This is a genomic window from Arthrobacter sp. 2762, assembly GCF_040548745.1.
GTDB lineage: Bacteria > Actinomycetota > Actinomycetes > Actinomycetales > Micrococcaceae > Arthrobacter.
Map to the genome: position 1 here is coordinate 170445 of NZ_JBEPSI010000003.1, position 57671 is coordinate 228115.

The window sequence follows — 57671 nt, forward strand, 5'->3', positions numbered from 1 at the left end:
TGGGCTGCTGGCTGCTGATCCTGAATCCCGGGTGGCTGTCGAGACCATGGCCACCACCGGCCTGGTCCATGTGGCCGGTGAAGTAACCACTGACGCTTATGTGGAGATACCGCAGATTGTCCGCGAGACCATTCTCGGCATCGGCTACGACTCGTCGGCCAACGGTTTCGATGGTGCCCGCTGTGGCGTCTCGGTGTCGATCGGGCAGCAGTCCAACGACATCGCCGGTGGCGTCTTCAACTCGCTTGAGGCGCGTGAAGGCCGCCAGGAGGACGACTACGATCTCCAAGGTGCGGGCGATCAGGGCATCATGTTCGGTTATGCCAGCGATGAGACTGCGTCCTACATGCCGACGCCCATATGGCTTGCCCACCGTTTGTCGGAGCGCCTCACCGAGGTCCGCAAAAGCGGCGAACTTGCGTACCTCCGTCCGGATGGCAAAACGCAGGTCACGGTAGGGTACGACGGCGATCGCCCGGTTTCCGTTGAAACGGTAGTGATTTCCAGCCAGCACGCGGAAGACGCGAGCCTGGAGCAACTGCGCGCCGACCTCGCGAGCCACGTCATCGATCCCGTTCTGGCGGCATCGAACCTTGACATCTCCCATGTAGCCAACATCCTGAACCCTGCGGGTGCCTTTGTGATCGGCGGCCCGGTTGGCGATGCCGGTCTCACTGGTCGCAAGATTATTGTCGATACCTACGGCGGGTTCTCCCGGCACGGTGGAGGCGCCTTCTCCGGCAAGGACCCGTCCAAGGTAGATCGTTCGGCTGCCTACGCCATGCGCTGGGTTGCCAAGAACGTGGTGGCTGCGGGTCTGGCCAAGCGCGCGGAGATCCAGATTGCCTACGCCATTGGCCAGGCACGTCCGGTCGGAACGTACGTAGAGACGTTCGGCACGGAAACTGTTGACCCGGCCCGCATCAGCGAGGCCATCAACGAGCTCTTCGATCTCCGTCCCCGGGCCATCATCGACGCCTTGGACCTCAAGCGTCCCATTTACACCAAGACGGCGGCTCACGGCCACTTCGGCCGCGACGAGCCCGACTTCACGTGGGAGCGCCTGGACCGCGTAGCGGACCTGAAGGAATTCTTCAACGCCTGATCTCCCGCTCATCCGCGTGTGCCAGCCGGTGTTTGTAACTTTGTCGGTGGCCCATGATTGGCTGGAGCCAGAGAGATGCCCGCAGTGGGTTGATCCCACTGCGGGCATCCTTCGTTCCTGCGTGGAGGACCCAGGCTTCCTGCGTGGAAAATGTGTTCCTGCGTGGAAAGTCCGCGCAATTGAGTTGGAGGTGACGAGCATGGCCGGACACGAAGCCCAGCCGCTGCTTCAACCTTCTTTGCTTCAAGGTTTCCCTGACAAGTCTCCCGTCAGCGGACCCCCGTTGGCGGCAGTGAATCCCGTCGCCCGCGTGGTGCTGGAATCCGCCCTGCCACACCTGGACCGGCCCTTCGATTACAGCGTGCCCGCTGAACTCGCTGATTCTGCTGTTCCCGGAGTCCGAGTGAAAGTGAAGTTCAACGGCCAGGAGCTTAACGGCTTCGTGCTGGAACGCGTAGACACTTCGGATGCCGGCCACCCGCTGACCCCACTTCACAAAGTAATCTCCACGTTGTCGGTCCTGACGCCCCAAATCGTGGAGTTGGCTGGAACGGTAGCTGCGCGCTATGCCGGAACCTTGAGCGATGTCCTGCGTACTGCTGTTCCCCCGCGCGTTGCCAAAGTGGAGAAGGAGCTACTCTCCGGGCACGCAGCAGGGGGATCGGAGCTTCCGTCAAATGCGCCGGACGCCCATGCCTGGGGTTCCTACTCCAATGGAGCCCCGTTCCTCCATCACCTGGCCGGCGGCGGATCACCCAAGGCTGTCCTCACTGCGCTTCAGGGATTCGGCCCTGGGGGTTGGCCTTCGTTGGTTGCCTCGGCGGTTGCGGCAGTCCGGGCATCCGGCCGTGGTGCAGTGGTGGTTGTTCCCGATTACAGGGATCTCGAACAGCTGGAGGTGGCCCTCGCCAAAGTCCTGCCAGCGGGTGACGTCGCGCGGCTGACGGCTGACGATGGTCAAACTCCCCGCTACCGGAGCTTTCTGCGAATCCTCAGCGGCGAAGCGCGTGTGGCCATCGGCACCAGATCCGCCGCCTATGCGCCGGTCCGGGACTTGGGACTCGTGGTCTGTTGGGACGATGGTGATGACCTCCACATCGACCAGCGGGCTCCCTACGCGCACACGCGCGAAGTTCTGCTCCTGCGGGCCGAGCAGGAGAACGCAGCCTGCCTGATGGCATCCCACAGCCGCAGCACTGAACTCCAGCGTCTGGTTGAAATGCAATGGGCTGTGCCGATCGAGGCACCGCGAACGGTGATTCGTTCCACTGTTCCGCGTGTCCTGAACACAGCTGACAGCTTTGAACAGGAACGTGATCCCCTGGCCCGGATTGCACGTTTGCCCGGAGCAGCATGGCGTGCGGCCAAGGAAGGCCTCGAACATGGCCCTGTGCTGGTGCAGGTTGCACGTGCTGGCTACGCGCCCTCTTTGGCTTGCGAGACGTGCCGGGAGCTGGCCCGCTGCAACAACTGTCAAGGACCGCTGGCTATCTCCAGCAGTTCCGCCATGCCGCTTTGCCGCTGGTGTTCCACGCCGGCACCGCAGTGGCGCTGCAACCATTGCAACGGCACACACCTGCGCCGGGTTGCAGCAGGAGCCGTGCGAACGGCGGAGGAACTAGGGCGGGCTTTTCCTGGAAAGACGGTTATCACCTCGTCGGGGGAGAACATCAAGGCAACGGTGCCTGATGCTCCGGCATTGATCGTCGCTACAGTTGGCGCCGAACCCGTGGCTCCCCAAGGGTACGCGGCCGCGCTGCTTCTGGACGGCAATTCATTGCTCCGCCGGGAAAACCTGCGGGCCGGTGAGGACACTGTTCGGCGGTGGTTCAACGCTGCGTCCCTGGTGAGACCCTCCAACCAGGGTGGGCTGGTCATCATCACGGCAGACGACACAACCGCTACCGGAGCCCTGCTGCGCTGGGACGCACCGGGCTACGCGTCGCGTGAACTGGCACTCCGGAAGGAACTGCAGCTTCCCCCGGCAGTGCGGGTAGCTTCAGTGACCGGGCCAAGGGCCGACGTCGCGCATTTTTCCGATACCTTCGAGGCGAGCGTCAAGCTAAAGTCCGGTACGAAGCTCCGCAGCGCCGGTCCGGCGCCACTTCAGCTATTCTCCAGTGGTGCCCAAGGCTCCGGAAGTGAGGCCGAGGCAGACGTCCGCACTCTGTACTTCATTCCCTACGCAGACGCCGTAGACGCTACCCGTGCCCTGCGTGCTGTCAAGGCAGCGAACGCGGCGAAACGCACAGCCGGACCAATTCAGCTGCGGCTCGACGGCGTGGACGTCTTGTAGCGCTTACGAAGCGCCACGACCTCTTCAGCCGCAGCCAGCAACTGCCGGGCGGATTCTTCCCAGTTGAAGTCTCCAGCACGTTCCACGGACCTGCGGGAACGTTGTTGCCACAATCTGTCATCGCCCAACGCCGTGACAGCCGCAGCGAACTCCGAGGGCGACTCGGGGTCAACATAGCTGACCGCATCGGCGCCCACTTCCCGGAAAATCGGAATGTCGCTGGCGATAACAGGAGTTCCCAGTGACATCGCCTCCACCAGGGGCAATCCATATCCCTCGGCCCGGGACAAGCTGATGAGGGCAGTCGCCCTGGTCAAAAGCTCTTCATACTCGGCGTCTGTTACACCGTTGTGGAACTGGACCTTAGCCCCGTGAGGGATCATGGCCTCCAGTTCCGCCCGACGCTGGGGAGTAATCCGGCTGAGCAAGTGCAGTGTGTATTCCGGCAGGCCTGCCATTCCCCGAATCATGGTTTCCACGTTCTTGTAAGGCATGAACGAACCCATGTACAGCAGGGTTTTATCCGCCCCGGCCGAAGGATCGCGGGGGGTCTGGCCGGGCTGTGGGGCATTGCCAACGATCCGCACGGGGCGGCGGGTCAAGGTGTACTTGGCCATCAAAGCCTCTGTGGTCCTGCTGATGGTAGCCACCACGTCAGCCCGGTTCAGCAGCAGGCGCTGCGGCCAGAACGCCTTGTGGTACAGCCTCCAGAGCAGGCGCACCGGAGCCGGAAGGAAACCCGGGGGAGCAGGGTGTTCGTAATAGATGAGGTCGTGCAGCGTAAGGATCAGGCCATACTTCCGCCCCAGGGTTCCCATGGTCTGCATCGGGCACACTACGACGTCCGCACCCAAGGAGTTGACCTTGCCGGCAACGAACAGCTCACGTGGGGACAGCGGGCTGTTGACCATCACATAGGGCACGTCGGGAAGCAACGCGAGTTGGCGTTTGTCGTTAATGAGCATGGTGACATCCGCAATTTTGGATGTTGCCGCAATGAGGCTTGAACCGTACCGGCTGATGCCATCGTGGTGGTCCGTCCTGGTGAAGCGGGCGTCGATGACAATTTTCACGCGGGGTGTTCCTCCAGGAAAGTGCGGATAGCTGCGGCCGCCGGGGCCGGCGTCTCGTAATGGATCAAATGCCCGACGTCGGGAATCACTTCCAATGTGCCCTCGGGAAGGCGCTCCATCAGTTTGTGCTGGTTGGGCAAAGTGGCGATCTCATCTTTTTCGCCGGCAATCAGCAGTACGGGGAGGCGTAACTCCCCGGCGACGTCTGCCACAGTGCCCGACACGGATGCCTTGAAGGATTCGAGCAGGCTCCTTCGGTCCGCGAACGCGCTGAAGTAGGCATCATGCTGGCCATGGATGAAGCGGCGCAGGTCTTTGTCTTTGGTCTTGGCCATGGTGACGCTCATGATCCGGACAATGGCCCGGTTGCGCAGGAGGGCAAGTCCAAGGCGCCTTGGAAGCTTGGCGGACACCTGGTAGTAAAACACCGCGAGCTTGGTCATGATCCCCTTGGGACCCTCCAAAGCGGGTGCAGCGATGGGGTTGATCAGGATCAATGGATAAATGGCGCCCGGATTCCGGGCTGCAAAATGGCTCGCGACGATGGAGCCAAAGGAGTGGCCCAGCAGCACGGTCTTGGGGCCAAGGCCCAGTGCGGCCATGAAGCCGGAGATGAAATGGCCGTAACGCTCAACCGTGTGTTCGTCCTCACGGAAAGGATCTGAACTGCCAAACGCCGGGAGGTCCGGCATGATGATCCGCATGTCCGGAAGCAGGTCCGCTACACGGAGCAATCCATGGTGGTCGCCCCGAAAACCGTGAATGACCAAAATCGTGCGGGTATCCTGTGTGGGTTTGACGGGTTCGTACGTCCAATACGCTACATTGCTGCCATCGACGTCCACATCAGAGGCGATAGTGCGTCCCTGCAGGGACTTGCTGATGAATTCAATCGGGGCATCTGCGCCTTCCGGGGTGTGCGCGGTGTCCACTTTTTCCATTCGGCCGTTCCTAATTCACGTTGTCCGGGTGCGAGCCCGTGCGGTGGTGGCGTTCAAGCGCCCCCATGCCGTCCATGTCTGCTGCCTCGAGTTCGAAGTCGAAAACGGCAAAGTTCTCCTTGATCCGCCCCGCGGAACTGGCTTTGGGAATGACGAGGTTCCCAAGCTGGAGATGCCACCGGAGGATTATTTGGGCCGGTGTCCTGCCGTATTTGTGAGCCAAATCCACGATCGCGGGGTCGGCAAGGACTTGCCCGCGGCCAAGGGGGCTCCATGCTTCGGTTCGGATCCCGAGTTGTTCATGCAGTGTCCGCAGCCTGCCCTGCTGAAGCCAGGGGTGCAGCTCTATCTGATTAACGGCCGGGACCACTTCGGCTTTCTGCATGAGTTCTTCCAAATGCCCGGGCTGGAAATTCGAAACCCCAATGGCCCGGACTTTGCCTTCCCTGTACAGGGTTTCCATGGCTTTATAGGTCTCCACGAACAGGCCTCGTCCGGCACACGGCCAGTGGATGAGGTAAAGGTCCACGAAGTCCAGTCCGAGGTTGGCCATGGATGAATCGAAAGCGCGGAGCGTGGAGTCGTAACCGTGGTCGTCATTCCAGACCTTGGTGGTGATAAAGACGTCTTCCCGGGTCAGGGCATGCACGGATTCTCCGGAACCACCCGTGCCGAGGTTTGCCTCGTTGGCATCGCCGATTGCACCCCCGATCGCGCGGCCTACGCCCACTTCATTGTGATACATGGCGGCGGTATCGAACCGCCGATAGCCTTCGCCGAGGGCAGTGCTCACCAAAGCCTCAGCTTCTTTTGGCGGCACCTTATAGAGTCCGAATCCCAAGCGGTCCATCATCACGCCGTTGTTCAAGGTCAGCCGGGCCGGGAATCTCATATCAACGACTCTACCCATTCCGCGGCGGAAAGCCTCAGGACTGGCCACTGAAACTCACCAAGCGGCGCGCCGAGGCTTCATCGAGGATGAGGTCAGTGGCAAGTCCGGCTGCCAAGGCGCCCTGCAGGCCGTTGATTTTGGAGGCGCCGGACACGACGCAAATCCGGCGTCGTACCTGCCGTAGCTGTTCATGGCTTGGGCCAGTTGACCGTTCGTTCAGGGTAATGCCGTCAGATGATCCATCACTGCGGAAGAAGACAGTGGCTACGTCGCCCACCACGTCGTCGGCAGCCAACATGCTGAGGTCTTGTTCGTCGAGGTAGCCGCCAGCGTACACATGGCTTGGATAGTCCGAATCAACGGATCCAACACCGAAAATGGCGATGCTCATGCGCGCCTGCAGATCCAGGATGCGTTGAACGCTGCGCTCATTCCACATGGCCGTCTTGGTGGCCGCGTGATCGAAAAACGCAGGCACGGGGAATTGTTCCACCCGCGCTCCGTAGGCGCTGCCAAAGCGCCGCATGATGTCGCTGGCGTAGGTGATTCCGGTTGTTTGCATGTTCCCGGCGCCGTTGAGTTGGACAACGATGGTGTCGTGTGTGACCTTCCTGGTCAGGTGCCGGCTCACGGCACTGAGCGTGGCACCCCAGGCAATGCCGATGATGGCATTGGAATCCACCAGGGGTCCTATGGTCCGCGCTGCCTGCATGGCCACGCGGTCCAGCGTCTCCGCCTCGTTCAAGGTGTCAAGCACCGGCACTACGTGGACGTCCACCTTGAATTTGTCGCGAATCTGGCTTTCGAGCTCGGGGGCAGTATCGAACGGGCTGCGGATCTGGACCTGGACCAGGCCTGTTTCCCGGGCGGAAGACAACAGCCGGGAGACCGTGGAGCGTGAGGTCCTGAGTTCCCGCGCAATCGCGTCCATGGTCAGGTCCTGCAGGTAGTACATTTGTGCGGCCCGGAGGGCATCCGAGTGACGTGAGCGTCCCATCTCATTTCCTTCCTGCACGTTTGTGCAAATAGCTTGACTCCATTTTCCACCTTCGCCAGATTAGTGGTGAAAGGTGCAGCGAACGTAACGCCGCGCACAAACCAAGCCCAAGGGAGCAGTTTTGGGACACAACAGGATTTCCGGTACCTCCTCTGATGCGCACAGGCGTGAATCTGTAACCGCCTTGCGGGAGCGGCCTTCGGCGAAAGTACTCATCATCGGTGGCGGTATCAACGGCGTAGGAACCTTCCGGGACCTCGCCCTGCAGGGCATTGACGTCGCGCTCGTGGAGCGTGGGGACTACTGCCAAGGAGCCAGTGGTGCATCGTCGCACATGATCCATGGCGGCATTCGATACCTGGAGAACGGTGAGTTCCGCCTTGTTCAGGAATCAGTCGTGGAGCGCAACCGTCTCCTTCGGATCGCCCCGCACTACGTCAAGCCGCTCCAGACCACCATTCCCATCTTCAGCACCTTCTCGGGAATCCTGTCCGCGCCCATGCGCTTCCTCACCCACAAGCAGGGCAAACCGAACGAACGCGGCGCCTTCCTCATCAAGCTCGGCTTGAGCATGTACGACTTCTTCTCCCGTGACGGCGGCAGCGTCCCGCGGCACCAGTTCCGCGGCAAGGACAAGGCTTTGGCGGAGCTACCCAAGCTGCACCCGGGAATCAAATACGCGGCAACCTACTTTGACGCGTCCGTCCACAACCCTGAGCGGCTCACCCTGGACGTGCTTCAGGATGGCGAGAAGGCCGGCCGCGGCGGTGGCCTGCCTGGCGGGACGGCCCGCGCCAGCAACTACGTCTCACTGGTTTCCATGGGCACCGATGGAGTGCGGCTCCGCGATGAATTGAGCGGCAAGGAGTTCGACTTCCAGGCCGACGTCATCGTCAACACCACGGGCGCATGGGTGGACCTCACCAACCAGGCCATGGGAGCCGCCAGCCAGTTCATGGGCGGCACCAAGGGCTCGCACATTGTGCTGGACCACCCTGAACTGCTGGCCGCCTGCAATGGCCGGGAGATCTTCTTCGAACACACAGACGGTCGCATCGTCCTTATTTACCCCATGGGGGACCGCGTGCTGGTCGGCACCACGGACGTTGACGCCGACATGACAGAAGACGCTGTCTGCACCGAATCCGAAATCGACTACTTCTTCGAGCTGATCGGCCATGTCTTCCCCACCATCAAGGTGAACCGAGGCCAGATCGTGTACAGCTTCGCCGGAGTCCGTCCCCTCCCGCGCCACGACGCCACCCAACCGGGATTTGTCTCAAGGGACTACAGGATCGAACGCAGCGTCCGCACCGGCGAAGGTGCCATGGCGACGCCAGGCGGTAAGGCCGCCGTCGTACTCAGTTTGGTAGGTGGCAAATGGACCACCTTCCGGGCACTTGCCGAACACATGACCAACGACGTTCTTCGCGAACTGGGTCTGGAACGGAAAGTTTCGACGGCGAAGCTCGCCATCGGCGGCGGCGCTGGCTTCCCTGCCACGGAACAAGGCGAACAGGAGTGGATCAAGAAGCATATGGGGCCGGGGCTGGACGCCGATCGCGTGGCTGGTCTCCTGACACGGTATGGAACACGGGCAGAGGCTGTCATCGATTACCTGAACGCCGGACACGACGCGCCGCTTCGTTCCACCCGGGAACTCAGTGTTCGCGAGTTGGCATTCATGGCCGAACACGAGCAGGTCGGGCATCTGGTGGATGTCCTCATCCGACGGACGTCCCTCGCGTTCCGCGGCCTGGTGACCGGCGAGTTGCTGAACGAGATTGCTGCAGCATTGGCTGAACCGCTTGGGTGGGATGCCGCTGTCCGTGAGGCAGAAGTGCGCCACGCCCAGGACGTGCTGCGACGGTTCCACAAGGTTGACGTGCACAGTCTCGTAGCCTGAGGGCGGCTGCACACAATGCTTGACCGTCCCACTGTGCGACAGGGACGGGAAACGGGGTAGGTGAGCCCCTTGGGGCTCACCACGCCGGGATAGTTGCGGAAAACGGAACTCTCCCAACGGCCTCTTCAACCCGCGAGGAGGCTGTCAACAGAAAAATGAGGAGTCAAAGATGTCTCTTGGAATAGTTTTCCTTTCCGAAGTATTCGGAACCATGATGCTGACCCTGCTGGGTTGTGGCGTCGTGGCCAACGTTGCGCTCAAAGGCACCAAGGGCAACAACGGTGGATTCTTGATGGTGACGTGGGGCTGGGGTATTGCGGTCTTCGCGGGCGTTTTCGTGGCCGCAAAGTCCGGTGCGCACCTGAACCCGGCGGTCACCTTGGGCCTGCTTGTTAAGGGAAGCAAGGAATACGCGCCCGATGTCAGCGTGGACTTCGCTTCCACCTTGACGTACTTCGGTGGCGAACTGCTCGGGGCATTCCTGGGCGCCGTTGTTTGCTGGCTCGCCTACAAACAGCACTTTGATGAGGAGCCGCTGGCAGCCAACAAGCTGGGAACGTTCTCCACCGGTCCTGCCATCCGTTCAACCCCGTGGAACCTCATCACCGAAATCATTGGCACATTCGTCCTGGTTTTCGTCATCCTGACTTTCGGCGGCACGCCCTCGGGCCTGGGTCCGTTGGCTGTGGCGCTGCTCGTGGTCGGTATCGGCGTCTCCATTGGTGGCCCCACCGGTTACGCCATCAACCCGGCACGTGACCTCGGACCCCGCATCGCACACGCCGTCCTCCCCATCAAGGGGAAGGGCTCCAGCGACTGGGCCTACTCCTGGATCCCTGTCGTCGGGCCCCTTGTTGGCGGTACGCTGGCAGGCCTCATGGCCAACATCGTTCCAGGGATCATGCCGTCCGTCGCCGGCTAGACACCCTACGCGGCAATACGCCCTACCCGATCAATAACCGCACATACCACTTAGACAAGGACGTCACCATGAATCAATACGTCATCGCCATCGACCAAGGCACCACCAGCTCCCGCGCCATCGTCTTTGACCACTCCGGCAACATTGTGTCAACGGGACAGATGGAACACGAGCAGATCTTCCCGCAGGCCGGCTGGGTTGAGCACAACCCCGCCGAGATCTGGAACAACACCCGCGAGGTCATAGGTTCCGCGCTGTCCAAGGCGAACCTGACGCGGCACGATATTGCCGCCGTCGGAATCACCAACCAGCGTGAAACCGCCGTGGTCTGGGACAAGAACACGGGCGAAGCGGTTTACAACGCCATCGTCTGGCAGGACACGCGCACCCAGTCGATTGTGGACGAGCTTGCCAAGGATGGTGGACCTGAACGCTTCAAACAGAAGGTTGGCCTGCCGCTGGCTACCTACTTCTCAGGGACCAAGATCAAATGGATCCTGGACAACGTCGACGGCGCCCGCGAACGCGCTGAAGCCGGTGACCTGTTGTTCGGCAACACCGACGCCTGGGTTCTCTGGAACCTCACTGGTGGAGTCGACGGCGGCGTGCACGTCACTGACGTGACCAACGCGTCCCGCACTATGTTCATGGACCTTGAGACGCTGCAATGGGACCAGGAAATTCTTGACGTCTTCGGCGTCCCGGCCTCCATGATGCCCGCCATCAAATCCTCCTCCGAGGTCTACGGGCACGTCCACACCTCCCAGTTGCTGCGCGAAGTTCCCGTGGCCGGCATCCTGGGCGACCAGCAAGCCGCCACATTTGGTCAAGCCGCGTTCCAGGCCGGTGAAGCGAAAAACACCTACGGCACGGGTTGCTTCCTGATCTTCAACACCGGCGAGGAAATCGTTCACTCCAAGAACGGTCTGCTCACCACCCTGGGATACAAGCTCGGCGACGACAAGCCTCACTACGCCCTGGAAGGTTCCATCGCCGTCACCGGTTCCCTGATTCAGTGGCTGCGTGACAACCTCGGCATGATCAGCTCCGCACCCCAGGTCGAAGAACTCGCCGCCGCAGTCGAAGACAACGGTGGCGTGTACATCGTCCCCGCGTTCTCCGGCTTGTTCGCTCCGTATTGGAGGGCTGACGCGCGAGGCGCGATCGTAGGCCTCACCCGCTTCGCCAACAAGGGCCACATTGCGCGTGCTGCCCTTGAAGCGACTGCGTTCCAGACCCGCGAGGTACTCGACGCCGTCAACGCGGACTCGGGTGTGCCCCTCACCGAACTGAAGGTCGACGGCGGCATGGTCGCCAACGAGGCACTCATGCAGTTCCAGGCCGACATCCTCGGCGTACCCGTAGTCCGCCCGAAGGTGGTTGAAACCACGGCCTTGGGCGCTGCATACGCCGCCGGCCTGGCTGTTGGATTCTGGAAGGACCTGGGCGAACTCAGCGCCAACTGGGGCGAGGACAAGCGATGGGAGCCGCAATTGCCCGCCGAAGAGCAGGAACGCCAGCTGCGGCTCTGGAAGAAGGCCGTAACAAAGTCCATGGATTGGGTCGACGAGGACGTTAAGTAGTTCAAAAAAGGGGCCGATGACTCCCGCCCGCCCGCTTCGCGGTGCCCACCACACCATGGCGGGGAGTCATCGGCCCCTTTTTTGATGCAGGCCGCTGCGCCGCCAACCATGATTTGTCGGCGAGTGGGAGGATGAACGTGCGCTATTGTAGATCTATGCGTGCGATCCTTCTGCTTAGCTAGCCGCCCGGCAATCAACAGCCGAGCGGCCGCCCCTCCATTGTCGAGGGGCTTTTGTGTGTCCGGGGCTTACCTGGAGCGCAGCAGGAGGCAAAACCGCCATCGAAGAACAGAAGAGGGCAGCAGTGAGCGTTCAGCCGGAGACAGAGACCGGAACAGCACAGACAGCCGCAGCTGGAGCGCCTGAAGAAGGCGTCTACAGCTTCGCCGCGATGGAAGCCAAGTGGCCGCAGGTCTGGGAAGACCTCAAGGTGTTCACCCCGCTTGACGACGGTTCGCGGGAGCGTCGCTACGTGCTGGACATGTTTCCTTACCCGTCCGGTGACCTTCACATGGGCCATGCTGAGGCCTTTGCCATGGGCGATGTCGTCGCGCGCTACCTGCGCCAGAAGGGCTTCGACGTCCTGCACCCCATCGGCTGGGACTCTTTTGGCCTGCCTGCTGAGAACGCGGCCATCAAGCGCAACGCCCACCCCAGCGAGTGGACCTACGCCAACATCGACACCCAGGCAGCATCATTCAAGCGCTACGCCATTTCGGCTGACTGGTCCCGCCGCCTGCACACGTCCGACCCCGAGTACTACCGTTGGACGCAGTGGTTGTTCAAGCGCTTCTACGAGCGTGGCTTGGCATACCGCAAGGACTCGCCCGTCAACTGGTGCCCCAAGGACCTCACCGTCCTCGCAAACGAGCAAGTCGTCAATGGTGCCTGCGAACGCTGTGGCACCGCCGTCACCAAGAAGTCCCTGAACCAGTGGTACTTCAAGATCACCGACTACGCCGACCGCCTGCTCGAGGACATGGACCAGTTGCAGGGCCACTGGCCCGAACGGGTGCTGGCCATGCAGCGGAACTGGATTGGCCGCTCCGAGGGCGCCCACGTCCGCTTTGTCATCGAGGCCACCCAGGACCGGGCCGAGCGCGAAGTCACCGTCTTCACAACCCGTCCCGACACCCTCTACGGCGCGACCTTCTTCGTTGTTGCGGCCGATGCACATTTGGCCCTTGACCTCGTCACTCCAGAACATCATGACGAACTCATGGCGTACCGGGAAAAGGTCAAGGCCCTCTCCGAGATCGAGCGCCAGTCCACGGAGCGCGAGAAGACCGGTGTGTTTACCGGACGCTACGCGATCAATCCGCTCAACGGTGAGAAGCTCCCTGTGTGGGCAGCCGACTACGTTCTGGCCGACTACGGCACCGGAGCCATCATGGCCGTTCCCGCGCACGATCAGCGCGACCTCGACTTCGCCAAGGCTTTCGGCCTGCCCGTTCGCGCCGTACTGGATACCGGCGATGAAGACCCCGGCGACACCGGTGTTGCCACCGCGGGCGAAGGAACGCTCAAGAACTCCGGCGACTTGGATGGCCTGTCCAAGTCCGAAGGCATCCCGGCTGCCATCGAAATCCTGGAGAAGCTGGGAACCGGCGAAAAGTTCGTGAACTTCCGCCTGCGTGACTGGCTGTTGAGCCGCCAGCGTTTCTGGGGTACCCCCATTCCGATCATCCACTGTGCCGAATGTGGTGAAGTGCCCGTCCCGGACGACCAGCTTCCCGTGAAGCTGCCCGAGAACCTCCGTGGTGAGGCGCTGGCGCCGAAGGGAACCTCCCCGCTGGCTGCCGCCGTCGAATGGGTCAACGTGGAGTGTCCCAACTGTGGCCGCGCAGCCCAGCGCGATACCGACACCATGGACACCTTCGTGGATTCGTCGTGGTACTTCCTGCGCTTCGTCTCTCCGGACTACACCGAAGGTCCGTTTGATCCCGAAAAGATCAACAACTGGATGCCGGTGGGCCAGTACGTCGGCGGCGTCGAGCATGCGATCCTGCACCTGCTCTATGCCCGCTTCTTCACCAAGGTCATCAAAGATATCGGCCTGATCGAGGCAAGTGAGCCGTTCAGCGCGCTCCTCAACCAGGGCCAGGTCCTCAACGGTGGCAAGGCAATGAGCAAGTCCCTCGGCAATGGCGTAGACCTTGGCGAGCAGTTGGACAAGTTCGGTGTGGACGCCGTACGCCTGACCATGGTCTTCGCCTCCCCACCGGAGGACGACGTCGACTGGGCAGACGTTTCACCGTCCGGCTCGGCAAAGTTCCTGGCTCGTGCCTGGCGCCTCGGCCAGGACGTCAGCAGCGAGCCCGGCGTTGATCCTGCTGCCGGCGACCGCGCCCTGCGAACTGTTACCCACAAGACGATCGCGGATTCAGTTGAGCTGTTGGACAACAACAAGTTCAACGTCGTGGTGGCACGCCTCATGGAGTTGGTCAACGCGACGCGAAAGACCATCGACTCCGGAGCAGGTGGAGCAGACCCCGCCGTACGTGAGGCCGTCGAGGCCGTTGCTGTGATCCTGAGCCTTTTCGCCCCGTACACGGCAGAGGATCTCTGGAACACCCTGGGTCACCCTGCCTCCGTGGCCAATGCCGGCTGGCCGAAGCACGACGACGCCCTGCTCGTCCAGGACACCGTCACCGCCGTTGTCCAGGTCCAGGGGAAGGTCCGCGACCGGCTGGAAGTATCGCCGGACATCAGCGAGGACGAACTCCGCGAACTCGCACTCGCGTCCGAAAATGTTCAGCGCGCCATGGATGGCCGTGGCATCCGCACCGTGATCGTGCGGGCGCCTAAACTGGTGAACATCGTCCCCGCCTAACAAGGCATAAGGGACTTTGCGGCCGCCGGCATTGTGCCGGCGGCCGGTCACCTTTGTTGGAGGTTGCGTGCCCGAGCGAGAACCACCTGCCTGGATATGGCTCAAGGAACGGCTGTCCCGCCTCCGGCAGCCCGCGCTCCCGGTTCCCGTCTCCGATGAGGCGCTTCCCGCCGTCGTCAAGACTGCAGTAGTGACAGATTCGGCAGCCGCCTTGCCGGCTGACTGGGTTGCAGCCTTTGCCGCGGACGGTCGCCTCGCCGTCGTTCCCATGCCTGTCATGGTGGGAAGTGAGATCTATGGTGAAGGCGAAGATGACATCACCGAGACGTTGGCGGTTGCCTTGGCATCGGGTGCATCCGTGAAGACGTCCCGCCCCTCGCCCGGTCAGTTTGAACAGGCATATCGCGCCGCCCAGAGCCGCGGCTTTGAAGCGGTTGTGTCGATCCATATTTCCTCTGAATTGTCAGGAACCGCCGATGCTGCGCGCTTGGCTGCAGCTCGGGTTGATATCCCGGTGGAGGTACTCGATTCCCGCACCGTCGGCATGGCACAAGGCATGGGTGTGCAGAGTGCGGTAGTGGCAGCGGCTGCTGGCCAGTCCGCAGCTGAAGTTCGTGCTTTTGCGGAGAAGCGCATGGAGCGAACCAAGGTCTATTTCTACGTCCCGAGCCTTGAGCAGCTGAGGCGCGGGGGACGCATAGGAGCTGCAGCGTCGCTGCTCGGGACAGTGCTGGCCATCAAGCCAATACTCGCGGTCGACGGCGGCAGGATCGTTCCGCTGGAAAAGGTCCGTTCCGCTGTCCGGGCCGTTGCCCGGCTTGAGGAGATTGTGGCCGCTGATGTTGCTTCAAGACCTGCTGGTCAGCAACGGTTGGCGGTTCATCATTTCGGTAACCAGTCAGAGGCCGAAGCGTTGGCAGAACGGCTGCGCGATAAATGCCCGGACTGTCCACCCGCGCAGATCAGCGCCCTGCCGGCAGTCCTCGCGGCGCACGCGGGTTTGGGCGTTCTAGCGGTGATCGTGGGGGAGAGCAGCACGCCCACGTGAGCTTATCCACATAGACTAAGAGGCCCACTCCCCTCCCATCAGGTCCGTCGTAGGCTCGAATCATGCCACGCTGGAATCGGGATGGGTCCCCAGACGCCGCAGCGCTGGCGGTCAGGCGACGCTTTGCCTCGGGACTGAACCCTCCAGGGGATCCGGCTCCTTTGCTTTCCATGCCCCCGTTGGACCAGGTCGGTCCGGACGAAGTGGCTACCGACCCCCTCCATGGTGAAGAGACGATAGCGGTGCGGACTCGGTGGCGAACGTCGTGGAGGGTAGCAGCGGCCGTTTTCGTTATTGGTGCCGCATGCGCAGCATGGTTCCTTATTAAGGCGGCCACCGGACAGCCGACTACGGAGCCACTGAGTCAGTCGGTATCGTCAGGAACAGTGCCTGAGGGTGGGGAGCTTGAGTCGTCTCGACCGACGCCGCGGCCACAAGACATGAAGATGCTGCTGGTCCATGTTGCCGGCCAAGTACAGAAACCAGGCGTCGTTTCGCTTCCCGAAGGAGGCCGGATCTTTCAGGCGATCGATGCTGCAGGCGGGGCAACCGCCAGTGCTGACCTAAATGGCCTTAACCTCGCAGAAGTAGTCACAGATGGGGCAAAGATCCTTGTTCCGGCTGTGGGGGAGGCGTCCATAGGCGGGACGTCTCAGGAAACGGGAACCGGGATCGGCACTGATGGGTCGGCGGAAACCTCTGCCTCCCCGGGATCCGGAGGAGCAAAAGTTAACATCAACACTGCCACGGTGGAGGAGCTCGGGACACTGCCCAGAGTGGGTCCGGTGACGGCCCAACGCATCGTGGATTGGCGCAAGGAGCACGGTGCGTTTGCCTCAGTGGACGAGTTGGATGCCATTGATGGCATCGGGCCCAAGCTTATGGAGTCGCTCCGGGATTTGGTGACGGTGCAGGGTGGCTGAGGATTCAGGCGACGATCCGTTGTTGAGACGCCTGGATCTCCGGTTGGTCCCCGCGGTGCTTCTCACGTGGTCCACTGCACTTGCTGGCAGTGTTCTCGCCGCTGCGTGGTCGGCCGCTCTGGGTGCAGTGCTTGCCGCTGCCGCCATCGCGCTGCTGCTGTATTCGCGCCTGCGGGCAACGGGGACGTCACGTGCCAGGACAGTTCCGGCCACTCTCGCCTTGGCCTGTGTGCTTGGTGCTGTGGCCGCTGGGCATTGTTCTTTGGCTGCCGGCAAGCGGGACCAAGGACCCCTTGCCGCGGCCGTGGACGCCCACGCCGGTGTGGTCATTCAGGTCCAGGTCACGGGCAGCCCTTCTGCTCTACCGCAGCCCGGGCATTCCGGCGATACCCGATGGTCGGTTACGGCGAGCCTGGTCAGTCTTACCACCGAAGGGAAGGTAATTCGCGGTTCTGCCTCTCTTATCGTCATCGGTGACGATGCGTGGCAAGACGTACGCCCGGGACAGCGTGTGAGAACAACTGGCACGCTCAAGGAGATCCGGCCCGGACAATCAGAAGCGGCGGTTCTGACAGCCTCCACCGGACCGGTTGTGATGGGCTCTGCCTTCGACCTGCAAGACCCGGCCGCCAAGCTGCGGGAGCAGTTACGCGATGCCGCAGATTGGTTGCCTCCCGATGCCGCGGGACTGCTGCCAGGCATGGTGACCGGTGATACCAGCTCTCTTACGGAGAGCTTGGAAGCGGACATGAAAACGACCGGAATGGTGCATCTAACGGCGGTCAGTGGCGCGAATTGCAGCCTCATTCTGGGCGGCTTCATCCTGCTCGCGAGATGCCTCAGACTGGCGCGTCCTCTGGCCGCCGCGTTTGCGGGTTGTGGCCTTGGCGCTTTCGTAGTGTTGGTAGGACCGGAGCCAAGTGTCTTACGGGCAGCCGTGATGGGGTTTGCCGGGGTGGCAGCATTGACGGGCGGGTTGCGGGGGAGGCCGCTGACTTTCCTATGCCTGGCTACCGTTGTGCTTCTTCTGCTGGATCCCACCCTTGCCGGCAACTTTGGCTTCCTCCTCTCCGTCCTGGCCACGCTTGGCATCGTGCTGCTTGCCAGCCGTATTGCGTCCTGGTTTCCTGACACCATTCCCAAATGGCTGGCGGTGGGTGTGTCGGTTCCACTTTCCGCGCAGGTGCTGTGTGGGCCGGTCATCGTGGCACTCCAACCCCAGTTCTCGCCGTATGCACTCATTGCAAACGTGATCGCTGGTCCGCTCGTGGCTCCGATTACGATTCTGGGCACCCTTGCCGTGCCGCTCTCCGTGATCCATCCCTGGGCAGCCGCGATTCCGATCGCGTTGGCCGGTGCCAGCGCCAGTGGTGTGGCGGGCATCGCGCGGTTCTTTGGCGGATTGCCGGGCGCGGCGCTTCCATGGGCGGAAGGACCGGCGGGCATCTTTGCCATGTCCGTCTCCTCGGTAGTCACCGTAGTCATGGTCTGGACAGCCCTGCATCCAAGCGGCGTGCTTCTGCGGATTATGGTCCTTCACCAGCGGGTGATGGTTGTGTTGGAAAAGCTGGACAGCGTCACAGGGCGGCTGCGTATTCGATTTGCTGCGCATGCGCTCAGAGTGGGTCGGCCCACGCGGCATGGCAGAGTCGGCGTTCGCCGGAAATCATCCCGCAAAGGCAAGTCATGATCCATTCGTCCTGTTACTTGATGAGTGCCGCTGCTTGATCCATGAGCGCACCTGCAACGGCGGCACCTGTTGCATCCGCGTTCTGCCCGGACGCTGTGCCGGTGATCATCAATCCGTCCTTGACGGCGTAAGCGATGAACGTGGATTGCGCCCTGCCATCGGGCAGGCTGATAGCCGTCTTGTATGCAACGGTGTCAGGTAAAGAGCTGACGCCATCGACTGGTTTTGTCGTCATATCCATTGATTGCCCCGCCATGGAGAGCGTGATATTTGCCATCAGCGGTCTTGATCTGCTTGACCAAGTCCAGTAGTTCCCCGTTGCTGTACCGTTTCGCCTGCGCTGCCTTCTCACTGGGCTGAGCGGAAGCTTTGTCAGGCGATGTTGCAGGTCCTGAGCAGGCACCCAGTGCCATCCCAACGAGTGCTACGACCCCGAGGCCCAGCAGCGATTTCTTGTCCATTGTCATCCCCTTACAGGTGCCTGTGGCAGATTGCTTGCTGCCGCTAACAGACACCCAGTAGGGAGATTCGTCGAATCGTGCCGCAGGATGGGGGGAAGCTGACGGGCGACCCGGCTGCTGCCAAGGCATGGCAGACTTGAAGTCTGCAAAAAATCCTCCGGAAGGAACCATCTGTGGCTGCTGCCCAAAACACCCGGGCCAAGAGCGTCGCTGCGAACACGGTCAGCTGGCGGGACGCTACGCCGGCCGCCGTGGTGCTGATCACGGGACCGGAGGAGTACCTCGGTATTCGGGCCATGGACCGCATCAGGTCCCAAGTGCGGACGGCGACTCCGGATGTTGAACTCAGCAGGCTGAACGCGGGCTCCTACGAGGCCGGGTCATTGGCGATGACCGTGACCCCGTCTCTGTTCGGCGAGGGAAAGCTCATTGAAGTTGAGGGCTTGGAAGCCATGAATGATGCGTTCCTGGCCGACTGTTTGTCGTACTTGGACCATCCCGAACAGGATGTCGTTTTGGTGCTGCGCCACACCGGTGGTGTTCGCGGGAAGAAGCTGCTTGACGCCGTGAAATCGGCAGGTTGGCCTGTGATCGATTGCCAGCCTCTTAAGAAGGATGCGGACAAAACTGCGTTTGTTGTCTCGGAGTTCAAGGCCGGTGGTCGTCGGATTGATGGCGAAGCTGTCCAGGCCCTGGTCAATGCAGTGGGAGCCAGTCTGTCCGAGCTTGCGGCCGCTTGCAACCAATTAATTGCTGACGCGACGACTGCCGTGGATGCTGCAACCGTGGAACGCTACTACGGCGGACGAGTCGAGGCCACTGCTTTCAAGGTGGCTGATGCGGCGATGGCGGGTAACGGACCAGTGGCTTTGTCCACCTTGCGGCATGCCCTGTCCACCGGGGTTGATCCTGTTCCCTTGGTGGCTGCGCTTGCGGCTAAGCTCCGCACGCTGGCCAAGGTTGCCGGAGCCCAAGGATCGTCGGCTCAGATCGCGAAAAGCCTGGGCATGCAGCCTTGGCTCGTCGAGCAGGCGCAGCGGGACGTCCGTCGCTGGACCCCGGAGGGCCTCATCCGCTCAATCCAGGTGGTCGCCGAGGCCGACGCCCAGGTCAAAGGCTTGTCCCGCGACCCCGTGTATGCCGTGGAACACGCCGTAACGGTTATCGCTACATCCGCGCGGCGGGGTTAAACCCAAAAGGCCGGCACCCGTGGGTGCCGGCCTTTTGATCAGCTCAGTCGAACTGGAAAAACCTTAGAGTGCGTTGACCTTCTTGGAGATCGCCGACTTGCGGTTTGCAGCGTTGTTCTTGTGAATAACGCCCTTGCTGACAGCCTTGTCCAGCTTCCGGCTGGCAGCAACAAGTGCAGTTGCAGCAGCATCCTTGTCAGCAGACTCAACGGCGTTGGCAACGGCGCGGATGGCCGTCTTCAGCTCGGACTTGACGGCGTTGTTACGCAGGCGAGCCTTCTCGTTGGTGAGGATGCGCTTCTTCTGGGACTTGATATTAGCCACGTATGAACTCTCTTTTTAATGCGGAAATGGTCTAGAGGGTTTTCAGGTTGGCCATCGACTGAGCGGCGTGGGGATGCCTATGGCAGCCAACCATGAGTGGCCGTCGACCTGCACGGACACACAGCTATAAAGGATAGCAGAAAGCGGGGCCCAGTGTGGACCCACTGATCAGCTCCAGCCGTAATGGTCCCTCAGGGCGCGGGAAACTTCAAGGAATGCCGGCTTGCCGAGGACTGCACCTTCGCGCCGGATCGCATGAGGGCTCACCCGGATCACACGGTCCAGTTTGACTTCACTCGGGCGTCCTTGACGGTCCCATTGCCCCACCCCAACATCAACGTAATCCCCAGCCCGCCTGCCGTTGTCGTGGTCCTTGGATGTCAGCATGAGGCCCAGGAGCCATTCGCCATCCCTGCCAACCAGCAGCACCGGGCGGTCCTTGCCCTGTGAGAAATCCTCTTCAAACGGAACCCAGGTCCACACAATTTCACCGGGATCGGGCCGACCATCAGGCTTGGGGGAGTAGTGCAGTTTCGTCACGCCATTGAAGTCGCCGGGGTAGGTGCCCGGTTGATGCCCGACGGCGGGTTGCCGGGTTTGCTGCCGAGGGGAACCAGCGGGAGCATTTTTCCTACTGCTGGTACTGCTGCCGCCGAGCGCCTTGAGGGATCGAAGGATGAGTTTGCCCAGTGGGCGCAAGTCCAAAGCCATGCGGACAACGCTACCGCGATGGTTTGCCAAGCCAAGGTGCACAGCCTTTCCTCGAGTCCGGCTGGAATGTACTGCTCGGGCAGGAATGTGCGGTGAACCAGGAATGTACGGTGAACGGCCGGTTCGTGGGAGACTAGAGGATCAGATGCGCGGCGTGTCCCGGCTGGCCATTGCCCAGCCGGTGGATTTGCCGTGTGAGTGTCGACAGTAAGGATCCTGCGTGTCTCCCATGGCCCGCACCGCACCGGTGCCCGCCGCAACAGATCCGGCCATCATCCGGAACTTCTGCATCATTGCCCACATCGACCACGGTAAGTCCACCTTGGCCGACCGCATGCTGCAGTACACCGGCGTCGTTCAACAGCGCGACATGAAGGCCCAGTATCTGGACCGTATGGATATCGAACGTGAGCGCGGCATCACCATCAAGTCCCAGGCAGTGCGTATGCCCTGGGAACTCGATGGCACCAGCTACGCCCTGAACATGATCGATACTCCTGGCCACGTCGACTTCACCTACGAGGTTTCACGTTCCCTGGCAGCCTGTGAAGGCGCCGTGCTGCTGGTTGACGCAGCACAGGGGATCGAAGCCCAGACGCTTGCCAACCTCTACCTGGCGATGGAGAACAACCTCACCATCATCCCGGTGCTGAACAAGATCGACCTCCCGGCAGCCCAGCCTGAGAAGTACGCGGCGGAACTGGCCAACCTTATTGGCGGAGACCCGGAAGATGTCCTCAAGGTTTCAGGCAAGACCGGAGTAGGCGTGGAGGCCTTGCTGGACAAAATCGTCCGTGACCTCCCGGCGCCCGTTGGCAATCCCGATGCTCCGGCACGTGCCATGATCTTCGACTCTGTCTATGACACTTACCGCGGCGTGGTCACCTACGTCCGCGTGGTGGATGGCATGCTGCATCCTAGGGAACGCATCCAGATGATGTCCACCCGTGCCACACATGAGCTCCTGGAGATCGGTGTCAGTTCCCCGGAGCCCACACCGTCCAAGGGCCTTGGCGTAGGTGAAGTGGGATACCTCATTACCGGCGTGAAGGATGTTCGCCAGTCCAAAGTGGGCGATACCGTAACCAACCTCGCCAAGCCGGCATCCGAGTCGCTCAGCGGCTACGCCGACGCGAAGCCCATGGTTTTCTCGGGTCTGTACCCGCTTGATGGAACTGACTATCCCGTGCTCCGCGACGCCCTCGAGAAACTGATGCTTAACGACGCCGCCCTGGTTTATGAGCCCGAGACGTCCGCCGCATTGGGCTTCGGCTTCCGCGTTGGTTTCCTGGGTCTGCTCCACCTCGAAATCACCCGTGAGCGCCTTGAGCGCGAGTACAACCTCGATCTCATCTCCACAGCTCCCAACGTGGAGTACGAGGTAACGCTGGAGGATAAGAAGGTTGTCCACGTGACCAACCCCAGCGAATATCCAACAGGCAAGATCGCAGAAGTCCGCGAGCCCATGGTGTCCGCTACTATCCTGGCACCCAACGAGTTCGTGGGATCCATCATGGAGCTCTGCCAGAGCCGCCGTGGCCAGATGCGCGGCATGGACTACTTGTCCGAAGACCGCGTAGAGCTGCGCTACTGGATCCCGCTGGCCGAAATCGTCTTCGACTTCTTCGACCTCCTGAAGTCCAAGACACGCGGTTACGCATCCCTGGACTGGAAAGCCGACGGCGAACAGGTCGCGGACCTCGTGAAGGTGGACATCCTTCTCCAAGGCGAGCAAGTGGATGCTTTCAGCGCCATCACCCACCGTGACAAGGCCTATGCCTACGGTGTCATGATGACCGGCAAGCTGCGCGAACTCATCCCGCGGCAGCAATTCGAGGTGCCCATCCAGGCTGCCATCGGATCGCGCATTATTGCCCGCGAGAGCATTCGGGCCATCCGCAAGGACGTTCTCGCCAAGTGCTACGGCGGTGACATCACCCGTAAGCGCAAGCTGCTCGAGAAGCAGAAGGAGGGCAAGAAGCGCATGAAGATGGTGGGCCGCGTTGAAGTGCCTCAGGAAGCTTTCATCGCTGCGCTGACTACCGACGAGTCCAAGGACAAGGCCAAGAAGTAAATGCCCAGCGTCCTTCCTTTGGGCGACCCGGCACCTGCGGACGGCTTGTTGCCTCCGCAGGTGCTGACCGGCGTCGAGCACCGCAAATTCGGCCTGTACGTGCACATCCCCTTCTGCGCGGTCCGGTGCGGTTATTGCGACTTCAACACCTACACGGCCACGGAGCTGGGTGGTGGGGCTTCGCAGGATGCTTATGCAGGCACGGCTGTCACTGAACTGGACTTTGCAGCCACGGCCATGGATGCCTCCGGCCTGCCGAAACGGCCACTGAGCACAGTATTTTTTGGCGGGGGGACACCCACGTTGCTCCCTGCCGAGGACTTGGCGCGTATCCTTCGCGCCGCCGTCGTGCAGTGGGGACTTGAGCCGGGCGCAGAGGTGACCACCGAAGCCAACCCCGACTCCGTGACGCCCGAGTCGCTCAAGGTGCTGGCTGATGCCGGCTTTACGCGTGTCTCTTTCGGCATGCAGTCCGCGGTACCGCACGTGCTCAAAGTGCTGGACCGCACCCATACCCCGAGCCGCGTTCCGCTGGTGGTCCAGTGGGCGCGCGAGGCGGGCCTGGCCGTTAGCCTTGACCTCATCTACGGCACGCCGGGAGAGTCGATGGCGGATTGGCAACTGTCCCTTGAGACTGCCCTGTCCTACGAACCCGATCACATCAGCGCCTACGCTCTGATCGTGGAGGACGGAACCAAGCTGGCAGCCCAAATCCGTCGTGGCGAAGTTCCCGGAATCGACGACGACGATCACGCCGCCAAATATGAGCTGGCTGACAAACTGATTTCGGAGGCCGGTCTGACGTGGTACGAGGTCAGCAATTGGTCGAAAACGCCTGAACAGGCGTGCCGCCACAACCTTGCCTATTGGCGGGGAGACGACTGGTGGGGGATCGGTCCGGGCGCTCACTCGCACGTGGGCGGGGTCCGCTGGTGGAACGTTAAGCACCCCACGGCCTATGCCAACAGGCTGGCTGCAGGAGACTCTCCGGCTGCTGGTAGGGAAACCCTTGACGCCGAAACCCGGGAAGTCGAGCGCATCATGCTTGAGGCGCGGCTCGGTACCGGTCTGTCCGTTGACGCGCTGGACAAAGTTGGCCGCCATGCGATGGCAGGACTGATCGCTGAAGAACTCGTGGATCCGGGCGCGGCCTTCAAGGGTCGCCTGGTTCTTACGCTCAAAGGCCGGCTCCTGGCCGACGCCGTTGTGCGCCGGATTCTGCCGGACTAACCGTCGGCAGAATCCGCTGGAAGCCGGGGACTACTTAATCCAGCGCAGGTTGAGCTTGTAGCGGTGTGGCTGTCCGTGATTGACACGAATACCCGCCGAGACTGAAAAGCACGTGAGTGCTACCCAGATGCCCGTGGCGATGACTGCGAAGATATTGCCCACCACGGGAAGCAGAACCAGGATATTTGCCAGGACTGCCGCGATGGTCGGAGGAAGCGTGAAGTTCAGGGCTTCCTTGGATTCCTGTGCCGTAAAGGGTCCTCGATCACGGAAGATCAGATAGATCAACAGGGACGGCAGGCATCCCAGAATTCCCCCGAAGTGCGCCAGGGTGGCCCACTGCCGGTCTTCGCTTGCCGTCAGTGGGAGTGCGTTCGCGGGCGCGCCATGGTACTGGGGCTGGCCTGCGGCGCTGCCCGGTTCTTCAGGAGCGTTCTCTGCCACGGTGTCTTCCCTTTGCTGTAAAGATGCTGCGGTGTTGCTGTCCCAGAATACTGGGTCCCGGGTCATCCCGGGACCAACGCCCCGTCACGTCTCTGGGAAAAGCGAACTGAGGAAACGTAAATGAGGACAAGGCAGTCAGGGAGTGGTGAGGAAATCGATGACTTCCTCCACCCGTCCCAGGAGCGAGGCTTCCAAGTCCGCGTAGCTGCGTACCGCGCTGAGCAGGCGCTGCCAGCCGAGTCCAATGTCTTCGGCGGTTTCGTGGGGCCAACCGAAAGCGGTCAGAATGCCGGTCTTCCAGTCAGTGCCTCGTGCAACTTCCGGCCACCGCTCAATACCCAGTACTTTTGGCCGAATGGCTTGCCAGACGTCTACATACGGATGGCCGACGATCAGCACATTTCCGGCGGCTCCGGGCACCGTCATGGCTTCTGCGGCGATGCGTGATTCCTTTGAGCCCGCTACGAGGTGGTCTACCAGGATCCCGAGCCTGCGCCCTGGCCCGGGGGAGAATGCGGCGATAGCTGACTTGAGGTCGTCCACGCCGTGCAGTGGCTCGACGACGATGCCCTCAATGCGGAGATCATCGCCCCAGACTTTCTCCACCAGTTCGGCGTCGTGCTTGCCTTCCACCCAAATACGGCTCGCCTTGGCCACCTGGGCACGCTGGCCCAGGACCCTTACTGACCCGGATGCCGTTCGACCCGACTGTACAGACGATGCAGGGGCCTTTGCGGCCGGAGGCATGAGACGGATGGCTTGTCCTTCAAGCAGGAAACCGAACCCGAGTTGGAAGGACTTGGTCTTACCACGCCTGTCCTCAAGGGAGACGATGTGCATTCCCCCCGATTTCTCCACCCGGGTGACTTCGCCCACCCAGCCGGACTGGACGTCTTCAAGGACCATCCCGCGCTGGACGGCTACCTCGGGGAGTTGGCGTTTGGCAGGAGCGGACAGGTCCTGCGGGCCCCACGTATCGAAAGCCAAGGACTTCATACCCCTTTGTGCTGGTTGTGCTGGGAATAACTCCCGCGGGCGGTTTCAATGCTAGCAACGTGCTGGCTCATACTAGACTTGTTAGCACTTGGGCATGTTGAGTGCTAAGTGAGTGCTATTTATCCGTCCGAGAAAGGCCGGGACAGTCGTCAGGAGGTGTTGCAATGAGTGAGCCACGCAAGCTTGAAGTACTGCGCGCAATCGTTGAGGATTATGTGCATTCACGCGAGCCTGTTGGATCCAAGGCACTTGTGGAGCGGCATCATCTCGGCGTTTCCAGCGCCACCATCCGGAACGATATGGCTGTACTGGAAGAAGAAGGCCTCATCGCAGCGCCGCATACCAGCGCAGGCCGCATCCCCACGGACAAGGGCTATCGCCTGTTTGTGGACCGCATCTCGCAGGTCAAGCCGTTGTCAGCCGCGGAGCGTCGGGCCATCCACTCGCTCCTTGAAGGGCCGGACGACCTCGATGACATCCTTGAGCGCACAGTCAGGCTCCTGTCGCAACTGACCAACCAGGTCGCCGTCGTTCAGTACCCGCACTCCAACCGGGCCCTGGTCCGGCACGTCGAATTTGTCCTCCTGGCGCCAAAGCAGGTGCTCGTGGTGCTCATCGCAGATACCGGAAGCGTTGGCCAGAAGGTCATCGAGGCCGGTTCCGATGTAAGCAACGAGGCCTTGATGGCCCTGCGTTCCCGGTTCCTTGGCAGCATTGCGGGCACCCAATTGGCACTGCTGCCGCAGGTGTTGCCTTCCGTGGTTGCGTTGTGTCCGCCGGACCTTCGTGGGCTCGCGCAGCACCTTGCCCATGGTCTCCAGGCCCTGAGCGACACCAGCCGTGAAGAGCGTATCGTCATGGCCGGAACAGCCAACCTTGCGCGCTCAAACGTGGATTTCCCGTTGAGTATCGGGCCAGTGCTGGAAGCCCTTGAGGAACAAGTTGTCATGCTCCGGTTGTTGTCCGACATGGGTGATGATCCCCGCGGCGTGACAGTGAGCATCGGGCGCGAGAATCCCTATGACGGCCTGGCGGAAGCATCGGTCGTGGCAACGGGGTACGGCTCCGGTGCCAAGGTGGGAATCCTCGGACCAACCCGGATGGACTATCCCACCACCATGGCTGCCGTGCGCGCCGTGGCCCGCTACCTTTCCCGCATTCTCGGCGGCTGACGCCAGGCCCGAGATAAGAATCGCAGTAACAACAAGGAAGAGATACCGACTTTGAGCAGCCACTATGACGTTTTGGGAGTCTCGCCGGAAGCCACCGGGGAAGAGATCAAAAAGGCGTACCGCAAGTTGGCGCGCAAGCTTCACCCGGACGTCAACCCGGGGGAGGATGTCGCGGAGCAGTTCAAGGCCGTGACGCATGCTTACGAAGTTCTGTCCGACCCCCAAAAGCGTCGCGTCTACGATGCCACCGGTAACGAGAACGGCACTGACAACGGTTTCGGTGGTGGCTACTCCGGCCAGGGCTTCGCGTTCCAGGACATCTTCGATACCTTCTTCGGCGGTGGCGGCGGGCACGCTGGTCCGGCCTCCCGTGTTCGCAGGGGCCAGGACGCACTGATCAGCGTCCGCATCGACCTCAAGGATGCCGTGTTTGGTGTCAACAAGAAGCTTGAAGTTGACACGGCCGTCGTCTGCCCGACGTGCGATGGCAGCTGCTGCCGGCCGGGCACGCACCCGGAGCGGTGTGACATTTGTGGCGGCAGTGGCCAAGTCCAGCGGGCCGTTCGATCCATCTTGGGCCAGGTCATGACCACCGCACCATGTGGTTCCTGCGAGGGCTTCGGTACGGTCATCAAGGATCCCTGCAACGAGTGCAACGGGCAGGGCCGCATCCGCAGCCGCCGGTCCCTCACCATCAAGGTACCTGCCGGCGTTGCCACAGGTACGCGGATCCAGCTCTCCGGACAGGGCGAAGCGGGACCAGCAGGCGGACCTGCCGGTGACCTCTATGTAGAAATCCGCGTCAACAGTGACTCCACCTACATCCGCGAAGGCGACGATCTGCACGCCACGTTGAGCGTTCCCATGACGGCAGCAGCCTTGGGTACGGAACTGAGCCTGGAAACTTTCGACGGGGCCCAGGAGATCGACGTCAAGGCTGGCACCCAGTCCGGCGAGGTCATCACGCTTCGCGGTTTGGGGGTCACCCACCTCAGGGGCTACGGCCGCGGCGATCTCAAGGTGCACCTGCACGTTGAGACACCGGTCAAGCTGGATCCGGCACAGGAAGAGCTCCTGCAGCAGCTTGCCAAGTTGCGCGGCGAGCAGTTCAGCGAAGGCAAACTCGTGGCCAGCGGCGGCATGTTCGCCAAGCTGCGGGACAAGCTCGGTAACCTGTAGCGGTGAGCAACCCCGTTTTCTTCACGCCTGCCGGGAGCCTGGACGGTGTTGAGCCGGGCGCGTTGTTCGTCATCGACGGTGCAGAAGCCCGGCATGCCGTTACGGTGAAGAGGCTCACTGTCGGTGAAGCCGTGGACATTGCCGATGGCGCAGGAGCCCGCCTGACAGGCACGGTGGCAGAGGTCGGCCCTGGAAGTTTGTCCGTCATGGCCTCCGGTGTGATTTTCGAAGACCAGCCGGACGTGCGTTTGGTCCTTGTCCAAGCATTGGCCAAGGGTGACCGCGACGAGTTGGCCATTGAGACGGCCACCGAACTGGGCATAGACGCAGTCATCCCATGGCAGGCTGAGCGATCCATCGTCCGCTGGAAGGGGGATCGCGCTGCGAAGGCCCACGCGAAGTGGCAGTCTGTGGTCACTGCCGCGGCGAAGCAGGCCCGCCGGGCATGGATACCGGAGGTGCGTCCTATCCTGGATTCCGCGGCTTTGGCAAAGGCTGTTGCTGCCGCGGACCTGGCCGTGATCCTTCACGAGGACGCCAAGAACCCTTTGCGGACCGTCCTCGAAGCGCCGATCGCGGCTGAAGGCCGCGGGCTGGATTCGCCGCGTGAAGTCCTCTTGATCGTAGGGCCCGAAGGTGGCATCTCGCCGCGCGAGGTAACCCGCCTCAGCGACGCCGGGGCGGTCACGGCCCTCTTGGGCCACCACGTCCTGAGGTCCTCGACGGCGGGACCCGCCGCCGTCGTCCTCGCCTCCGACGTCCTGGGGCGCTGGTAGGTTCTGTCGCCTTCCAGGCAACGCTAACGGACGCCGGACGCCGGCTCTAGCCGACGCTGAAAAGCCGCGTATCCGTGGTGGATGTGTCTGCTTGCCCGGAGTCCTGAACCTGGGACACGCGCAATTCGTATTTCCCTGGTTTCAGGGTCGCGCTGAACGAGAAGACGCCGAATTGTCCCGGCTCTCCTGTGGCTTTTGTCTGGCCGGTCAGGAGGCTGGCCTTTTCGCCATTGCCGTTGTCCCGGAGGATCTGCCAGCTGACCGGCTTGGAGCTGTCAGTGCTGCGGCCATTGAATTTAACAGGGCCGGCGGGCAGGGAGGTGTCCTCCTGCGGATCGATGATCCATAGTGGCGCCACCAAGGAAGCATCCCTGGCCATCGGTTGACCGAGCCGCACCTGGCCGAATGCCATGAAATCCGTGTGACCGTCAACCAGGATGACCACTTGGATTTGCTGCCCGGAGTTGATCAGGCCTGACGACGAGGCCGCTGCCGTGGCCGTGTAAACCAGCTGCTGTACAGCCCGTTGCGCCATGCCCGCATCAAGATTGGAGTTGAAGGCATCCCGGGAAATATCAACGGTGATCACGTTCTTGCCCGAGATAGATGTTGCCAGGCTGTTTGGGTCCTGCCACGGGGTGAAGAAGTCGTGGTCCAAGGGCTTCTCGGCCATCATGATGCGCAGCGCAGTGGTGACGGGGTTTCCATCGCCGGAGATGTCCCTGAATTCGCGGTACAGGTACACATCTTCTTTGCTCCGCCCAATCCAATAGACCGGGATCTTAGTGGACGCCTGGGTGGTCTCCAGGGGAGCATTGCTGGCCGGAGCTTCCTGGACGCTGGCTGGCGGCGCACTGGAGGTGGCTTGCGTAGGTCCACCGTTGGCGATACAGCCGGTCAGCAAAAGGACAGCAAGCATCGCAGGCGCTGCGACGGCGGACTTTTTCCGCTTTCGCCCGCCGGGCTGATGGCTTACTGACTGCGCGATGGGGGTTCCTTGCCTTTGCGGCCGGTGGTTGTCGCCGGCCCGTCGAACGCGCGTAGTCTGACTACCCGCTCTGCCAGCTTGGCATATCGTCGACGGCGGCTGGCCGGGTTCGCGGGTACTGGCGGCAACTGAAACAGGATTGATACCCGCTTGATGCCGAGTTGAGACAAAATGTCGCAGCCTGGGGGCCCCTGGGGGAGGATACGGCGGAGGATGCGCGGGCGAACGCCCGTGGTCTGCCGGGCTGGCGTAGGATTGAAGGCATTCCGGCATATGGCCTGGCGGTTGAGCCAGTCCCGTTGTCGAAACGATGGACCAACTGTGATCCGACCGGAGGAGAAGAGGCCGTACGGCCACCACTATGAGTGAATCCCTGAATGGGCGGCTGCGGACCGGAAACGGGAACCCAGCCACCACCGAGTTCCCGCACACCTTACCGGGCACGCGCACGGAAATCGTCACGTTCGACAACTCCGATCAGATGGTTCACTCATTGGGCAGCCATGACGAAGCCTTGCGCTACATCGAGGAGCAGTTCCCGGACGTCAATTTCCACGTTCGCGGCAATGAATTGTCCATGTCCGGTCCGTCCACGGTCATACCGCGCATCATGCGCCTTCTTGAGGAGGTCCGCGGACTGGTGGCCAGGGGAACGGTCGTTACCCCGGATGTCCTGCAGCAGCTCGTTTCCCTCCTGAGGACACAGTCAGTCCAGAATCCCGTGGATGTCCTCACCCACAACATTCTCTCGAGCCGTGGCAAAACCATCCGGCCCAAGACCTTGAACCAGAAGAACTATGTGGATGCCATCGATGCGAACACGGTGATCTTCGGTATTGGCCCGGCAGGTACTGGCAAGACCTACCTCGCCATGGCCAAGGCCGTTCAGGCCCTCCAACTCAAGGAAGTAAGCCGGATCATCCTGACCCGGCCCGCTGTTGAGGCGGGGGAGCGGCTGGGCTTCCTGCCGGGAACGCTGAGCGACAAAATCGATCCCTACCTGCGGCCGCTTTACGACGCCTTGCACGACATGATGGATCCCGAGTCCATTCCCCGGCTGATGGCTGCCGGCACCATTGAGGTCGCACCGTTGGCCTACATGCGTGGACGGACGCTCAACGACGCCTTCATCATCCTGGACGAGGCCCAGAACACCACTCCTGAACAAATGAAGATGTTCCTGACCCGCCTGGGATTCGGTTCCAAGATGGTTGTAACGGGAGACGTAACACAGATCGACCTGCCTTTTGGCTCCACCTCCGGACTACGGATCGTACGGGAAATCCTCAGTGGGATCGACGACGTCAATTTCTCCATCCTGGAGGCTGCGGACGTCGTCCGGCACCGTTTGGTTGCAGACATCGTCTCCGCCTACAGCAGGTGGGATGACGCGCACCGTACGGATGGGGCTGCCGGCACACATCACAAACGTGGAGAACGAAAATGAGCATTGAAATCAACAACGAATCCGGCGTGGAGGTGGATGAAGCCCAACTGGTGACATTGTCGCGGTTCATCTTCGAGCGCCTCTACATCCATCCGCAGGCTGAGCTGTCCATCCTCCTGGTGGATGAACCAGCCATGGAGAAGCTGCACATCGAACTCATGGATGAACCAGGAGCCACGGATGTGCTCTCGGTGCCCATGGATGAGTTGACGCCGGGCACGCCCGACAAGCCGACACCGCAGGGAATGCTCGGAGACATTGCCATATGTCCCCAGGTGGCCGAGGTGCAGGCGCGGAACGCCGGACACACCACTCAGGACGAAATGCTGTTGCTCGCCACGCACGGCATCCTCCACCTGCTTGGTTTCGACCATGCTGAACCGGAGGAAAAGGAAGAAATGTTCGGTTTGCAGCGTGAGTTGCTGTCTGAGTTCCTGGGCAAGGATGCCCCCATGGAGACCATGCAGTGACCTCGCTCATCCTGGTCGGCATGGCGCTGGTTTTCCTCAGTTTCGTCGCCTTGCTGACCGCAGCTGAGGCTGCGTTCAATTTCCTGCCCCGGCACGAAGCTGAACAATCGGTAGTCCGCAGCAAGGGCAAGGCCTTGGGGAGCATCCTCAAGAACCCCGTCGCACATATGCGTGCCCTGCGGTTCTGGCGCGTGTGGTTCGAGATGGCTGCAGCAGTCGCCGTCGCTGTCGTCATGCACAGTTTGCTGGACAACGTGTGGCTTGCAGGCCTGGCGGCGACCGGCATCATGGCTGTCATCGGATTCGTCTTGGTTGGCGTCTCGCCACGGCAGTTGGGGCGCGCGCATTCGGGTCCCGTCGTCCGGTTTACCGCGCCGCTGATCAGGTTCCTCTGCTGGATCCTCGGACCGATTCCCGGCTGGCTTGTCGCGTTGGGGAGCGCAGTCGCGCCCGGAGCCCCCGGCGGTGATGACGCGTTTGTCAGCGAGGAAGAATTCCGCGAGTTCGTGGACCGGGCGGCGGAATCGGACATGATCGAAGACAACGAGGCAGAGCTCATCCACTCGGTCTTTGACTTCGGCGATACGTTGGTTCGCTCGGTCATGGTTCCGCGCACGGACATCGTCAGCATCGGGACGGGATCGGACCTCGAAGCGGCCATGGCCCTTTTCCTCCGCTCCGGCTACTCGCGGATACCGGTCATTGGCGAAAACACGGACCAGATCCGCGGCATTCTCTACCTCAAGGACGTTGCTGCGGCGATGCATCGCGGCGAACCCGGACTGCAAGCGCACGACGTCGATTCTCTCGCCCGGGATGTTCGGTACGTCCCGGAATCAAAGCCCGTGAGCGACCTCTTGAAGGAACTGCAGAAGGAATCCACCCACGTGGCCATCGTTATCGATGAGTACGGCGGCACCGCGGGCCTGGTGACTTTGGAGGATCTCATCGAGGAAATCGTAGGAGAGATCGTTGACGAGTACGATTCTGCTGCGGAAGAAGCGGTGGACCTCGGCGACGGAACCTACCGTGTCAGTGCCCGCATGAGCATTGATGACCTCGGGGAGCTGTTCGATATCGACCTCGACGACGACGAAGTGGACACCGTTGGCGGCCTCCTTGCCAAGGCTCTTGGCCAGGTTCCGATCGTCGGGAGCTCGGTTGAAGTGAACGGTGTGTCGCTAAAGGCAGATAGGCTTGAGGGTCGCCGAAACCGGGTCAGCCACATCATTGCGGCAGCCATGCCAAAGGAAGACACTGACTTTGAAGACCTTCTCGATGAGGCAGACACAACGCAACAGGGAGTTCCACGTGAGCAAGCAAAATAAGAAATTAGACGCCGATGACGATTTCGGTGGCTTCCACGCCGGATTCTCGGTCCTCGTTGGCCGCCCCAACGCGGGTAAGTCCACGCTGACAAATGCGTTGGTGGGGCAGAAGGTGGCCATTACATCGGCCAAACCGCAGACCACCCGCCACACGATCCGTGGCATCGTCCACCGCGAGGACGCACAACTGATCCTGGTTGATACCCCCGGCCTCCACCGGCCCCGCACGCTTTTGGGAAAGCGGCTCAACGACCTCGTGGCTGACACGTTGTCCGAGGTGGACGCCATCGGCTTCTGCTTGCCGGCCAATGAGAAGATCGGTCCCGGCGATAAGTACATCGCCGCTCAACTGGCTGCCGTGGGCCGCAAGCCCATTGTTGCCATTGTGACTAAGACTGACCTGGTGGACCGGCAGGCACTGACGGAACAGTTGCTCGCAGTTGCTGCTCTGGGCCGTGAAGTCCTCGGAGAACAAGGCTGGGCGGATATCGTTCCCGTTTCTGCCGCCGATGGTTTCCAGGTATCCACCGTTGCCGACGTACTTATCGGGCACATGCCGTCGTCGCCGCCCCTTTACCCGGATGGCGAGCTGACCGACGAGCCCGAGGCCGTCATGATTGCTGAACTCATCCGCGAAGCCGCCCTCGAAGGTGTCCGGGATGAACTTCCCCACTCCCTTGCCGTCGTCGTTGAGGAAATCGTGCCCCGAGAAGGACGTACGGAGGACAATCCCTTGCTGGACGTCCGCGTCAATCTTTACGTGGAGCGGCCTTCCCAGAAAGCCATCATCATCGGTAAGGGTGGCAGCAGGCTGCGGGAAGTCGGAACCAATGCGCGTAAGGGAATCGAGACGCTCCTGGGAACCAGGATCTACCTGGATTTGCATGTCAAGGTTGCCAAAGACTGGCAGCGGGATCCCAAACAATTGGTAAAACTCGGCTTCTGACCCGGCGTCACGGCAACGGCGTGGCCTGGGCTCGATAAGGAACTTCCCAGAATCGGCCACTATGATTGCGGGGATCCACGTGTTTGAGGAAAGGTAACCGAATAGTGCGACGTCGTGACGCCCGCCCACTGGGCCCCGGCACCGCTGCTCCCGATGCGGCGCGCCATGGGGAGGACCCCGAGGGAACTCCGCGCCACATGAACGCGCCCAAGGGGCTTCCGTTGTGGCTAAAGATTGTTACCGGCCTCGTGTCGGTGGCTCTCGTTGCCGGCGTTGCTTTTGCAGCCTTCTGGTTTATCCGGCTACAGACCAACATCACCAAGGCCCCGCTATCCGCGGCCGAATCACGCGATAGCAGTGACGCCGTGGTCAATGACAAATCGGACCGCCTGCAGATTCTTATCCTCGGATCGGATACCCGGGATGGGAAAAACTCCCAGTACGGCAACGCGGACGATTCCACGGGCTACGGCCACTCGGATGTCATGATGCTGCTGGACATTTCTGCGGACAATAAACGGGTCAGCGTCATGAGTTTCCCACGTGACCTCCTGGTTGATGTGCCCCAGTGCACGGACCACACCAACAATCAGACGTTCCCGGCGCGGAGCGGCGTGATGATCAACGAAGCCATGGCAGAAGCCGGAATCGGCTGCGCTGTGGACACGATCAATAAGCTCACCGGCCTGGAAATTGATCACTTCATGATGGCGGACTTCAACGCGGTGAAGGAACTCTCCAAGGCCGTCGGCGGAGTGGATGTTTGTGTCAGTGATCCCGTCTTTGATCCCGACTCCCATCTTCGTTTGGCGAAGGGCAACTCCCAGGTCGAAGGCGAGCAGGCCCTGGCATTCCTGCGTACCCGGCATGCCTTCGGAGACGGTGGCGACCTCGGCCGAATCAAGGGCCAGCAGGCATTTCTTTCATCACTGACGCGGAAGCTGAAGGCCGACGGCACGCTCGGCAATCCGCAAAGGCTCCTGCAGATCGCTGACGTCGTCACGCAAAACCTCACCGTCGATGAGGGGTTGGCGTCCGTGCCATCGCTGTTGACGATTGGTGGAAGGTTGAAGGACATTGATGTCTCCAAGGTCGCGTTTGTCGCCGTCCCCACCCAGCCGGCCGCATTGGACCCCAACCGGTTGGAACTCGTTGAGCCCCAGGCATCACAGCTCTTCGCGGCCCTTCGCGCCGATCTGGACCTGACAAATCCCGGAGCAACCTCGAGCCCGGCTCCAACAGCGCCCGGGGACGGAACACCTTCGGCGGCGCCTACCACCGCTGCCCCTTCCGTCCCGGCTTATAACAAAGCCATCCAGCCAGTGGCAGTCGCCAACGGCAGCGGAGTTGGGACCAGGGCACAGGAAATCCTGGCGACCCTGACCGGCAATGGATTTACACAGTCAGTGTCATATTTGGCAAACCCAGTGGAGAAGACTGTGGTCTACTACGGTCCGGACTTCGCTGATGTTGCTACGGACGTTGCCACGCTGTTCGGCATCCCGGCGGCACAGGTTCAGCAAGCCCGGGGAGTTTCGGGCGTGCAGCTCTACGTGGGTACGGACTTCGCAACGGGGACAGCCTACGGGGCGGCCTCGGTTCCGCCCGATGTTGTCAACCAGACGGCCAAAGAAGCAGTCTGCCAACAGGTGAACCCGCTCTACATCACCCAATAGCAGTCAGCGCAGCGCAGTTGGCGGTAAAGGCAGGACCAAAGACGAATGGCCGGACCCGGTTCACACACGGGGCCCGGCCATTCTTCGTAGTGGCTTTACCAGATGCTGACTCTGTCCTCAGGTGCCATCCACATCCGGTCTTGATCGTTGACCTGGAATGTTTCGTGGAAGGCGTCGAGGTTCCGGGCAATCGCATTGGTGCGGAACTCGTTGGGGGAGTGTGGATCGGTAGCAAGCCTGCGGATCGCTTCCTCGGCCCGGATCACCTGGCGCCAGCCGGCAGCCCAGGACATGAAGAACCGTTGCTGGCCGGTGAAACCATCCAGGACCTCGGGCTCGGCACCATCGAGGCTGAGCAGGTAGGCCTTGTACGCAATGGTGAGTCCCCCCAGGTCACCGATGTTCTCACCCAGCGTCAGTTTGCCGTTGACCTTGTGGTCAGGTGCCGCGTACGGGGATAGGGCGTCGAATTGGGCAACCAACTTTGCCGTGCGGGCTTCGAAGGCCGTCCTGTCCTCTTCCGTCCACCAATTGCGGAGGGCTCCGCTTCCGTCGAATTGGGATCCCTGGTCATCGAATCCATGGCCGATCTCATGCCCGATCACAGCACCAATGCCGCCGTAGTTCACGGCGTCGTCTGCTTCTGCCGTGAAGAACGGGGGCTGGAGGATAGCGGCGGGGAACACGATTTCGTTCAGCATCGGGTGGTAGTAGGCGTTCACGGTCTGTGGCGTCATGAGCCACTTGTCCAAGTCCACCGGCTTGCCGATTTCATCCAGGTGGCGATCGACGTCGGCGTCGTGGGCCCGCTCAACGTTACCCAAGAGGTCATTGGGGTCGATCTCAACGGCGGAGTAGTCGATCCACTTCTCAGGGAAACCAATCTTGGGGCGGAACGCGTCCAGCTTCTTAAGGGCTTCGGCCTTTGTGTCCTCACCCATCCACTCAAGGGAAGAAATGCTTTCCCGGTAGGCCTCGATCAGATTGGCCACGAGAGTTTGCATCCTTGCCTTGTGGCCCTCGGGGAAATGGCGCTCCACGTAGATTTGGCCCACTGCCTCGCCAAGTGCTGCCTCGACGACGGCCACGCCGCGCTTCCAGCGCTCCTTGTTCTGTGGTGTGCCACTGAGTGTGGTCCCGTAGAAGTCGAAGTTCGTGTCCACAAACTCCGAGGACAGGTAAGGCGCCGCGGAGCTGAGCACCCTCAGGGTCAGCCATTCCTTCCAGACGGCAAGGGGTTCCGATTCCAGAAGCGCTGCTGCGCCGGCAAAGAAGTCCGGCGTGCTGACCACGATCTCGCCGCGTTTGCCGGCATCGACGCGGCCAGCCTCAAACCAGGTATCCAACAAGGGGAACAGCTTCGCTGCTTCTTCCGCCGTTTTCAGGTTGTATGTCTTTTGGGGATCCCGAAGGGTGACGTTGTCCCAGTGGTGGGATGCGAGGGCCTTTTCCAAGGCAACGATGCGGCCAGCCGCGGCTTCTGCGTCTGCAACTCCGGCGAGGCGGAACAACTTGGTGACGTATTCACCGTAGGCGGCCACTATCGGCGCAAACTTTTCATCGCGATAGTAGGACTCGTCCGGGAGACCGAGGCCGCCTTGGCCGATGTACAGAAGAATCCGCTCCGGGTTGCCGGCGTCGGGTGCCGGGTAGATGGAGAACAAACCGGACACGTCGCACCGGAACAGCCGGCCCAGTAACGCCGCAAATTCCTCTGCCGAACCCACTGACCGGACTTCCTCCAGTCGCTCCTGCAAGGGTTCGAGTCCCTTCGCCTCTGCCGCGGCCTCATCCATGAAGCTCGCGTAAAGTCCGCCGACCTTCTGTTCGATGCCGGAGGCTGATGCTCCCTTGTTCGCGGCTTCCTCGATGATCGCCTTGACAGCCAATTCTGCCTCGTCCCGCAGAGCGGTGAAGGTGCCTTCCAGCGGGCGGTCGTCAGGGATCGTCGTGCTGTTCAGCCATGCACCGTTGACGTGCTGGTAGAGATCGTCCTGCGGCCGGACGCTGTGATCGATGTTGGAAAGAGTGATCCCCGACTGTGGCACTGTGGCTCCTTGAATGGACGCTGCAGCCGGCGTTGCCACCGTCGCTGCGTCTGCATAGTGGACGTTGCATGAGGTGTTGCAATGTCATCATACGCACCGTGTTACTGTGAACTTGTGCGTGCGGGAATGCTTCTTCTTAGCTGCCGCGGCGAGGCCTGAAAGCTATCTGAAAGCTGGGCCACCCTCGCCGCGGAGTTTAGTTGTGCCCGGCTAAGCTTTCATTTAGATCTTAGAGAAAAGGCCAACACGACATGCGTAATGCACAAAAGCCCTCCGGTATGCCGATTCACCGCTACCTGCCGTTCCAGGACCAGATCACTGTCGAAGTTCCGGATCGTACTTGGCCGGACAAAGTCATCACCAAGGCCCCACGCTGGTGTGCAGTGGACCTGCGCGATGGTAACCAGGCGCTGATCGATCCCATGAGCCCGGCGCGCAAGCTGAAGATGTTCCAGCTGCTGGTCAACATGGGATACAAGGAGATCGAGGTTGGGTTTCCCTCCGCATCCCAGACCGACTTTGATTTCGTTCGGCAGCTGATCGAAGGCGGCCATATTCCGGACGATGTCACTATTCAGGTCCTCACCCAGGCGCGTGAACACCTGATTGAACGGACTTACGAGTCCTTGGTGGGTGCCAAGCAGGCGATCGTGCACCTGTATAACTCCACTTCTGTGCTGCAGCGCCGGGTTGTCTTCAACCAGGACGAGGACGGCATCCTTGATATCGCCCTGCAGGGTGCCCGCCTGTGCAAGAAGTATGAAGAGACGCTGACCGATACCCACATCACCTACGAGTACTCTCCGGAGTCGTTCACCGGAACCGAGCTGGAGTATGCAGCCCGCGTTTGCAATGCGATTGCAGATGTTTTTGAAGCATCAGCGGACAAGCAGGTCATTATCAACCTGCCGGCCACGGTGGAGATGGCAACTCCCAACGTCTATGCCGACTCCATTGAGTGGATGCACCGCAATCTGCATCCCCGCGACGGCATCATCATTTCACTGCACCCGCACAACGATCGTGGTACCGGCGTTGCTGCCGCGGAACTCGGCTACCTGGCTGGAGCAGACCGCATTGAGGGCTGCCTGTTCGGCAATGGTGAGCGCACGGGAAACGTTGACCTCGTCACCCTGGGCTTGAACATGTTTGTCCAGGGCGTGGACCCCATGATCGACTTCTCTGATATCGACGAGATCCGCCGCACGGTTGAGTACTGCAACCAGTTGCCGGTTCCCGAACGTTCGCCCTATGGTGGCGACCTCGTCTTCACTGCCTTTTCCGGCTCGCACCAGGACGCCATCAAGAAGGGCTTCGAAGCACTCGAGAAGGATGCTGCCGCGGCAGGCGTACCCGTGGACGATTTCACCTGGCAGGTTCCGTACCTGCCTATTGATCCCAAGGATCTGGGCCGAAGCTATGAAGCCGTCATCCGGGTCAACTCGCAGTCCGGCAAGGGCGGCGTGGCATACCTGCTGAAGAACGAGCACAATCTCGATCTGCCGCGGCGCGCCCAGATTGAATTCTCCGGCGTCATCCAGCGCCGGACAGATGCTGTTGGTGGCGAGGTCAGCGGGGCACAGCTCTGGCAGATCTTCCAGGACGAATACCTGCCCTCCGATGAGGAACAAGCCCAGTGGGGCCGGTACTCCCTGGGCAGCGTAAGCACGGAAACGGATGAGACCGGCGCCATGACCATGAACGCAAATCTGCGGATCGATGGCGTAGAGGTGCGCAGGACCGGCCATGGTAACGGCCCAATCGCCGCGCTCCTGGACATCCTGCACCACGACGGCGTTGATGTCCGTGTGCTCGACTACAGCGAACATGCATTGTCAGAGGGCGGCAGCGCAAGCGCGGCTGCTTATGTTGAATGCGCGGTGGGCGAACGTGTCCTCTGGGGCGTGGGAATCGACCCCAGCACCACCACTTCTTCACTCAAGGCACTCATCTCGGCTGTAAACCGGGCAGTTCGGGACGCCCGGGCCTAACGCCTGGACCGTGTGGTGACGGGAAATACCGTCACCACACGGGCTTGTGGTCCTCCTTGGCCACTGGCTTAGTGCGAAGATTAGTTGTGGCCAATCCCTCCTCATTTGCAGCACGGTCCTACCGGGACGATGCCGTTGTGCTCCGCACCCATAAGTTGGGCGAGGCAGATCGGATTATTACCCTGCTGACCAAGCATCACGGGCAAGTACGTGCGGTCGCAAAAGGTGTGCGGAGGACCACCAGCCGTTTCGGCGCCCGGCTGGAACCGTTCATGGTGGCGGACTTGCAGCTCATCTCTGGCCGGACTCTGGATATCGTCACCCAGGCTGTTGCCAAAGGCGCCTATGGGAGCAGCATTGCAGCGGACTATGGCCGCTTTACTGTAGCTGCTGCCATGACAGAGACAGCCGAGAAGCTTACAGACGCGGACGCCGAGTCCGGCACCGCCCAGTACAACCTCCTGGTAGGTGCCCTGGCCGCGCTCAGCCGCTCGGACCATGCTCCGGAACTTATTCTGGACTCCTATCTCTTGCGCGCGTTGGCCACTGGCGGATGGGCGCCGAGCTTTACTGATTGCGCCCGGTGCGGCAGGCCCGGACTACACACGGCCTTTGCCGCGCCACTGGGGGGTATGGTGTGTGGCGATTGCCGCCCGCCCGGCTCACCGGCTCCGGCGCCGGAAACCGTGGTGTTGCTCGGAGCCCTCCTGACCGGGGATTGGAGCGTCGCTGACGCCTCGGATTCGCGGCATCGACGCGAAGCGGCCGGACTGGTGGCCAGTTACCTGCAATGGCATTTGGAACGCGCCTTGAAATCACTCAAACACGTGGAGCGAAGCTGACTGTGGCACTTGGAAAGAAAAGCAAGACAACCCGGGCGCGGACTTCGCCCGTAGTGGCCCCTTACGGACATCCTTCAGGTGCCGTTCCGCCGACGATTCCAGATGAACTTATTCCGCAGCATGTAGCGATTGTCATGGATGGCAATGGACGTTGGGCCAACCAGCGGGGACTGCCGCGAATTGAGGGGCACAAGGCCGGCGAGCCGGCACTGCTGGACGTTATGGCCGGAGCCATTGAACTAGGCATCAAATACGTCAGCGTGTATGCGTTTTCCACCGAGAATTGGCGGCGGTCCCCAGAGGAAGTCCGCTTCCTGATGGGATTTAACAAGGATGTGCTACGTCGCCAGCGGAACCAACTCGATGAATGGGGAGTCCGGATCCGCTGGGCCGGTCGACGGCCCCGGCTCTGGGGCTCGGTGATCCGTGAGCTTGAAGAGGCCGAAGAATTCACCAAGGCCAACGACACCTGCACGTTGACCATGTGTGTTAATTACGGCGGTCGGGCAGAAATCGCCGACGCCGTCTCGGCCATAGCTGAGGACGTTGCCGCCGGGCACCTCAAGCCGGGATCGGTGACGGAAAAGACCATCCAGAAGTACCTGGACGAGCCGGACCTCCCCGATGTGGACCTCTTCCTGCGCAGTTCCGGGGAGCAGAGGTTGTCAAACTTCCTGCTGTGGCAGTCCGCATACGCCGAATTCGTCTTCATGGACACGTTGTGGCCTGACGTCGACAGGCGCACACTCTGGGACGCCGTCGAGATTTATGCCAAGCGGGATCGCCGCTACGGCGGGGCAGTCGACGCAGCGCCAGCCGGAAACTAGCATGGGCCTGCTACTTCAATACGGGTAAGACGAAAGCCAGACCGACACATCACGGTACGCCTGTTGGCGGATGGTCCTCCGCGACAAGAAGATGTCGTGCAGCGCCCCTGGGTAGCGGAACACAGCCGTTCTCCTGCCCAGGCCCAACGCGCGCCGGGATGTCTCCTCGACGTCGATCACGGCATCGGCCCTCATGAGGTCTGACGTCCATTCGGCCTGGATCCGGGTCCGGCCCGATAAAAGGACCAGCACCGGGGCATCGATGTTGAGTTTTCGCTCTACCGCTTTGTGGCCGGCAAGCACTGCCTTTGTCCAACCAGCGCGGATGGGGAATGAGCCACGCGGACGCCAGACGGGATCCAGCAGCCACTCGCCGTGGGCTTGGTTGCTGACGCTCTCCCAGTAGGCAGGCATCTCGGGGAACCTGAACGGACGCTTGGGGTCGGTTCGCGCGAAGGGCTCCACCAGGTGCATGGCGATGCTGCGAATCAGGCTGCTGCCCTGGAGCTCCAGCCATGGCGAGTTCAGGACAAGTGTCCCGATCCTGCCTGGATGGCGGTCCGCCCATAAAGAAGCAATCAGGCCCCCCAAGGAGTGCGCGAGCATATGAATGGTTGGCGACGCTGGACTGTTGGTCCTGGCCACAACGTCCCGTTCGATCTCCAGCAAGGCTGCTTCGATGTCTTCGTCGTAGACAGCCAGATCGGTGGTGTATCCGGGCGTCTGACCGGGTAGCAGGCTCCGCCCAAATTTCCGAAGATCGAGCGCGTAGAAATGAAAGCCGGACGCCGTCAGGTACTCCGCGAGTTCGGTCTGGAGGAAGTAGTCAGCCCAGCCGTGCAGGTAGAGAACCACTCGTGGCGCCCCCGTGGGATCCATGGACGCCGTACGTCGCCTGCGTTGCGTGAAGGTGGAGAAGAAATCAAGGATGCCGTGAGGAGTTGGGGCTGTGACTGGCGGGACATGCCGGACGAGTGTTGCTTTGACCGCGCCCTCCTCGTCAGGAGACAGGGGGAGTTCCAGACGTTCGTATCCGGCGCCCAGGATGTCCGGTTGCCACAGGGATACCGACTCTTCAGTGGTGGTCATGCGTCCCCTTCCTGCCGTACCTGCGGCAAGTCACTTTCCATGTACCCGCGAATCCATCGTGAAAGCCTCGCATAGGCATCTGCCCGGACGTTGGGTGCGGACAGGAAGACATCATGCAGCCCGCCATCCACTCTTTCCAGAGTCACGCTGCGACCCAAGGCCATGGCGCGCAGTGCGATGATGCCGACGTCCAGTACAGCATCCGAACGCCGCATGGACTCCTGCCACACCATTCCGTTGGCGCTGGCGGCCGATGTCAGAACCAGGACCGGGATGTCCAGGTCCAGGCCGCGTGCAACCTGTGAGTGGCCGGCCAGGACGGCGCTAAGCCAACCGGCCCTGACGGGAAAGGCCAGGGGTGGCCGGTACTTTTCATCCAGCGGCCATTCGCCTTCGGCGGTATTGCTGATGCTACGGAAGTAGAATCCACGCTCCGGCAGCCTTAAGACCATCTCGGGCCGGACCCTGGCAATGGGTCCCACCATGACTTGGGCGGCGCGCCTGACAATCGAGTTGCCATGCATTTCGAGCCAAGGACTGTTGAGTATCAGGTGTTGCACCTGGCCTGGGTGCTTGCTCGTCCACAATGCTGCGATGAGGCCTCCGGTGGAATGGCCCATCATGGCAACGCCGTTCCGGCGAGGTCCCAGGCTGTCGCTGTGGATGACCTCGAGTGCACGGCTGATTTCGGCGTCGTAGTCGCCAAGGTTGGCCACGTATCCGCCCGGCGAACCTGAAGTCAGGCTCCTTCCATGGTTGTGCATGTCCAATGCATAGAATTCGTACCCGTGCCCTGCCCAAAACCTGGCAAGTTCCACGTTGAAGAAGTAGTCGCTCCAGCCATGCAGGAACAGCAATGCGCCGTGCGTTGCCTGGCCCTCCTGAGTGGTCGACTCCGGCCGGTGACGGACCAAGGTTGCACGGCGCACCATACCGTCAGGTCCTTCCACGTCCAAGGCGCATGACTGGAAGTCCATTCCCAGTATGTCGGTCGACCAATCCATGCCTTCAGCTTAGACACTCGCCGCTGCATCGCGTCCCGCGGCCCTGCCGGTGAAAAGACATCCACCCAGGAAAGTTCCCTCCAGCGCCCTGTACCCGTGGATACCGCCTCCGCCGAAGCCTGCCGCTTCGCCGGCTGCGTAAAGGCCCGGGATCACCCGGCCTTCCTGGTCCAGGACCCGGGAGCGAAGGTCAGTCTGCAGCCCTCCCAGGCTTTTCCTTGTCAGGACGGACAGCCTGATCGCAATGAGCGGTCCGTGGGCAGGATCGGCCAGGCGGTGCGGGGGAGCCACCCGCATCAGTTTGTCAGTGGCAAAACGGCGGGCCGCCCGGATAGCAGCCAATTGGGGGTCCTTGCCCAGCCCGCTTGCCACTTGAAGGTCGCGGGCCCGCACCAGCGCGTCCAACTGGTCAGCGTTGATCAGTTGATTCCCCGTGAGTGCGTTCATTTTCCCGGCAAGGTCATGGGGTGAGGACCCCTGAATGAAGTCAATGCCTTTGTCCAGGAACCGTTGTATGGGAGTATCGCTGCCTGGTTTCAGTCGGGAAACGAGCAGTGACACGTCCCTCCCGGTCAGGTCCGGGTTCTGCTCGGAGCCGGAAAGGGCGAGTTCCTTCAGCGCAATGGTGCGGTTCAGGACGAACCACGAATGGCTGTGACCAGTGGCGACGATGTGGCGAAGCGCGCCAAGGGAATCGAAGCCCGGAAACAGAGGTGCGGGCAACTGTCGCCCTTCGGCATCCAACCACAGGGATGATGGACCCGGAAGGATGCGGATGCCGTGCTTGGGCCACACGGGATCGTAGTTGTGGATTCCCTCGGGGTAGTGCCACATGCGGTCTCCATTCACCAATGCTGCACCGAGGGATTCCGCAACAGGAAGGAAATCACCATCCACTGATGCGGGAACACCGCTGAGCATGTCGACCGGTGCGGCGTTGCCCGGCCATTGCCGACGCACGGTCTCGTGATTGCCACCGATGCCGCCTGTGGTCACCACGACAGCGCCCGCCGTGGCCTCGAAACCCCCGACGGCGGTTCGCGAGGACGCTTGGCCGCGTATCGCCGTCGAGGGTTCCAGTATCTGGCCCGAGACGCCCGCCACCCGGCCGGCCGCCGTCGTCAATGAAGTAGCCCTGTGCCGGAAGTGCAGCGACACCCTCCCGGCCTGGACACCTTCCTGCACCTTGGCCAGAAACGGTTCCACGAGGGCGGGGCCCGTTCCCCACGTGACGTGGAACCGGGGAACAGTGTTTCCATGTCCCTGGGGGCCGTAACCCCCGCGTTCTGCCCATTGCACCAAAGGGAAGATGCCGACGTCGAGGCTCTTCAGCCAGGCGCGCTTCTCACCAGAAGCAAACTGGACATAGGCTTCGGCCCACTGCCGCGCTGTCGCGTCGTCTGCTCGGTCAAAGCCTGCGGAGGCCATCCAGTCCGAGAGCGCCAACTCAGGGCTATCCCTGACACCGAGCCGGCGCTGCTCCGGGGTGTCAACCATGAACAGGCCCCCGAAGGACCAATGCGCCTGCCCACCCAGGGATGCCGCTGGTTCCTGGTCCAGGATCGCCACGCGCTTGCCTGCCGCGTAAGCAGTTGCTGCCGCTACCAGCCCGGACAAGCCTGCACCTACTACGATGACGTCCGCGAGGATTCGATTCCCATGATCTGCATCACGATCTTGTAGCGGCATGCCTACATGCTAGCCGCAGGCAAGGTCACGGGTTTGGTGAGTTGTCAGTAAACCGGAAAACTAGGACCATGCGTGTTTACCCCACCTTCTTCAAGCTCGCCTTCTCCTGGATGGATGCCGAGAAAGCACACAAGATCGGCTTTCAAGCGATCCGGGCGGCCCACCGCACCGGTGCAGGCCGGGTTCTTGCCAGGATCACAGCTCCGGATGCGTCCCTTCGAACTGAAGCTTTTGGGTTGACGTTCCCCTCTCCCTTCGGCTTGGCGGCCGGCTTTGACAAGGAAGGCCACGGAATCGAAGCGCTGGCCGATCTGGGGTTTGGCCATGTAGAGGTCGGAACCATCACCGGGCAGGCGCAGCCGGGCAACGAAAAGCCGCGTTTGTTCCGATTGATTGAGGACCGCGCCGTCATCAACCGCATGGGTTTCAATAACGATGGTGCAGCAGCAGTGGCTCCGCGACTCAAGTCGGCGAAAGCTGCACTGCAGCGCCTCCACGCCGATGTACGACCCGTGATTGGTGTCAACATCGGTAAGACGAAAGTTGTTGAGCTGGATGAGGCCACAGAAGACTACCTCGTCAGCGCCCGGAGCCTCGCTCCCGCCGCCGACTACCTGGTGGTCAACGTCAGTTCGCCCAACACGCCGGGGCTACGGTTGCTCCAGAACGTGGAAACTCTTCGGCCGCTGCTCCGGGCCGTGGGGGATGCGGCAGATGAAGCTGCTGGTCGCCATGTTCCACTCCTGGTCAAGATTGCGCCTGACCTGAGCAATGAGGACATCGACGACGTCGCCCGGCTTGCGCTTGACCTCAAGCTGAACGGCATCATCGCAACCAACACCACCATTGCCCGGGACGGCCTCGCCACTGATGCTGCAAAGGTTGGATCACTGGGAGCCGGCGGGCTTTCAGGTGCCCCGCTGAAGCAGCGATCACTGGAGGTCCTGCGACGACTCAAGGACGCCGTGGGAGATCAGCTCGTACTCATTGCCGTGGGCGGCGTGGAGTCAGCCCAGGATGTCCAGGACCGTTTGAATGCAGGGGCAACCCTGGTGCAGGGCTACACCGCGTTCCTCTACGAGGGCCCGTTCTGGGCATCGCGCATCAACAAGGGCCTCGTCAAGATCCGGAAGCGGGCCTCGCGCTAGTCAAAACGTTCTACCCAGGAACGAACCAACACGAAGGCCCAATACGAAGACCCCGGACCAATGGTCCGGGGTCTTCGTATAAGTAGTGGGTTGTAAGTAGTGGGTTGGGGCCTCTTCGGCGTGGCGCTAAGCGGGGTATTGGCCGCGCTTGACCTGCGGCTTGGGGAGGCGGAGCTTGCGGAACTGCAGAGCGCGCATGCATCCATACCAGACTGATCCACGCTCGACTTCACCGAACTTCTCGCCCAGGCGCTTGCGGAGCTTGCGCGAAAGGATGAAAACATCCACAAAGACGGCAAGGAACATGATCCAGAATCCAACCAGGACGTAGGTGATCTGTGAACTGGTGGCCGGGATAATCAGCGAGATCACCACGAAGAGCAGGGCGCCGAACATCAGGTATTCGCCGAGGCTGAACCGGGCGTCCACATAATCCCGAACGAAACGCTTCTGGGGACCCTTGTCCCTCAGGGGGAGGTACTTTTCGTCACCTGTATCCAGTGCTTGCCGCATCTTCTGGCGCTGGTCCTGAATCGCTACGCGTTCGGCCTCCTTGGAAGCCTTGCGGTCAGTGGGCACCAACGGGCGCTTTCGAGCTGCCTCCTGGTCCTTCCGCTTGGGGGTAGGGGCGCCCTTTCCGGCACCCGGTTCCTGGGCGGCGGCATGCGCCTGGTCAACTACTGCTTGAGCGCTGGGCTCTTCCTTTTTGCGTCCGAACACCCATACAGAATACCCCGCAGGAAGGTGGCGCAGATTACGGGAGCCCGTGGCGTCCTTCGAGGTGGGAGCCCATCGCGCCTTCCTTTGCCGTCTCCTGGTCAGCTGTAAAGTTTGGGCATGACATCAAAACATGCGGAGATCCCGCAGAATCAGCGACGGAACTCCGGCCACAGCACTGAGGATCCGTCGTCCAACGAGGCCATCCACTCCGAAGCCATAGCCGCTTTGGCTAAAGCAGTCGATGAATCATTCAGCGCGACTCTTGGCTCCTTGAAGGACCTCGTCGGTATCCCGGGAATCGCGTGGCCAAGCTTCGACCCCGCCGAACTGGATCGCAGCGCCGAAGCTGTCGCCTCCTTGGTAAGGGCAACGGGAATGGATGACGTCCGAATTCTGCGCTGCGACAAATTGGATGGAACGCCCGGCGGTCCCGCCGTCGTCGCCCGCCGTCCCGCCCGCGACGGTAAGCCCACGATTCTCTTGTACGCGCACCATGATGTCCAGCCGCCAGGCGACCGGACTCTATGGACCTCCGAGCCTTTCATTGCGGAGGAACGGGAAGGCCGGCTCCATGGTCGCGGCGCGGCTGACGATAAAGCCGGCATCATGGCCCATCTGGCGGCTTACGCTGCTGCGACGCAGGTCCTGGGGGATGAGTTTGGCCTCGGCGTGACCTTCTTCTTTGAAGGCGAGGAAGAAGCGGGCTCGCCCACGTTTCGGACATTCCTTGAGGAACATCGCGAGCTTCTCCGCTCCGATGTGATCGTGGTGGCGGACTCCAGCAACTGGAAGGTGGGCATTCCCGCCTTGACCACCAGCCTGCGCGGGCTCGTGGATGGCACCTTCGAAGTCCGTGTGCTGGAGCATGCGGTGCATTCGGGAATGTACGGTGGCCCGGTGCTGGACGCCCCCACCCTGCTGTCCCGTCTCATCGCGACCCTCCACGACGACGAAGGAAATGTCGCCGTGGCCGGCCTTGTTGGAAATGACAACGTTGCGGTTGACCTGACGGAGGCCGAATACCGCGCCGACGCTTCAGTTCTCGACGGCGTCAAACTCGCCGGGAGCGGGACGATCGGCTCCCGTTTGTGGACAAAGCCGGCGCTGTCCATCATCGGCATGGATGTTCCCGCCGTTGCCGTTGCCTCAAATACGCTCATTCCCGCGGCCCGGGCCAAGTTCAGCATGCGGCTGGCCCCCGGACAAGATCCCGACGCCGCCATGGAGGCTTTGAAGAACCACGTTGAGTCCCGCGCACCGTTCGGTGCCGAAGTAACATTCACGCCGGGGGAGCGGGGCAATGCCTTCGCGACCGATACGTCCTCAGCAGCTGCCGGGGTGGCACTCTGGGCCCTGGGGGAGGCCTGGGGAGTCCCACCAGTGGAAATGGGAATCGGCGGTTCCATCCCGTTCATTGCCGACCTGACCGAGATGTATCCCGATGTCCAGATTCTGGTGACAGGTGTAGAGGATCCGGATTCCCGCGCCCACAGTGCCAACGAATCACTGCACATCGGCGATTTCCGTCATGCTGTGCTGGCGGAGTCGCTGATGCTGGCGCGGTTTAATGCCGAAGGCCTTGATCGCTAAGCATCGCAATGGCGTATAGGTGTGTCGTTTATGGATGGCGGGGCACGCCGGGAACAAGTAAATGCGGTCCGTGGTTACGTCAGAAGTTATAGCTCAGCGTCTGCGCGACGTAGCATGGAGCTATAACCCGTACGTAATTGGGTAAGGGCAGGCTGCGTTCCGGCGCCGCCGCCAGGAGCGTCATAAGAAGGTAGGCCAATGAGCACTGCAACCAACGAAAACAGCACCGGAGCACAGCTCGTCCCCGACGAGGAGCTTCCCACGCACGAGGTCAATCTGACCGATGTCGCAGCAGGCAAAGTCCGCAGCCTCCTCGAACAGGAAGGGCGCACCGATCTGCGTCTGCGCGTTGCAGTCCAGCCGGGCGGCTGCTCCGGCTTGATCTACCAGCTCTACTTCGACGAGCGTCTGCTCGACGGCGACGCCGTCCGTGACTACGACGGCGTTGAGGTGGTAGTGGACAAGATGAGCGTCCCATACCTGAGTGGGGCCAGCATCGACTTTGAGGACACCATCTCGAAGCAGGGCTTCACCATTGATAACCCGAACGCCGGCGGGTCTTGCGCTTGCGGCGACTCGTTCCACTGACGTGAGCTATCGCCGCATGTCGGCGCCCCTCTGCATGCGTTCCAACGCATTCGGAGCCACGGCGCCGACATGTGCGCGAAAACCGCTTCATAGCGGTAAGCTCTACATCGGGTAGTAAAACTTTTAGTGTGCCCGGTGGCCTTTGGCCTGCCGGGAGACAGCAACAAGAGGAAGGGCCGTCTGTGAGTTCGCAGAACCGAACCGGCAGCCGACGCATAAAGATCACCTCGATCACTGGCTTGGCACTAGCCGGCGCGTTGGTTTTGACTGGATGTTCACCAGAGGTAGAGAAGGGTTGGCTGCCAACAGAGCGCGGCACGACCAACCACACTGACCGGATCATGGACCTCTGGGTCAACTCATGGATCGCCGCCTTGGCAGTCGGTATCATCACGTGGGGCCTTCTGGTCTGGTGCATCATCGCTTACCGCCGCCGTAAGGGCACCACGGGATTCCCGAAGCAGCTCAGCTACAACCTGCCGCTTGAGGTCTTCTATTTGACCATCCCGCTGTTCATGGTGCTGGTGTTCTTCTACTTCACCGACCAAGACCAGCGCGCGATCGATGACCGCTCACAGCCGGCAGACGTCGTCGTTGACGTCCGCGGCAAGCAGTGGGCTTGGGACTTCAACTACAAAAAGGGCGAGGTCATTAACGAAGACCTCCACGAGGCCGGCGTTCAGGCCCACCTGACCGGCAACGAGGTCAACAAGGACCTGCTTCCCACGCTGTACTTGCCCGTTGGCAAGTCGGTTGACCTGGAGCTGAACTCCCGCGATGTCATCCACTCTTTCTGGGTTCCGGCCTTCCTGCAGAAGCGGGACATGATCCCTGGCAAGACCAACTACATCAGGTTCACTCCCACCAAGGAGGGCACTTTCGATGGCAAGTGCGCAGAACTCTGCGGTGAATACCACTCCGAAATGCTGTTCCGCGTCAAGGTTGTCTCCGAGTCTGAATTCCAGGACCACATGGACAAGCTTCGCCAGGACGGCAACACGGGCCTGCTCGGTGCGGAATACGACCGCAACCCGGACCTGATCGAAACCAAGTAAGGGGAGCGACGTGGCTACTTACACTCAATCCGCCGGGACCCTAGAGGCTCCCGTAGTTCCGAAATCCAAGGGACGCATAGTCGTCAACTGGATCACCTCCACGGACCACAAGACCATCGGGTACATGTACCTCATCGCGTCCTTTGTGTTCTTCTGCCTCGGCGGCGTCATGGCGCTGCTGATCCGTGCTGAACTGTTCGAACCGGGCATGCAGATCCTGCAGACCAAGGAACAGTACAACCAGATGTTCACGATGCACGGCACCGTGATGCTGCTGATGTTCGCTACACCGCTGTTCGCCGGCTTCACGAACGTCATCATGCCCCTGCAGATTGGCGCCCCCGACGTCGCCTTCCCGCGATTGAACGCGCTGGCCTTCTGGTTCTTCCTCTTTGGCTCCACCATTGCTGTGTCCGGCTTCATCACGCCGCAGGGTGCTGCATCGTTCGGCTGGTTCGCGTATGCGCCACTGTCGAACACCACCTTTACGCCCGGCGTCGGCGGTGACCTGTGGGTCTTCGGCCTCGCACTGTCGGGCTTCGGTACCATCCTGGGTGCCGTCAACTTCATCACCACGATCATCTGCATGCGTGCCCCCGGCATGACCATGTGGCGCATGCCGATCTTCACCTGGAATGCCCTGGTGACGTCCATCCTCGTCCTTATGGCGTTCCCGCCGCTGGCCGCTGCCCTGTTCGCCCTCGGTGCGGACCGCAAATTCGGTGCCCACATCTTCGACCCCGAAAACGGCGGCGCCGTCCTCTGGCAGCACCTCTTCTGGTTCTTCGGCCACCCCGAGGTGTACATCATCGCCCTGCCGTTCTTCGGCATCGTGTCCGAGATCTTCCCGGTGTTCAGCCGGAAGCCGATCTTTGGTTACAAGGGCCTTGTGTACGCAACCATCGCAATTGCCGCACTGTCCGTCACTGTCTGGGCACATCACATGTACGTGACCGGTTCCGTGCTCCTCCCGTTCTTCGCGTTCATGACCATGTTGATCGCGGTGCCCACCGGCGTGAAATTCTTCAACTGGATCGGTACTCTCTGGCAGGGTTCCATCACCTTCGAGACTCCGATGCTCTGGAGCATCGGCTTCCTGGTGACCTTCCTGTTTGGTGGCCTCACGGGTATCATCCTTGCGTCCCCGCCACTGGACTTCCACGTCTCGGACTCCTACTTCGTGGTGGCACACTTCCACTACGTGGTCTTCGGTACGGTTGTGTTCGCCATGTTCGCCGGCTTCTACTTCTGGTGGCCGAAGTGGACCGGCAAGATGCTGAACGAGCGCCTGGGCAAGATTCACTTCTGGCTTCTGTTCCTTGGCTTCCACGGCACCTTCCTGATCCAGCACTGGCTGGGTGTTGAGGGTATGCCCCGCCGTTACGCCGACTACATGCCGCAGGACAACTTCACCTGGATGAACCAGTTCTCCACGATCTCGTCCTTCGTCCTTGGTGCCTCGCTGCTGCCGTTCTTCTGGAATGTCTACATCACCTGGCGCAGCAACAAGAAGGTAGAAGTTGATGACCCCTGGGGCTTCGGTGCATCGCTGGAATGGGCAACTTCCTGCCCGCCGCCGCGCCACAACTTCACCTCCCTGCCTCGTATCCGTTCGGAGCGCCCGGCACTGGACCTGCACCACCCTGAGTTGGCCCAGGTCCACACCGCCCAGTCCCCGGACCCGGCAGCAGTGCTGCTGGGCAACGCCGACCAGAAGGACGTTCGCAAGTGAAAATCGAATCGTGGCTCTTTGGAGCAGGAGCCTTCTTCTTCGTCCCCGTCGCCATCGCCTACGGCCTCCTGACGGAATGGCATGAGTGGGTCGGCGTTCTGGGCATTCTCCTCGTTGGCGGTCTCGTAGGCATGATCGGCGCCTACCTGGGCTTCACTGGCAAGCGGATCGGCATGCGTCCGGAAGACCGCCCGGATGCTGAAATCCACGAGGGCGCGGGCGAACAGGGGCACTTCAGCCCCTGGAGCTGGTGGCCGCTGGTTCTCGGCATTGCATGCGCAAGCGGCTTCCTGGGCCTTGCGGTGGGCTTCTGGATCACCTTCATCGCTGGTGGCCTTGCCGTCGTGGCACTGGTCGGCTGGGTCTTCGAATACAGCCGTGGCGACCACGCCCACTAGCAGCAAAACAGCATAACGACGTCGGGCCCCACCTTTTGGTGGGGCCCGACGTCGTTATGTTGCCTCTAGCGTGGGTCGCTGGCCATTTAGATAGTCCAGCGCCGTCACTGGGCCGTCATGGGGCTTCAGTGCCCTCCAGAACGGCAGAAAGGCCGAGGAGGGCCTTGTGAGTTGCGGAGACACTTTGGTGGTCTTGAAGGGCGTCCAGAGCCACCTCCAGGAGTACTTCGCAGCCATGGCCAAAGTCTTCTGTCATGACTTCCAAGAGGGAGCGTGCGTCTACCGGCGGCCCATCGGGCTTCCTTATCGTGACTGGCAGGCCAGTGTCAGTTACGGCCCGGACAAACACCGCTGCCGCTCGCGCATGCAAGCCTATTTCTGCTGCGACGAAGGATTTCTGCTCCGGCAAGCCAGCTCCTTTGCTAAGACGGAATCTCCGTCCGTGAAATTTGATCCATACAAGCGTAGCCGCCGCATGGCCTGCTCTCCATATCGGGTACTCCAGCTGGTCTAGACCTGTGCTCTGGCTGATCTACCCTTAAGGCATGACTCATTTGATGTTGGGCGCTCGTCATGCCTGAAGCCGCGAGTATCGCCGGTGAAATTGACCGGACCAGCAGCACTCCTATTTACATCCAGCTACGGGAGATATTGAGGAGTTTCATAGCCCAGTCGTGTCCGCCTGGTTCGTCGCTGCCCTCTGAGCGGGACCTCTCGCTAAGGTTCGGCCTTGCGAGGATGACCGTACGGCAAGCCATTGATGCCTTGGTGGGCGAGGAAGTCATTGAGCGGGTGGTGGGACTCGGTACGTTCGTCAAGAAGCCCAAACTTGATCTCCAAGTGAAGTTGACCTCATACAGCGAGGAGATGCAACGACGCGGGATGGTTCCGGCTGCCAAGGTGTTGAGCTTTGAGCAGATTGCTGCCAGTGCTTTTCTGGCGCGGGAGCTTCAGCTTGACGAAGGCACGCCGTTGGTCCGTTTCAGGCGGTTGCTGCTGGCCGACAACGAGCCCATGAGCGTCGACGAGAACTTCATCCCGGCACACCGCGTCCCGGGACTATTGGATGAGGCGCCGCCCACGTCGCTCTACAACGTCCTCAGCGAACGTTTCGGGTTGGTCATGGAATGGGGAGAGGACATGATCGAGGCGACCGCCGCATCTCCTTCAACCGCGAGGCTGCTGAACGTGGACGTGGGCTCACCCCTGCTAAAGATCCAGCGTCATGCCTTCGTGGCCCGGGCAATGGTGGACTACTCCGTTTCGTACTATCGGGCAGACCGCTACAAGCTCTGGGTTCCGCTGCAGCGGCCAGGGGTCCGGCCCACACGCAACTATTCCTCCGGTTACCGAAGTCAATAGTGCCGGGAGCGGTCCGTAACCGCCCATCACAAATGGCAATTACAACAAGGAAGGGCACGATCCGTGTGGATCGTGCCCTTCCTTGTTTCAAGCTGGAACTAGTGGCTGAGACTCTTCTGGTCCGCGCCAGCTTCGATGGCCTCGTGGTGGCCATGCGCGTGTGCTGCTTCGAGTTCCGCAGGAGTTGCCGGAGCAACACGGTCTTCGAAGAACCACTTGGAGAGCGCTGCACGCCGCTTTTCCTTGCGGGTTACGACACCGTGTTCGTTCGGCGTCGCCGGCAACGGAACCGGAGATTCGAATCCAACGAGCTTGTAGCGCTTGTACTCGTCCAGGGGAGCGTGTACCTCGATGAACTCACCGTGGGGGAGCCGTACGATGCGGCCGGTCTCACGCCCATGGAGGGCGATCTCGCGGTCCTTACGCTGCAGAGCGAGTGCGATTCGCTTAGTCACGATGAAAGCGAGGATAGGGCCGATGAAGAACAGTGTGCGCAACCAGTACGTGACATCGTTCAGGGATACGTGGAAGTGCGTTGCGATGAGGTCCGAGCCTGCCGCTGCCCACATGACGCAGTACCAAGTGAAGCCTGCAACACCGATCGCGGTACGCGTGGGTGCGTTACGGGGACGGTCAAGGACGTGGTGCTCACGGTTGTCCTTGGTTACCCAGCGTTCGATCCACGGGTACATGAACAGCACAGTGAAGATGATGCCCGCGGGCACGAGTGCCGGCAGCAGGACGTTCAGTGTCAGCGTGTGACCGAAGATGATGTACTCAAAGTGGAAGTTGTTGATGACGCCAGGCATGAGGCGAAGTGCGCCGTCAACAAATCCGATGTACCAGTCAGGCTGGGTACCGGCGGAAACCGGGGAGGGGTCGTAAGGACCGTAGTTCCAGATCGGGTTGATCGTAAAGGCAGCTGCCATAAGGGCCAGGACGCCGAAGACGATGAAGAAGAACCCGCCAGCCTTGGCAGCGTAAACCGGGCCAAGGGGGTAACCGACGACGTTGCCGTCGTTGCGTCCCGGGCCGGGGTACTGCGTGTGCTTGTGAACGACAACCATGAACAGGTGAATCACGATCATGAGCAGAATCAGGGCCGGAACCAGAAGGATATGAAGCACATAGAGACGACCAATGATCGCTGTGCCCGGGAATTCTCCGCCGAAGAGGAAGAACGAGATGTAGGTACCAATGACCGGAATGGACTTGATAACGCCATCGATGATGCGCAGACCGTTGCCGGAAAGGAGGTCATCGGGGAGGGAGTAGCCAGTGAAGCCGGCAGCCATGGCCAGAATCAGCAGGACGCCGCCCACTACCCAGTTCATTTCACGCGGCTTGCGGAACGCGCCGGTGAAGAAGACGCGCAGCATGTGGACACCCAGGGAGGCCACGAACAGCAGCGCCGCCCAGTGGTGCACCTGGCGCATGAAGAGGCCACCGCGGACATCGAAGGAGATGTTCAGCGATGAGCTGTAGGCCACGGACATTTCGACGTTGTACAACGGCGTGTAGGAACCCTGGTAGTGGGTTTCAGCCATCGAGGGATCGAAGAAGAAAGTCAGGAATGTACCCGACATCAGGAGGATGACGAAGGAATACAGCGCCACCTCACCGAACATGAATGACCAGTGGTCCGGGAAGACCTTGCGGCCGAACTCGCGCAGGATGCCGGAGCCACCTACACGTTCGTCCACGAAATCAGTGAAACGGCCAACTTTTGTCTTCGCTACGAAGGGGGCTTCAGCTGTTGATGAGGCGCTCATGCTCGTCACGCTCCCAGTAACTCGGTCCTACAGGTTCTTTGAAGTCGCTGGTTGCGACGAGGTAGCCCTCTGCGTCAACTGCGATGGGCAGCTGGGGGAGCGGACGGCTGGCCGGTCCAAAGATGACCTTGCATTCCTGCGTGAGGTCGAACGTGGACTGGTGGCACGGGCACAGAAGGTGGTGTGTCTGCTGCTCGTAAAGAGCAACCGGGCAACCAACATGGGTGCAGATCTTGGAGTAAGCAACAATGCCGTTGTAGCTCCAGTTCTCGCGGCCCTCGGAGGGGTTCAGCGAGTTGGGATCGAGGCGCATCAGCAGAACGACGGCCTTGGCCTTTTCGTTCAGCTTGCCTTCGTGAAGTTCGTTGAGACCTTCGGGAATGACGTGGAAGGCCGAACCGATGGTGACATCCGAAGCCTTGATGGGAGTGCCATCGGGGTCGCGGGTCAGTCGCTTGAGCTTGCCACCTTCAGGGGCCCACATGGTGTGTGCGAGCTTGTCATCAGGACGCGGTCCCAGGTCGCCGAAAATAGCGAGAGCAGGGAGCGGAGCAAGGGCAACGGCACCAAGAAGGGTGTTGCGGATCAGCGGGCGACGCTTAATGCCGGTTTCCTCGACGATGTCGTCGACGATGCGCACCGCAGCCTGGCGATCTTCCTCATGACGGATAGCGTGGCGCTCTTCCGACACCTCGTGATCGGGCATCAGGGCCTTGGCCCAGTGCACGATGCCGGTGCCAATGCCAAGCATTGCGAACGCCGTACCCAGGCCCAGGAGCAGGTTCTGGGTACGGATGTTTGCAATCGTCGAATCGTCGCCCAAATCGATGGCGAAGTACGCCACCAGGAAGATCAGCGTGCCGATGACAGAGGTGCCAAACAAAATGGCTACCTGACGCTCGGCTCGCTTTGCGGCTACCGGGTCCGTGTCAGCCAGGCGCAAACGATGCGGAGGAAGCCCAGGATCCTGGAACTTCTCCACTTCATTCTGACCAGCCGTAGCTACGGTGCCCGAGTGGTTCGGACTGCCGTCACTATGGTTGCCCATAATTCGCCTCATCCTTCTCTCGTTGTCTCGGCCTGGGCCGAGTTAATTTTCAGTTCGAAACTGCTGAACATGCAGCAGAAGTTTGTTGTCTCGTCCGGACTATGACGTGCGTGACGTCAGCCAGATGGTGAAGGCGATGATGACGCCCAAGCCGGCAACCCAGACGAAGAGACCTTCAGACACGGGGCCAAGGGCGCCGAGATCGGCACCGCCCGGTGAGCCGTTGGCTTCGATGGTCTTGAGGAAGGTGATGATGTCGCGCTTACCTTCGGGTGAGACGTTCGAATCGTTGAACACAGGCATGTTCTGCGGACCCGTGGCCATGGCCTCGTAGATGTGCTTTCCTGTGACATCTGCCAGCGCGGGAGCGAACTTGCCGCGCGTCAGGGCGCCGCCGGCTGCGGCAGCGTTGTGGCACATGGCGCAGTTGACGCGGAAGAGCTCGCCACCTTTGGCTGCATCTCCCTTTTCGTCAAGGAGGTGTTCTTCCGGAATCGCAGGGCCTGCGCCGAGCGATGCAACATAAGCGGCCAGCTGGCTGGTCTGCTCCTCGTTGAACTGGACGGGCTTCTTCTGCGCCTGGGGGCCATTCATCTGCATGGGCATGCGGCCGGTGCCAACCTGGAAGTCAACTGCTGCGGCACCCACGCCGACCAGCGAGGGGCCGTCCTTGGTTCCGCTTGCACCCATGCCGTGGCAGGTGGCGCAGTTGGCAGCAAACAATTTGCCGCCTTGCTCTACGTCACTTGCGCTGTAGCTGGTGGTGTCGGCCTTGGCCTGGTTGACAGATGTGGCAACGGCGTACAGCCCACCAGTGAGGAGGAGGCCCATCAGCAGCAGCGCAATGGCTGCCAGTGGGTGACGTCGCTTCTGCGAGAGTGCCTTCACGTGGTGGTTCCTTTATTCGATCCTGCGTCGGCTCCGCGAGCCGCTTCTTGAAATTCTGCCTCTTGTAGAAAAAGAGTCAAAGCCGGGCTACTTCAGGACGTAGATGACCAGGAAGAGGCCAATCCAGACGACGTCCACGAAGTGCCAGTAGTACGAGGTGACGATCGCGGATGTCGCCTCAAAGTGTCCAAACTTCTTGGCTGCAAACGCGCGGCCAATAATGAACAGGAACGCGATCAAACCGCCGATGACGTGAAGG

At 61.3% G+C, this 57671-nt stretch carries 50 protein-coding genes (2 of these 50 cut by a window edge); 30 read left to right on the forward strand and 20 right to left on the reverse strand.

Annotated elements, in window-relative coordinates; translation table 11 throughout:
* Both metK and ABIE18_RS07415 read left to right on the forward strand, forming a co-directional pair.
* On the forward strand, positions 1 to 1105 hold the 3' portion of the coding sequence (metK, locus tag ABIE18_RS07410; protein ID WP_224090531.1) for a methionine adenosyltransferase. The gene continues 125 nt to the left of window position 1, outside the view; 1105 of the gene's 1230 nt are visible here — the last part of the coding sequence; the start codon falls outside the window, past its left edge; it ends in the stop codon at positions 1103 to 1105.
* 199 nt (positions 1106 to 1304) lie between these two features.
* A complete protein-coding gene (locus ABIE18_RS07415) occupies positions 1305 to 3401 on the forward strand; it encodes a primosomal protein N' (protein ID WP_499722035.1) in 2097 nt (698 codons plus the stop codon).
* Here the strand turns inward: ABIE18_RS07415 and ABIE18_RS07420 are convergent.
* From ABIE18_RS07420 to ABIE18_RS07435, 4 genes are read right to left on the reverse strand one after another with little or no spacing between them, the layout of a single operon-like run.
* Positions 3368 to 4474 carry a glycosyltransferase family 4 protein gene (locus ABIE18_RS07420; protein WP_499722037.1) on the reverse strand — a complete coding sequence of 369 codons (1107 nt, stop codon included), beginning with the start codon at positions 4472 to 4474 and terminating at the stop codon, positions 3368 to 3370. The two genes, ABIE18_RS07415 and ABIE18_RS07420, sit on opposite strands and share 34 nt — an antisense overlap.
* Complete coding sequence (locus ABIE18_RS07425) at positions 4471 to 5415, reverse strand: alpha/beta fold hydrolase (RefSeq protein WP_499722038.1); 945 nt, start codon at positions 5413 to 5415, stop codon at positions 4471 to 4473. The genes ABIE18_RS07420 and ABIE18_RS07425 overlap by 4 nt, the downstream gene beginning before the upstream one ends.
* 10 nt (positions 5416 to 5425) lie before the next feature.
* The gene (locus ABIE18_RS07430) at positions 5426 to 6307 is read right to left on the reverse strand and encodes an aldo/keto reductase (RefSeq protein WP_499722039.1); all 882 of its coding nucleotides are present in this window, start codon (positions 6305 to 6307) and stop codon (positions 5426 to 5428) included.
* A gap of 34 nt (positions 6308 to 6341) precedes the next feature.
* Complete coding sequence (locus ABIE18_RS07435; RefSeq protein ID WP_499722041.1) at positions 6342 to 7304, reverse strand: sugar-binding transcriptional regulator; 963 nt, start codon at positions 7302 to 7304, stop codon at positions 6342 to 6344.
* A gap of 121 nt (positions 7305 to 7425) precedes the next feature.
* Between ABIE18_RS07435 and ABIE18_RS07440 the strand changes: the two genes are divergently transcribed.
* The 7 genes from ABIE18_RS07440 to ABIE18_RS07470 all read left to right on the forward strand — a co-directional run bounded on the left by ABIE18_RS07440 (position 7426) and on the right by ABIE18_RS07470 (position 18209).
* Positions 7426 to 9210 (forward strand): glycerol-3-phosphate dehydrogenase/oxidase, encoded by a 1785-nt coding sequence (locus tag ABIE18_RS07440; RefSeq protein ID WP_499722043.1) that lies wholly within the window; start codon positions 7426 to 7428, stop codon positions 9208 to 9210.
* Positions 9211 to 9379: 169 nt separating this feature from the next.
* Entirely contained in the window at positions 9380 to 10132 is a 753-nt protein-coding gene (locus ABIE18_RS07445; RefSeq protein WP_499722044.1) for an MIP/aquaporin family protein, read from the forward strand.
* 68 nt (positions 10133 to 10200) lie between these two features.
* Positions 10201 to 11715 (forward strand): glycerol kinase GlpK, encoded by a 1515-nt coding sequence (gene glpK, locus ABIE18_RS07450; RefSeq protein WP_499722045.1) that lies wholly within the window; start codon positions 10201 to 10203, stop codon positions 11713 to 11715.
* A 304-nt stretch (positions 11716 to 12019) separates the two neighbouring features.
* Positions 12020 to 14548, forward strand: coding sequence for a leucine--tRNA ligase (leuS, locus tag ABIE18_RS07455; protein WP_499722046.1), 2529 nt, complete (start codon positions 12020 to 12022; stop codon positions 14546 to 14548).
* A 67-nt stretch (positions 14549 to 14615) separates the two neighbouring features.
* Complete coding sequence (locus tag ABIE18_RS07460) at positions 14616 to 15596, forward strand: DegV family protein (RefSeq protein WP_499722048.1); 981 nt, start codon at positions 14616 to 14618, stop codon at positions 15594 to 15596.
* A gap of 62 nt (positions 15597 to 15658) precedes the next feature.
* Positions 15659 to 16519, forward strand: coding sequence for a helix-hairpin-helix domain-containing protein (locus ABIE18_RS07465; RefSeq protein ID WP_499722050.1), 861 nt, complete (start codon positions 15659 to 15661; stop codon positions 16517 to 16519).
* Positions 16512 to 18209, forward strand: coding sequence for a ComEC/Rec2 family competence protein (locus ABIE18_RS07470; protein ID WP_499722051.1), 1698 nt, complete (start codon positions 16512 to 16514; stop codon positions 18207 to 18209). The genes ABIE18_RS07465 and ABIE18_RS07470 overlap by 8 nt, the downstream gene beginning before the upstream one ends.
* Positions 18210 to 18222: 13 nt before the next feature.
* Here ABIE18_RS07470 and ABIE18_RS07475 read toward each other — a convergent pair whose 3' ends face one another.
* A complete protein-coding gene (locus tag ABIE18_RS07475) occupies positions 18223 to 18444 on the reverse strand; it encodes a hypothetical protein (protein ID WP_499722052.1) in 222 nt (73 codons plus the stop codon).
* A gap of 399 nt (positions 18445 to 18843) precedes the next feature.
* On the opposite strand from ABIE18_RS07475, the gene holA reads away from it, so the two are divergent.
* Complete coding sequence (gene holA, locus ABIE18_RS07480; protein ID WP_499722054.1) at positions 18844 to 19860, forward strand: DNA polymerase III subunit delta; 1017 nt, start codon at positions 18844 to 18846, stop codon at positions 19858 to 19860.
* Positions 19861 to 19923: 63 nt separating this feature from the next.
* On the opposite strand, the gene rpsT is transcribed toward holA, so the two are convergent.
* On the reverse strand, positions 19924 to 20184 hold the full coding sequence (gene rpsT / locus ABIE18_RS07485) for a 30S ribosomal protein S20 (protein ID WP_216925588.1): 261 nt from the start codon (positions 20182 to 20184) through the stop codon (positions 19924 to 19926).
* 168 nt (positions 20185 to 20352) lie between these two features.
* On the reverse strand, positions 20353 to 20895 hold the full coding sequence (locus tag ABIE18_RS07490) for a type II toxin-antitoxin system PemK/MazF family toxin (protein WP_499722056.1): 543 nt from the start codon (positions 20893 to 20895) through the stop codon (positions 20353 to 20355).
* A gap of 220 nt (positions 20896 to 21115) precedes the next feature.
* Between ABIE18_RS07490 and lepA the strand changes: the two genes are divergently transcribed.
* On the forward strand, positions 21116 to 22969 hold the full coding sequence (lepA, locus tag ABIE18_RS07495; protein ID WP_216925590.1) for a translation elongation factor 4: 1854 nt from the start codon (positions 21116 to 21118) through the stop codon (positions 22967 to 22969).
* Complete coding sequence (hemW, locus tag ABIE18_RS07500) at positions 22970 to 24199, forward strand: radical SAM family heme chaperone HemW (protein WP_499722059.1); 1230 nt, start codon at positions 22970 to 22972, stop codon at positions 24197 to 24199.
* Between the two features lie 30 nt (positions 24200 to 24229).
* Here the strand turns inward: hemW and ABIE18_RS07505 are convergent, their stop codons facing one another.
* Together ABIE18_RS07505 and ABIE18_RS07510 are read right to left on the reverse strand one after the other, a co-directional pair.
* Positions 24230 to 24643, reverse strand: a complete 414-nt coding sequence (locus ABIE18_RS07505; RefSeq protein WP_159699313.1) for a DUF4870 domain-containing protein — start codon at positions 24641 to 24643, stop codon at positions 24230 to 24232.
* A 135-nt stretch (positions 24644 to 24778) separates the two neighbouring features.
* Entirely contained in the window at positions 24779 to 25639 is an 861-nt protein-coding gene (locus tag ABIE18_RS07510; RefSeq protein WP_499722060.1) for a DUF3097 domain-containing protein, read from the reverse strand.
* Positions 25640 to 25803: 164 nt separating this feature from the next.
* On the opposite strand from ABIE18_RS07510, the gene hrcA reads away from it, so the two are divergent.
* From hrcA to ABIE18_RS07525, 3 genes are read left to right on the forward strand one after another with little or no spacing between them, the layout of a single operon-like run.
* Entirely contained in the window at positions 25804 to 26811 is a 1008-nt protein-coding gene (gene hrcA, locus ABIE18_RS07515) for a heat-inducible transcriptional repressor HrcA (RefSeq protein WP_216925592.1), read from the forward strand.
* A gap of 51 nt (positions 26812 to 26862) precedes the next feature.
* Entirely contained in the window at positions 26863 to 27990 is a 1128-nt protein-coding gene (gene dnaJ / locus ABIE18_RS07520; protein ID WP_499722061.1) for a molecular chaperone DnaJ, read from the forward strand.
* Between the two features lie 2 nt (positions 27991 to 27992).
* On the forward strand, positions 27993 to 28766 hold the full coding sequence (locus ABIE18_RS07525; protein ID WP_499722062.1) for a 16S rRNA (uracil(1498)-N(3))-methyltransferase: 774 nt from the start codon (positions 27993 to 27995) through the stop codon (positions 28764 to 28766).
* A gap of 46 nt (positions 28767 to 28812) precedes the next feature.
* On the opposite strand, the gene ABIE18_RS07530 is transcribed toward ABIE18_RS07525, so the two are convergent.
* The gene (locus ABIE18_RS07530) at positions 28813 to 29685 is read right to left on the reverse strand and encodes a GerMN domain-containing protein (protein WP_499722063.1); all 873 of its coding nucleotides are present in this window, start codon (positions 29683 to 29685) and stop codon (positions 28813 to 28815) included.
* Between the two features lie 430 nt (positions 29686 to 30115).
* Between ABIE18_RS07530 and ABIE18_RS07535 the strand changes: the two genes are divergently transcribed.
* From ABIE18_RS07535 to ABIE18_RS07555, 5 genes are all read left to right on the forward strand, one after another.
* Positions 30116 to 31201: a PhoH family protein gene (locus ABIE18_RS07535; protein ID WP_223946156.1), complete on the forward strand. Its 1086-nt coding sequence runs from the start codon at positions 30116 to 30118 to the stop codon at positions 31199 to 31201.
* On the forward strand, positions 31198 to 31671 hold the full coding sequence (gene ybeY / locus ABIE18_RS07540; protein ID WP_224090475.1) for an rRNA maturation RNase YbeY: 474 nt from the start codon (positions 31198 to 31200) through the stop codon (positions 31669 to 31671). Before ABIE18_RS07535 ends, ybeY begins: the two co-directional genes overlap by 4 nt.
* Entirely contained in the window at positions 31668 to 32999 is a 1332-nt protein-coding gene (locus ABIE18_RS07545) for a hemolysin family protein (protein WP_499722064.1), read from the forward strand. The genes ybeY and ABIE18_RS07545 overlap by 4 nt, the downstream gene beginning before the upstream one ends.
* Positions 32950 to 33945 (forward strand): GTPase Era, encoded by a 996-nt coding sequence (era, locus tag ABIE18_RS07550; RefSeq protein WP_499722065.1) that lies wholly within the window; start codon positions 32950 to 32952, stop codon positions 33943 to 33945. The genes ABIE18_RS07545 and era overlap by 50 nt, the downstream gene beginning before the upstream one ends.
* A 104-nt stretch (positions 33946 to 34049) precedes the next feature.
* Positions 34050 to 35621, forward strand: a complete 1572-nt coding sequence (locus ABIE18_RS07555) for an LCP family protein (protein ID WP_499722066.1) — start codon at positions 34050 to 34052, stop codon at positions 35619 to 35621.
* Positions 35622 to 35716: 95 nt separating this feature from the next.
* Here the strand turns inward: ABIE18_RS07555 and ABIE18_RS07560 are convergent, their stop codons facing one another.
* The gene (locus tag ABIE18_RS07560) at positions 35717 to 37669 is read right to left on the reverse strand and encodes a M13 family metallopeptidase (protein ID WP_499722067.1); all 1953 of its coding nucleotides are present in this window, start codon (positions 37667 to 37669) and stop codon (positions 35717 to 35719) included.
* 251 nt (positions 37670 to 37920) lie between these two features.
* On the opposite strand from ABIE18_RS07560, the gene leuA reads away from it, so the two are divergent.
* The 3 genes from leuA to ABIE18_RS07575 all read left to right on the forward strand — a co-directional run bounded on the left by leuA (position 37921) and on the right by ABIE18_RS07575 (position 41329).
* Positions 37921 to 39660 carry a 2-isopropylmalate synthase gene (gene leuA, locus ABIE18_RS07565; protein WP_431115340.1) on the forward strand — a complete coding sequence of 580 codons (1740 nt, stop codon included), beginning with the start codon at positions 37921 to 37923 and terminating at the stop codon, positions 39658 to 39660.
* Between the two features lie 86 nt (positions 39661 to 39746).
* Positions 39747 to 40502: a DNA repair protein RecO gene (gene recO, locus ABIE18_RS07570; protein ID WP_499722069.1), complete on the forward strand. Its 756-nt coding sequence runs from the start codon at positions 39747 to 39749 to the stop codon at positions 40500 to 40502.
* 2 nt (positions 40503 to 40504) lie between these two features.
* Entirely contained in the window at positions 40505 to 41329 is an 825-nt protein-coding gene (locus ABIE18_RS07575) for an isoprenyl transferase (protein ID WP_499722269.1), read from the forward strand.
* Positions 41330 to 41344: 15 nt separating this feature from the next.
* Here ABIE18_RS07575 and ABIE18_RS07580 read toward each other — a convergent pair whose 3' ends face one another.
* Genes ABIE18_RS07580 through ABIE18_RS07590 form a run of 3 tightly spaced genes read right to left on the reverse strand, consistent with a single transcriptional unit; the run spans position 41345 to position 45111 of the window.
* Positions 41345 to 42418, reverse strand: a complete 1074-nt coding sequence (locus tag ABIE18_RS07580) for an alpha/beta hydrolase (protein ID WP_499722071.1) — start codon at positions 42416 to 42418, stop codon at positions 41345 to 41347.
* Positions 42415 to 43422: an alpha/beta hydrolase gene (locus ABIE18_RS07585; RefSeq protein ID WP_499722072.1), complete on the reverse strand. Its 1008-nt coding sequence runs from the start codon at positions 43420 to 43422 to the stop codon at positions 42415 to 42417. The genes ABIE18_RS07580 and ABIE18_RS07585 overlap by 4 nt, the downstream gene beginning before the upstream one ends.
* Before the next feature lie 9 nt (positions 43423 to 43431).
* Positions 43432 to 45111, reverse strand: coding sequence for an FAD-binding dehydrogenase (locus ABIE18_RS07590; protein WP_499722074.1), 1680 nt, complete (start codon positions 45109 to 45111; stop codon positions 43432 to 43434).
* Between the two features lie 68 nt (positions 45112 to 45179).
* Between ABIE18_RS07590 and ABIE18_RS07595 the strand changes: the two genes are divergently transcribed.
* Positions 45180 to 46259: a quinone-dependent dihydroorotate dehydrogenase gene (locus ABIE18_RS07595; protein ID WP_499722076.1), complete on the forward strand. Its 1080-nt coding sequence runs from the start codon at positions 45180 to 45182 to the stop codon at positions 46257 to 46259.
* A 126-nt stretch (positions 46260 to 46385) separates the two neighbouring features.
* Here ABIE18_RS07595 and ABIE18_RS07600 read toward each other — a convergent pair whose 3' ends face one another.
* Positions 46386 to 46979, reverse strand: a complete 594-nt coding sequence (locus ABIE18_RS07600; RefSeq protein ID WP_431115334.1) for a DUF3043 domain-containing protein — start codon at positions 46977 to 46979, stop codon at positions 46386 to 46388.
* A gap of 117 nt (positions 46980 to 47096) precedes the next feature.
* Between ABIE18_RS07600 and ABIE18_RS07605 the strand changes: the two genes are divergently transcribed.
* The 5 genes from ABIE18_RS07605 (at position 47097) to ABIE18_RS07625 (ending at position 52342) form a co-directional block, all read left to right on the forward strand.
* Positions 47097 to 48569 (forward strand): dipeptidase, encoded by a 1473-nt coding sequence (locus ABIE18_RS07605; protein WP_499722077.1) that lies wholly within the window; start codon positions 47097 to 47099, stop codon positions 48567 to 48569.
* 198 nt (positions 48570 to 48767) lie between these two features.
* On the forward strand, positions 48768 to 49157 hold the full coding sequence (locus ABIE18_RS07610) for a HesB/IscA family protein (protein WP_216925609.1): 390 nt from the start codon (positions 48768 to 48770) through the stop codon (positions 49155 to 49157).
* Positions 49158 to 49339: 182 nt separating this feature from the next.
* Positions 49340 to 50212, forward strand: a complete 873-nt coding sequence (gene ctaC / locus ABIE18_RS07615) for an aa3-type cytochrome oxidase subunit II (protein WP_477515704.1) — start codon at positions 49340 to 49342, stop codon at positions 50210 to 50212.
* Between the two features lie 10 nt (positions 50213 to 50222).
* A complete protein-coding gene (gene ctaD, locus ABIE18_RS07620; RefSeq protein WP_216925611.1) occupies positions 50223 to 51944 on the forward strand; it encodes an aa3-type cytochrome oxidase subunit I in 1722 nt (573 codons plus the stop codon).
* Positions 51941 to 52342, forward strand: coding sequence for a cytochrome c oxidase subunit 4 (locus tag ABIE18_RS07625; protein WP_224090450.1), 402 nt, complete (start codon positions 51941 to 51943; stop codon positions 52340 to 52342). Before ctaD ends, ABIE18_RS07625 begins: the two co-directional genes overlap by 4 nt.
* 115 nt (positions 52343 to 52457) lie before the next feature.
* Here ABIE18_RS07625 and ABIE18_RS07630 read toward each other — a convergent pair whose 3' ends face one another.
* Positions 52458 to 52751 (reverse strand): HPr family phosphocarrier protein, encoded by a 294-nt coding sequence (locus ABIE18_RS07630; protein ID WP_499722078.1) that lies wholly within the window; start codon positions 52749 to 52751, stop codon positions 52458 to 52460.
* 164 nt (positions 52752 to 52915) lie between these two features.
* On the opposite strand from ABIE18_RS07630, the gene ABIE18_RS07635 reads away from it, so the two are divergent.
* Complete coding sequence (locus tag ABIE18_RS07635; protein ID WP_499722079.1) at positions 52916 to 53704, forward strand: GntR family transcriptional regulator; 789 nt, start codon at positions 52916 to 52918, stop codon at positions 53702 to 53704.
* Positions 53705 to 53802: 98 nt separating this feature from the next.
* On the opposite strand, the gene qcrB is transcribed toward ABIE18_RS07635, so the two are convergent.
* The 4 genes from qcrB to ctaE all read right to left on the reverse strand — a co-directional run.
* Positions 53803 to 55476: a cytochrome bc1 complex cytochrome b subunit gene (gene qcrB, locus ABIE18_RS07640; RefSeq protein WP_431115329.1), complete on the reverse strand. Its 1674-nt coding sequence runs from the start codon at positions 55474 to 55476 to the stop codon at positions 53803 to 53805.
* Entirely contained in the window at positions 55454 to 56524 is a 1071-nt protein-coding gene (gene qcrA, locus ABIE18_RS07645) for a cytochrome bc1 complex Rieske iron-sulfur subunit (RefSeq protein WP_431115328.1), read from the reverse strand. Before qcrA ends, qcrB begins: the two co-directional genes overlap by 23 nt.
* Before the next feature lie 99 nt (positions 56525 to 56623).
* Positions 56624 to 57412: a cytochrome bc1 complex diheme cytochrome c subunit gene (gene qcrC, locus ABIE18_RS07650; RefSeq protein ID WP_431115326.1), complete on the reverse strand. Its 789-nt coding sequence runs from the start codon at positions 57410 to 57412 to the stop codon at positions 56624 to 56626.
* Positions 57413 to 57499: 87 nt separating this feature from the next.
* Positions 57500 to 57671: the 3' portion of an aa3-type cytochrome oxidase subunit III gene (ctaE, locus tag ABIE18_RS07655; protein ID WP_431115325.1), read on the reverse strand. Its footprint extends 467 nt past the window's final position; 172 of the gene's 639 nt are visible here — the last part of the coding sequence; the start codon falls outside the window, past its right edge — the gene reads right to left on this strand; it ends in the stop codon at positions 57500 to 57502.

What these genes read in the sequence shown, in the direction of transcription:
- ABIE18_RS07415 (WP_499722035.1), top strand. Translation starts at nt 1,305, where the DNA reads ATGGCCGGACACGAAGCCCAGCCGCTGCTTCAACCTTCTTTGCTTCAA.
- ABIE18_RS07425 (WP_499722038.1), bottom strand. Translation starts at nt 5,415, where the DNA reads ATGGAAAAAGTGGACACCGCGCACACCCCGGAAGGCGCAGATGCCCCG.
- ABIE18_RS07430 (WP_499722039.1), bottom strand. Translation starts at nt 6,307, where the DNA reads ATGAGATTCCCGGCCCGGCTGACCTTGAACAACGGCGTGATGATGGAC.
- ABIE18_RS07435 (WP_499722041.1), bottom strand. Translation starts at nt 7,304, where the DNA reads ATGGGACGCTCACGTCACTCGGATGCCCTCCGGGCCGCACAAATGTAC.
- ABIE18_RS07445 (WP_499722044.1), top strand. Translation starts at nt 9,380, where the DNA reads ATGTCTCTTGGAATAGTTTTCCTTTCCGAAGTATTCGGAACCATGATG.
- glpK (WP_499722045.1), top strand. Translation starts at nt 10,201, where the DNA reads ATGAATCAATACGTCATCGCCATCGACCAAGGCACCACCAGCTCCCGC.
- ABIE18_RS07465 (WP_499722050.1), top strand. Translation starts at nt 15,659, where the DNA reads ATGCCACGCTGGAATCGGGATGGGTCCCCAGACGCCGCAGCGCTGGCG.
- ABIE18_RS07475 (WP_499722052.1), bottom strand. Translation starts at nt 18,444, where the DNA reads ATGACGACAAAACCAGTCGATGGCGTCAGCTCTTTACCTGACACCGTT.
- ABIE18_RS07490 (WP_499722056.1), bottom strand. Translation starts at nt 20,895, where the DNA reads ATGGCTTTGGACTTGCGCCCACTGGGCAAACTCATCCTTCGATCCCTC.
- hemW (WP_499722059.1), top strand. Translation starts at nt 22,970, where the DNA reads ATGCCCAGCGTCCTTCCTTTGGGCGACCCGGCACCTGCGGACGGCTTG.
- ABIE18_RS07510 (WP_499722060.1), bottom strand. Translation starts at nt 25,639, where the DNA reads ATGAAGTCCTTGGCTTTCGATACGTGGGGCCCGCAGGACCTGTCCGCT.
- hrcA (WP_216925592.1), top strand. Translation starts at nt 25,804, where the DNA reads ATGAGTGAGCCACGCAAGCTTGAAGTACTGCGCGCAATCGTTGAGGAT.
- ABIE18_RS07530 (WP_499722063.1), bottom strand. Translation starts at nt 29,685, where the DNA reads ATGCTTGCTGTCCTTTTGCTGACCGGCTGTATCGCCAACGGTGGACCT.
- ABIE18_RS07535 (WP_223946156.1), top strand. Translation starts at nt 30,116, where the DNA reads ATGAGTGAATCCCTGAATGGGCGGCTGCGGACCGGAAACGGGAACCCA.
- ybeY (WP_224090475.1), top strand. Translation starts at nt 31,198, where the DNA reads ATGAGCATTGAAATCAACAACGAATCCGGCGTGGAGGTGGATGAAGCC.
- era (WP_499722065.1), top strand. Translation starts at nt 32,950, where the DNA reads ATGAGGCAGACACAACGCAACAGGGAGTTCCACGTGAGCAAGCAAAAT.
- leuA (WP_431115340.1), top strand. Translation starts at nt 37,921, where the DNA reads ATGCGTAATGCACAAAAGCCCTCCGGTATGCCGATTCACCGCTACCTG.
- ABIE18_RS07580 (WP_499722071.1), bottom strand. Translation starts at nt 42,418, where the DNA reads ATGACCACCACTGAAGAGTCGGTATCCCTGTGGCAACCGGACATCCTG.
- ABIE18_RS07585 (WP_499722072.1), bottom strand. Translation starts at nt 43,422, where the DNA reads ATGGATTGGTCGACCGACATACTGGGAATGGACTTCCAGTCATGCGCC.
- ABIE18_RS07590 (WP_499722074.1), bottom strand. Translation starts at nt 45,111, where the DNA reads ATGCCGCTACAAGATCGTGATGCAGATCATGGGAATCGAATCCTCGCG.
- ABIE18_RS07595 (WP_499722076.1), top strand. Translation starts at nt 45,180, where the DNA reads ATGCGTGTTTACCCCACCTTCTTCAAGCTCGCCTTCTCCTGGATGGAT.
- ABIE18_RS07605 (WP_499722077.1), top strand. Translation starts at nt 47,097, where the DNA reads ATGACATCAAAACATGCGGAGATCCCGCAGAATCAGCGACGGAACTCC.
- ABIE18_RS07610 (WP_216925609.1), top strand. Translation starts at nt 48,768, where the DNA reads ATGAGCACTGCAACCAACGAAAACAGCACCGGAGCACAGCTCGTCCCC.
- ABIE18_RS07635 (WP_499722079.1), top strand. Translation starts at nt 52,916, where the DNA reads ATGCCTGAAGCCGCGAGTATCGCCGGTGAAATTGACCGGACCAGCAGC.
- qcrB (WP_431115329.1), bottom strand. Translation starts at nt 55,476, where the DNA reads ATGAGCGCCTCATCAACAGCTGAAGCCCCCTTCGTAGCGAAGACAAAA.
- qcrA (WP_431115328.1), bottom strand. Translation starts at nt 56,524, where the DNA reads ATGGGCAACCATAGTGACGGCAGTCCGAACCACTCGGGCACCGTAGCT.